The sequence below is a fragment of the Streptomyces sp. NPDC006516 genome, from assembly GCF_040611875.1.
Lineage (GTDB): Bacteria > Actinomycetota > Actinomycetes > Streptomycetales > Streptomycetaceae > Streptomyces.
Genome location: NZ_JBEXPD010000004.1, coordinates 226,170 through 283,840 on the forward strand (window position 1 = coordinate 226,170; position 57,671 = coordinate 283,840).

At 70.3% G+C, this 57,671-nt stretch carries 46 protein-coding genes and 1 pseudogene (2 of these 47 cut by a window edge); 16 read left to right on the top strand and 31 right to left on the bottom strand.

The features are described 5' to 3' along the window. The 3 genes from ABZY45_RS15390 to ABZY45_RS15400 all read right to left on the bottom strand — a co-directional run. A protein-coding gene (locus ABZY45_RS15390) for a polymorphic toxin-type HINT domain-containing protein (protein WP_356740441.1) crosses the window boundary here: on the bottom strand, positions 1 to 3,508 show its 5' portion. The gene continues 3,401 nt to the left of window position 1, outside the view; 3,508 of the gene's 6,909 nt are visible here — the first part of the coding sequence; the start codon lies at positions 3,506 to 3,508; the stop codon falls past the left edge of the window. Positions 3,509 to 3,727: 219 nt separating this feature from the next. Beyond that, a complete protein-coding gene (locus ABZY45_RS15395) occupies positions 3,728 to 7,984 on the bottom strand; it encodes a LamG domain-containing protein (RefSeq protein WP_356740058.1) in 4,257 nt (1,418 codons plus the stop codon). Positions 7,985 to 8,295: 311 nt separating this feature from the next. Next, complete coding sequence (locus ABZY45_RS15400; RefSeq protein WP_356740060.1) at positions 8,296 to 9,240, bottom strand: LysR family transcriptional regulator; 945 nt, start codon at positions 9,238 to 9,240, stop codon at positions 8,296 to 8,298. A 70-nt stretch (positions 9,241 to 9,310) separates the two neighbouring features. Between ABZY45_RS15400 and ABZY45_RS15405 the strand changes: the two genes are divergently transcribed. Continuing rightward, entirely contained in the window at positions 9,311 to 10,465 is a 1,155-nt protein-coding gene (locus ABZY45_RS15405) for a TDT family transporter (RefSeq protein WP_356740062.1), read from the top strand. On the opposite strand, the gene ABZY45_RS15410 is transcribed toward ABZY45_RS15405, so the two are convergent. From ABZY45_RS15410 to ABZY45_RS15425, 4 genes are all read right to left on the bottom strand, one after another. Further along, complete coding sequence (locus tag ABZY45_RS15410; RefSeq protein ID WP_356740064.1) at positions 10,404 to 11,108, bottom strand: helical backbone metal receptor; 705 nt, start codon at positions 11,106 to 11,108, stop codon at positions 10,404 to 10,406. The genes ABZY45_RS15405 and ABZY45_RS15410 overlap by 62 nt on opposite strands. Before the next feature lie 10 nt (positions 11,109 to 11,118). Next, complete coding sequence (locus ABZY45_RS15415) at positions 11,119 to 11,664, bottom strand: XRE family transcriptional regulator (protein WP_356740066.1); 546 nt, start codon at positions 11,662 to 11,664, stop codon at positions 11,119 to 11,121. A gap of 197 nt (positions 11,665 to 11,861) precedes the next feature. Next, complete coding sequence (locus ABZY45_RS15420) at positions 11,862 to 14,489, bottom strand: ABC transporter permease/substrate binding protein (RefSeq protein ID WP_356740068.1); 2,628 nt, start codon at positions 14,487 to 14,489, stop codon at positions 11,862 to 11,864. Then, the gene (locus ABZY45_RS15425; RefSeq protein WP_356740070.1) at positions 14,482 to 15,573 is read right to left on the bottom strand and encodes a glycine betaine/L-proline ABC transporter ATP-binding protein; all 1,092 of its coding nucleotides are present in this window, start codon (positions 15,571 to 15,573) and stop codon (positions 14,482 to 14,484) included. Before ABZY45_RS15425 ends, ABZY45_RS15420 begins: the two co-directional genes overlap by 8 nt. Positions 15,574 to 15,835: 262 nt before the next feature. Between ABZY45_RS15425 and ABZY45_RS15430 the strand changes: the two genes are divergently transcribed. Both ABZY45_RS15430 and ABZY45_RS15435 read left to right on the top strand, forming a co-directional pair. After that, positions 15,836 to 16,744, top strand: coding sequence for a 5'-3' exonuclease (locus tag ABZY45_RS15430; protein WP_356740443.1), 909 nt, complete (start codon positions 15,836 to 15,838; stop codon positions 16,742 to 16,744). A 64-nt stretch (positions 16,745 to 16,808) separates the two neighbouring features. Further along, the gene (locus ABZY45_RS15435; RefSeq protein ID WP_356740072.1) at positions 16,809 to 17,651 is read left to right on the top strand and encodes a siderophore-interacting protein; all 843 of its coding nucleotides are present in this window, start codon (positions 16,809 to 16,811) and stop codon (positions 17,649 to 17,651) included. 64 nt (positions 17,652 to 17,715) lie between these two features. Here the strand turns inward: ABZY45_RS15435 and ABZY45_RS15440 are convergent, their stop codons facing one another. After that, complete coding sequence (locus ABZY45_RS15440; protein WP_356740074.1) at positions 17,716 to 18,447, bottom strand: MerR family transcriptional regulator; 732 nt, start codon at positions 18,445 to 18,447, stop codon at positions 17,716 to 17,718. 143 nt (positions 18,448 to 18,590) lie between these two features. Between ABZY45_RS15440 and ABZY45_RS15445 the strand changes: the two are divergent. The 3 genes and pseudogenes from ABZY45_RS15445 to ABZY45_RS15455 all read left to right on the top strand — a co-directional run. Then, a pseudogene (locus ABZY45_RS15445) lies at positions 18,591 to 18,704 on the top strand (fasciclin domain-containing protein); the annotation flags it as partial. 28 nt (positions 18,705 to 18,732) lie between these two features. After that, on the top strand, positions 18,733 to 19,740 hold the full coding sequence (locus ABZY45_RS15450; protein WP_356740076.1) for an ADP-ribosylglycohydrolase family protein: 1,008 nt from the start codon (positions 18,733 to 18,735) through the stop codon (positions 19,738 to 19,740). Between the two features lie 88 nt (positions 19,741 to 19,828). Then, complete coding sequence (locus ABZY45_RS15455) at positions 19,829 to 20,272, top strand: SPW repeat protein (protein ID WP_356740078.1); 444 nt, start codon at positions 19,829 to 19,831, stop codon at positions 20,270 to 20,272. Positions 20,273 to 20,447: 175 nt separating this feature from the next. Here ABZY45_RS15455 and ABZY45_RS15460 read toward each other — a convergent pair whose 3' ends face one another. The 12 genes from ABZY45_RS15460 to ABZY45_RS15515 all read right to left on the bottom strand — a co-directional run bounded on the left by ABZY45_RS15460 (position 20,448) and on the right by ABZY45_RS15515 (position 32,462). Continuing rightward, positions 20,448 to 23,276 (bottom strand): DEAD/DEAH box helicase, encoded by a 2,829-nt coding sequence (locus tag ABZY45_RS15460; RefSeq protein ID WP_356740080.1) that lies wholly within the window; start codon positions 23,274 to 23,276, stop codon positions 20,448 to 20,450. A gap of 72 nt (positions 23,277 to 23,348) precedes the next feature. Next, the gene (locus ABZY45_RS15465; protein WP_356740082.1) at positions 23,349 to 24,239 is read right to left on the bottom strand and encodes a diacylglycerol kinase; all 891 of its coding nucleotides are present in this window, start codon (positions 24,237 to 24,239) and stop codon (positions 23,349 to 23,351) included. Positions 24,240 to 24,257: 18 nt separating this feature from the next. Beyond that, positions 24,258 to 25,220 (bottom strand): twin-arginine translocase subunit TatC, encoded by a 963-nt coding sequence (gene tatC / locus ABZY45_RS15470; protein ID WP_356740084.1) that lies wholly within the window; start codon positions 25,218 to 25,220, stop codon positions 24,258 to 24,260. Positions 25,221 to 25,269: 49 nt separating this feature from the next. Further along, positions 25,270 to 25,563, bottom strand: a complete 294-nt coding sequence (gene tatA, locus ABZY45_RS15475) for a Sec-independent protein translocase subunit TatA (RefSeq protein ID WP_356740086.1) — start codon at positions 25,561 to 25,563, stop codon at positions 25,270 to 25,272. Positions 25,564 to 25,776: 213 nt separating this feature from the next. Then, positions 25,777 to 25,974, bottom strand: a complete 198-nt coding sequence (locus tag ABZY45_RS15480; protein WP_145806520.1) for a hypothetical protein — start codon at positions 25,972 to 25,974, stop codon at positions 25,777 to 25,779. Positions 25,975 to 25,995: 21 nt separating this feature from the next. Next, positions 25,996 to 26,271 carry a hypothetical protein gene (locus ABZY45_RS15485; RefSeq protein ID WP_356740088.1) on the bottom strand — a complete coding sequence of 92 codons (276 nt, stop codon included), beginning with the start codon at positions 26,269 to 26,271 and terminating at the stop codon, positions 25,996 to 25,998. Between the two features lie 43 nt (positions 26,272 to 26,314). Then, complete coding sequence (locus ABZY45_RS15490) at positions 26,315 to 27,271, bottom strand: WYL domain-containing protein (protein WP_356740090.1); 957 nt, start codon at positions 27,269 to 27,271, stop codon at positions 26,315 to 26,317. A gap of 15 nt (positions 27,272 to 27,286) precedes the next feature. Beyond that, positions 27,287 to 28,240, bottom strand: coding sequence for a WYL domain-containing protein (locus ABZY45_RS15495; protein ID WP_356740092.1), 954 nt, complete (start codon positions 28,238 to 28,240; stop codon positions 27,287 to 27,289). A 115-nt stretch (positions 28,241 to 28,355) separates the two neighbouring features. Then, on the bottom strand, positions 28,356 to 28,730 hold the full coding sequence (locus ABZY45_RS15500; protein WP_356740094.1) for an FKBP-type peptidyl-prolyl cis-trans isomerase: 375 nt from the start codon (positions 28,728 to 28,730) through the stop codon (positions 28,356 to 28,358). 43 nt (positions 28,731 to 28,773) lie between these two features. After that, positions 28,774 to 29,709: an FKBP-type peptidyl-prolyl cis-trans isomerase gene (locus ABZY45_RS15505; protein WP_356740096.1), complete on the bottom strand. Its 936-nt coding sequence runs from the start codon at positions 29,707 to 29,709 to the stop codon at positions 28,774 to 28,776. A 122-nt stretch (positions 29,710 to 29,831) separates the two neighbouring features. Beyond that, positions 29,832 to 31,193 (bottom strand): Pup--protein ligase, encoded by a 1,362-nt coding sequence (gene pafA / locus ABZY45_RS15510; protein ID WP_099178033.1) that lies wholly within the window; start codon positions 31,191 to 31,193, stop codon positions 29,832 to 29,834. Positions 31,194 to 31,202: 9 nt separating this feature from the next. Beyond that, positions 31,203 to 32,462, bottom strand: a complete 1,260-nt coding sequence (locus tag ABZY45_RS15515) for an MFS transporter (RefSeq protein ID WP_356740098.1) — start codon at positions 32,460 to 32,462, stop codon at positions 31,203 to 31,205. A gap of 128 nt (positions 32,463 to 32,590) precedes the next feature. Between ABZY45_RS15515 and ABZY45_RS15520 the strand changes: the two genes are divergently transcribed. Next, a complete protein-coding gene (locus tag ABZY45_RS15520; protein WP_356740100.1) occupies positions 32,591 to 33,619 on the top strand; it encodes a LacI family DNA-binding transcriptional regulator in 1,029 nt (342 codons plus the stop codon). A 50-nt stretch (positions 33,620 to 33,669) separates the two neighbouring features. On the opposite strand, the gene prcA is transcribed toward ABZY45_RS15520, so the two are convergent. From prcA to arc, 5 genes are all read right to left on the bottom strand, one after another. Continuing rightward, complete coding sequence (gene prcA / locus ABZY45_RS15525) at positions 33,670 to 34,509, bottom strand: proteasome subunit alpha (protein WP_356740102.1); 840 nt, start codon at positions 34,507 to 34,509, stop codon at positions 33,670 to 33,672. Between the two features lie 55 nt (positions 34,510 to 34,564). Then, positions 34,565 to 35,410 (bottom strand): proteasome subunit beta, encoded by an 846-nt coding sequence (gene prcB, locus ABZY45_RS15530; protein ID WP_356740104.1) that lies wholly within the window; start codon positions 35,408 to 35,410, stop codon positions 34,565 to 34,567. 241 nt (positions 35,411 to 35,651) lie between these two features. Beyond that, on the bottom strand, positions 35,652 to 35,870 hold the full coding sequence (locus tag ABZY45_RS15535; protein ID WP_033304546.1) for a ubiquitin-like protein Pup: 219 nt from the start codon (positions 35,868 to 35,870) through the stop codon (positions 35,652 to 35,654). 120 nt (positions 35,871 to 35,990) lie between these two features. Then, positions 35,991 to 37,502 (bottom strand): depupylase/deamidase Dop, encoded by a 1,512-nt coding sequence (gene dop, locus ABZY45_RS15540; RefSeq protein ID WP_356740107.1) that lies wholly within the window; start codon positions 37,500 to 37,502, stop codon positions 35,991 to 35,993. Positions 37,503 to 37,736: 234 nt separating this feature from the next. Beyond that, a complete protein-coding gene (gene arc / locus ABZY45_RS15545; protein WP_356740109.1) occupies positions 37,737 to 39,503 on the bottom strand; it encodes a proteasome ATPase in 1,767 nt (588 codons plus the stop codon). A gap of 241 nt (positions 39,504 to 39,744) precedes the next feature. Here arc and ABZY45_RS15550 point away from each other — a divergent pair, with 241 nt between their 5' ends. Further along, a complete protein-coding gene (locus tag ABZY45_RS15550) occupies positions 39,745 to 40,056 on the top strand; it encodes a ferredoxin (RefSeq protein WP_356740111.1) in 312 nt (103 codons plus the stop codon). Between the two features lie 22 nt (positions 40,057 to 40,078). Here the strand turns inward: ABZY45_RS15550 and ABZY45_RS15555 are convergent, their stop codons facing one another. The 3 genes from ABZY45_RS15555 to ABZY45_RS15565 form a co-directional block, all read right to left on the bottom strand. Continuing rightward, on the bottom strand, positions 40,079 to 40,675 hold the full coding sequence (locus tag ABZY45_RS15555; protein ID WP_356740113.1) for a hypothetical protein: 597 nt from the start codon (positions 40,673 to 40,675) through the stop codon (positions 40,079 to 40,081). Between the two features lie 197 nt (positions 40,676 to 40,872). After that, complete coding sequence (locus ABZY45_RS15560) at positions 40,873 to 41,781, bottom strand: tRNA (adenine-N1)-methyltransferase (protein WP_145806550.1); 909 nt, start codon at positions 41,779 to 41,781, stop codon at positions 40,873 to 40,875. A 41-nt stretch (positions 41,782 to 41,822) separates the two neighbouring features. Next, positions 41,823 to 43,073 (bottom strand): site-2 protease family protein, encoded by a 1,251-nt coding sequence (locus ABZY45_RS15565; protein WP_356740445.1) that lies wholly within the window; start codon positions 43,071 to 43,073, stop codon positions 41,823 to 41,825. Between the two features lie 170 nt (positions 43,074 to 43,243). Here ABZY45_RS15565 and ABZY45_RS15570 point away from each other — a divergent pair, with 170 nt between their 5' ends. Both ABZY45_RS15570 and ABZY45_RS15575 read left to right on the top strand, forming a co-directional pair. Then, positions 43,244 to 44,089: a PD-(D/E)XK nuclease family protein gene (locus tag ABZY45_RS15570; RefSeq protein WP_356740447.1), complete on the top strand. Its 846-nt coding sequence runs from the start codon at positions 43,244 to 43,246 to the stop codon at positions 44,087 to 44,089. A 9-nt stretch (positions 44,090 to 44,098) separates the two neighbouring features. Continuing rightward, positions 44,099 to 44,770 carry a response regulator transcription factor gene (locus ABZY45_RS15575; RefSeq protein WP_145806554.1) on the top strand — a complete coding sequence of 224 codons (672 nt, stop codon included), beginning with the start codon at positions 44,099 to 44,101 and terminating at the stop codon, positions 44,768 to 44,770. A 79-nt stretch (positions 44,771 to 44,849) separates the two neighbouring features. On the opposite strand, the gene ABZY45_RS15580 is transcribed toward ABZY45_RS15575, so the two are convergent. The 3 genes from ABZY45_RS15580 to metH all read right to left on the bottom strand — a co-directional run bounded on the left by ABZY45_RS15580 (position 44,850) and on the right by metH (position 51,124). Further along, positions 44,850 to 46,442: an ABC transporter substrate-binding protein gene (locus ABZY45_RS15580; protein ID WP_356740449.1), complete on the bottom strand. Its 1,593-nt coding sequence runs from the start codon at positions 46,440 to 46,442 to the stop codon at positions 44,850 to 44,852. Between the two features lie 331 nt (positions 46,443 to 46,773). Further along, positions 46,774 to 47,472 (bottom strand): HAD family phosphatase, encoded by a 699-nt coding sequence (locus ABZY45_RS15585; protein ID WP_356740116.1) that lies wholly within the window; start codon positions 47,470 to 47,472, stop codon positions 46,774 to 46,776. Positions 47,473 to 47,611: 139 nt separating this feature from the next. Beyond that, positions 47,612 to 51,124, bottom strand: coding sequence for a methionine synthase (gene metH, locus ABZY45_RS15590; RefSeq protein ID WP_356740118.1), 3,513 nt, complete (start codon positions 51,122 to 51,124; stop codon positions 47,612 to 47,614). A 240-nt stretch (positions 51,125 to 51,364) separates the two neighbouring features. On the opposite strand from metH, the gene ABZY45_RS15595 reads away from it, so the two are divergent. The 6 genes from ABZY45_RS15595 to ABZY45_RS15620 form a co-directional block, all read left to right on the top strand. Continuing rightward, positions 51,365 to 52,129: an IclR family transcriptional regulator gene (locus tag ABZY45_RS15595; RefSeq protein ID WP_356740120.1), complete on the top strand. Its 765-nt coding sequence runs from the start codon at positions 51,365 to 51,367 to the stop codon at positions 52,127 to 52,129. Positions 52,130 to 52,562: 433 nt separating this feature from the next. Beyond that, the gene (locus tag ABZY45_RS15600; protein WP_356740122.1) at positions 52,563 to 53,354 is read left to right on the top strand and encodes an MIP/aquaporin family protein; all 792 of its coding nucleotides are present in this window, start codon (positions 52,563 to 52,565) and stop codon (positions 53,352 to 53,354) included. A gap of 40 nt (positions 53,355 to 53,394) precedes the next feature. After that, positions 53,395 to 54,924, top strand: coding sequence for a glycerol kinase GlpK (gene glpK, locus ABZY45_RS15605; protein ID WP_356740124.1), 1,530 nt, complete (start codon positions 53,395 to 53,397; stop codon positions 54,922 to 54,924). Positions 54,925 to 54,936: 12 nt separating this feature from the next. Then, complete coding sequence (locus ABZY45_RS15610) at positions 54,937 to 56,547, top strand: glycerol-3-phosphate dehydrogenase/oxidase (RefSeq protein WP_356740126.1); 1,611 nt, start codon at positions 54,937 to 54,939, stop codon at positions 56,545 to 56,547. Positions 56,548 to 56,664: 117 nt separating this feature from the next. Then, the gene (locus ABZY45_RS15615) at positions 56,665 to 57,630 is read left to right on the top strand and encodes an LLM class flavin-dependent oxidoreductase (protein ID WP_356740128.1); all 966 of its coding nucleotides are present in this window, start codon (positions 56,665 to 56,667) and stop codon (positions 57,628 to 57,630) included. Positions 57,631 to 57,669: 39 nt separating this feature from the next. Next, positions 57,670 to 57,671: a 2-nt sliver of an LLM class flavin-dependent oxidoreductase gene (locus ABZY45_RS15620; protein WP_356740130.1), read on the top strand. Its footprint extends 1,057 nt past the window's final position; only 2 of the gene's 1,059 nt are visible here; the start codon is cut by the window's right edge — 2 of its three bases fall inside, at positions 57,670 to 57,671; its stop codon lies off the right edge, out of view.

The following is a 57,671-nucleotide window of genomic DNA, read 5'->3' on the forward strand; positions in this document are numbered from 1 at the left end:
CGTAGAAGGCGTCCGACAGCAGCCGCCCGCCGTCCGGCCCGGGAGCCTGGACCTGGCGCTGCCGCAGGAAGCCGTCGTAAAGCGTGTAGGAGGCGATCTGTCCGCCGTTCGTGTTCAGCCCCTTCGTGACGACCGCCACCGGCTGTCCCTCGGTGATCAGGTAGCCGAACTCGTAGCTCGGCGACAGCGTGGTCTGCCGGTCGGCGAGCCAGACCTTGGAGGAGCGGCCCAGCGCGTCGTAGGTGAAGGTCGTGACCTTCCCGTTGGCGTCGGTCTGGGTAAGCGGCAGCCCGCGCAGTGGATCGTGGGTGGCCGAGCTGGTCAGGGCCGTCGTCGCGTCACCGGCCTTGGCCGGGGGCGTGGTCGTCGCCGTCTTCGTGACGAACCCCGCGGCGGGGGTGCGGACCGTGGTCGTGGTCCGCCCGTCGGTGCGCGCGGTGCGCACGGGAGCCGCCGTGCCCGTGACTGTGACGTTCGCGGTCAGGTCGGTGCTGGTCAGGACCCGGCCGTAGGAGTCGAAGGTCGCGCCGGACTCCAGGTAGGTGGCCGTGGTGCCGTCGTGCTTCTTCAGCAGGGCCGTGGCGGTGGCGTCCCCCTTGGTGGGAGCCGCGCCGTAGGCTCCGCCGTCGTATGCCGAGCGGACGTCGGCGATGACGTCCTTCGTCCGGTCGACGGTGTCGGCACACGCCTTCGACACGGTCTCGACCCGGGCGGGCAGCGTGAGGATGTTGGCGCTGTCGTTGGTGGCGTAGCTGGTGCGGGTGCAGCGGTTGTCCGTCGCGGTGGACTCGTCACCGCGGTCGTCGGTCTGGGTGACCCGCCCCGCCACGGTGTCGTAGGTGGAGGAGCTGGACGTGGTCCGCCAGGACGCTCCCGCTCCGTCGTCCAGGGACGTCCACGTAGTGGTGCGTCCGGTTCCCGTGAAGTTGGAGGTGATGGTGCCCCAGTCCCGGGTCCGCTTGCCCGTCTCGTGCCGCCAGGGGCGGTTGACGGTCTTGGTGAGGATCTTGCCGCCGCTGCCGGAGTAGGTGGCCGTCTTGTACGCGAAGCCGGCGAAGGCCTCGTGGTCGGTGATCGGGTCGCCTTCGTCGTCTCCGAGGGTCACCGCGACGTTCCTGGTGCCCCCGGACGGGGCCTCCCGGTCGCCGTCCATCCCGCGCAGGAAGAAGGAGTCGGTCTGCGACTTCATGGCGGCGTCGCCGCCCTGGCCGCCCGTCTTGACACGAACCTGCCCATAGCCCCGCCACTGGGACCACGTCTTGGACTTCTCCTTGGTCAGGCCGTCGTCGTCGTCGTAGTGCCAGGCGGCCGGACCCATGTACGTGTAGGCCGTTACCTGGTCGGGAGAGCCGCCGGTACGGTCGGTCGCCGTGACGGAGGTGACGACGTACTTGTTGAACCAGTGGATCTCGGGGTCGACGGTGGAGCTCCCGCCGATGTACTGCGGGAAGCAGCGCGTGGTGTTGCTCTGCGGGGTGGGCAGGGCGGACCAGTCGCACGCGGCGGCCGAGTAGTCGACATCGGTCTGGCCGCCGTACTCGTCCGCGATCGTGGAGAGCCGGTCCTTGATGAACGGCGCGTAGCCGTCACCGGTCCGGTCCAGCCGGTTCGCCAGCTGTGTGTAGGCGAACGTGGTCTTCGGGAGAGTGATCGCGGGGGTCGCGGTGTGGCCGGTGTGCTGGATCGAGTCGAGCAGCAACTGGTAGTCGATGTCCGCCGTCCCCCAGCGGTGGGCCAGCTTCCACGAGTCGGTCTTCTGGTAGGCGCCGGACGCGTCGCGGACCTGGGTGGTCACCTCCGCGAGGCGCTTGCGCGTCCAGAACGAGGGTGAGAGACGGCCCTGGTCGCAGTCCTTGCCCTGCTCGCAGTTGAGGTCGTAGGGCGTGTCGTACCAGTACGCGGAGTCGGTGCCGATGGACGAGCAGGTGGTGAGGGCGTCCGGCAGGCAGCGCTCGGCGTTGGCGAAGACCACCTTGGCGAGGGCGGGGGTGGTGTACATCGACGAGGACTTCAGGCCGTACTGGATCTCGTCGAGGTAGCCGCCGCGGGTGTAGCGCGTGTCGTCGGCGGCCTTGAGGTTGCGGCCGTAGGAGTTCTTCTCCTGGACGTAGGTGTAGGAGATGGCGTTGGCCCGGGGGTCGACCACGTAGTCGAGGTTCCAGCGCCACGCCTGCTGGCACCACGAGTCCGCGAACGCCGCCGCGTGGCAGGGCTCGCCCGAGTCGTCGCCGAAGACGGGGGCGGTCCACGTGGATTCCGTGGTCTTCTTCCCGTCGCTCCAGCCGGGCAGCCGGTTGTATCCGAAGTAGTACTGCACGCCTTCGGGGTCGGTCAGCCGCCAGTACTCGCCGTTGTCGTCACCGTTGCCCCGGTCCGTGGAGGTGAGCCGCGCGATCCGGGTTCCGTCGTCCTGGCGGAGCCTGAACTGGTCGGAGCCGAGGGGGACCAGCTCGCCGCCCTTGCCGTTGAAGCTGATGAACGCGTTGTCGTAGCCCCAGCAGAGGTCCCCGGGCTTCATGCCGTCGCTGTTCTCGACCCCGTCGTCCGCGCACGGCTTGTACCGGCGCTCGATATAGCCGGGCCACAGGTCGAAGCCGCTGCCGATCCAGGAGGACTGGTTGTTGGTCTCCCCGGTCCGGCCGTCGACGGACCCGGAGGAGTAGCCGAGACCGATGCTCGGCTTCAGCCCGCCCGGCACGTCGGGGACGGCCATCTCGTAGGACCAGGCGAAATCGCCCGTGTTGAGGTTGGTCTGCCAGGTGGCGGACGGGGAGAGCGGGGTGGCCTTGTAGTCGCCGGTGGCGGCCGTGTCGTCCGCAACCGCGGCCAGCACGGTGGTTCCCGAAGCGGCGACGCGGACGGCCGGGGCGGTGAGTGTGCCGCTCTCCGTGTCGTTCACCGTCTCGACCGGCGTACGGGTGCGGCACCGGGCCGCCTCGGGCGTGGTCAGTGCGCAGGCGGGGAGCTCGACCAGGGTCAGCCTCGAGCCGTAACCGCCGCCGTACGCCTGGGCGATCCGGCGGTAGTCGACCCGGACGAGCGCGGCCCCGTCGGTGAACTCCTCCCGGTCGGGGGTGAGCGCGAGGACCAGGCCGTCCACCTGGGCCCGCCGGGCCTGCTCGTGGCCGGCCATCCGGACCCGGACCCGGCCGGATGCGGACTCGGCGGCCACGGCTCTCCGGTCCGTCTTCGCCGCGTGCGCGGAGGATGCCTTGCTCCGGCCGACGTACACGGGCAGGCCACCGGCCTGTTCAGGTGCCGCCGCCTTCGCGCCCGCCGGGGCACGGCGTAGTGTCACGTCGGCGGAGCCCGCCGCCGGCCACGCGTCGCGGGGCGCGGTCCGAGGGGTGCGCGGCCCACGCTCCACGGTGCGCGCCTTGGCCTTCGGGGCGGCGGAACCGGCCACGGGCCGCTCCGTCTTCGGCAGCGCCGGCCGCCCGCGCCCGTCGTCGGCGACCGCTCCCGAGCCGTCGGGGGCGACGACGCCCTGGAGCAGCGTGGCGGTCATGACGACGGCGGAGGCCAGCGCGGCCCGGTGTCTCCACCGCACCGCCCATCCCTTTGATGACGAATGCCTCATTGATTCCCTCGGATCCGATCGCGCCCGGCCGCGCGGGACAAAACCCGGCGGCTCTGGGCGGTTGGCCTGGTGCATGGGTTCGGTGCGGCGGCAGCCGCGATGCGGTGCCGGACCGTGCCCGAGGCGACGGTCCGGCACCGTTTCCGGTCAGTCGGTGCCGGGCACCTCGGTGGCGACACCCGGCATGCCCAGCGACAGATGGGCGATCTGCGACTCGCTCAGGGCCCCTTGGAACGCCCACACGTCGTCGATCCCGCCCGCCCAGTGGTCGCCCACGGTGGAGCCGGCCTTGCTGCGGCCGAACTGCAGGGACTTGGTCGCGGTGAACGCGGGGGTGTTGGACGCCCAGGACACCTGCTCGCTGCACGCGGCGTCGTCCTGGCTGCCGTCGGCGTCGTCGTCGGCGCAGGCGACCTGTTCGAGCTGCCCGTTGACGTAGAGCAGTACCTGGTCGGCGAAACCGTCGTAGACCAGGGCCAGGTGGTTCCACTCGGTGGGGTCGTAGAACTGGCGGTTCTCCACGGTCACCGTGGTCGCCGTCGCGGAGTCGGCGCCCGGTAGCTGGATCTGCCAGCTTCCCGTGCCCGCCCCGGGGTCGGCCGCCGGCGCGTAGCGGACCGCGAACGCGCTCCTCGTGGCACCCTCGGCGCTGATCACGGTGGCCGGTCGGCCGGGTGCCGCCGCGGCCTGCGCCCAGGCGGTGACGGTGTAGCTGGCCCCGGTGTCCACCGGGACGCCCGTGGTGGACGCGTAGTCGTCGACGCCGTCGAGGAACAGTGCCGCGTCGTCGACCCAGCCCGGCCCGACGGCCGCCTGACCGCCCAGCGTCAGGGCAGGGGCCCCGCCGAGCGCGTTCGGCGAGACGGCGGGAGTGCCGGTGGCGGAGTCGAGGAGCCAGCGGGACTTGATCAGGGGGCGTTGCTTGAAGAGCTGACGTACCTCGTCGTCGGTGACGGTGCGGTCGTAGAGGCGGACATCGTCCAGGTTCCCCTGGAAGAAGTTGGCGACGCCGCTCGGGTATCCGGACGCGCCCAGGGTGAGCGAACCGGAGGCGAGCCAGGGGGTGGTGAAGGGCTGGGTGGCCTTCAGGCACCCGTTGACGTAGAGGCGGATCTGCTGGGCGTCGATGTCGTACACGCCGACCACGTGGGCCCACTCGCCCAGCGGGGCGATCGGGCACTTGGGGTCGCTGGTGGCGTTCTCCAGCGCGCGCACCAGGGTGGCGTCGCCGGTGTCGGCGGTGGCCCGCTGGAAGACCCAGCCGGTGCCGGTGTGGTAGAGCTCGAAGCCCCGGTTGGCGTCACCGCTCTGATGGGCGACCACCATGGCCCTGTTGGGTTTGTCCTTCGGCAGCCGGGCCCAGGCGGACACCGCGAAGCTCTGGTAGGTGTCCAGGAGGGGACGGCCGCTGGTGGCGTGGTCGTCGACTCCGTCGAGTTGCAGGCCCTTGCCGTCCACGCCCGTCGCGCCGCTCGTGGCTCCGCCCTTGAGCGTGGCGACCACCGGCTGGGCGCGGCCGGTCACCGCCGTGGCGGTGGCGTCCTCGTCCAGGGGCCAGGCCAGCTTGGCGGGACGGTTGGTGCTCACCGGCTGCTTGGAGTGCAGGCCGGCCACCTGGTCCGGTGAGAGCTGGTAGTCGAAGAGCTGTACCTCGTCCAGGTCGCCCTGGAAGAAGTTGCTCATCGTGCCGTAATGCCTGGCCGCCCCCAGGAGGGTGCTGCCGCGCGCGTCCCACGGGGACGTGAAGGGGGCCGTGCCGACCTGCTTTCCGTCGACGTACAGCCTCAGCTGCTGAGCGGGGTTGTCGAACACCCCGACCAGATGGGTCCAGACGCCGAGCCGCCCGCTCACGCACGCGGTGTCGCCGGCCGGGCAGGCGGGCTGGGCCGCGCGCACCGACGTGGCACCGGCGGAGTCGACGGAGTGGCGCAGGAAGACCCAGCCGCCCATCGCGCTGGAGTGGTAGATCTCGAACCCGCTCGTGTCGTGCCCCGCCTGGGACACGGCGACGGTCGCGGCGTCCGGCTTGTCCGTGGGCAGCTTGGCCCACAGCGACACGGAGAAGCTCTTGCCGGTGTTCAGCACGGGGGACACGGTCGCCCCGACGTCGTCCACCCCGTCGAGACGAAGCCCCTTGCCCGTGACGCCTTCGACGCCCGGCTGCGCGCCGCCCGTCAGGTCCGCCGGCCAGGCACCGCCCTCGCCCGCGACGCCGGTGGCTCCCGCGGGCTCGTCGAGGTCCCAGGTCAGCCGGTCCGGCTGGCCGGCCCGGACGCGGAACTGGTAGGTGCGGATCTCACTGCCGTTGCCCGCGGTGTCGAAGGCCTGCGCGGTGATGAAGTTGACACCGGGTCTGGTCGGCATGAATTTCAGGGACTTCGCACCCCCGCCGGACGTGGTCAGCGTGTGTGCGCTGCTCGGGTCGCCGTTGATGCCGAACCAGTACTTCGAGACGTCCGTGGAGGTGGAGTCGACAGTGAACGTGCCGTAGCGCCCCACTCCGTCCAGCCAGGGGTCCTGCGGGTCCTCCGGGTCGGAGGCGGGGTACTGCCCCGACGTGATGGACGGTCCGGCCGGTACGGAGGTGTCGTAGACGGTGTTGCACGCCGTCGCCGAGCCGACCCACGACCATGGCGACCACTGGGCGCTGTCGTTCGAACGGGCGGCCCAGCCGATGGTCTTGTTCTTCGGGAGCGTGCTGGGCAGCGACAGCGAGAAGTCGGAGCCCGATGCCTTGTAGGTGGAGGCGGCCGAGGTCCACCGGGTGGTGAAGCCCTTTCCGTCCCCGCTGTCCCAGGATGCCTGGAACTGCACCCGCACCCGGTCCTTGTCCGGGTCGGTAACGTCGTTCGCCCGCATCGTCGGCAGCGTCCGTACGCGCTTGGGCGCGCCGGGCTTGCCGCACGCGCCGCCCGGGTCCTGCGTCAGCTGCGAGGTCTTGATCTGCGCCGGAGGACGGTTGTAGTTGACCCGGAGAAAGGCGTCGTCGGAGAACCGCTTCCAGGTGTACATGTCGGACTCACTCGAGGCCCGCATCCCGAAGGTGAGGGTCGGCCACTTCCCGGCCGCGGCCTGTGCCACCACTGCCTTGACGTCGAACTCCGCGTCGGCGGCCGAGCAGCCGTCGTACCCGTAGGCGAAGCTTCGGGTCTCGATGTGATCCACCCAGAAGCCGGACGCGTTCTGCGAGTTCCAGGTGGTCGAGGAGTTGATCCCCTTGGTGCGCCACAGCTGGACCTCGCGCTTGTCGCAGGAGGCCGCGTGCGTCTCGCGCACCACGAACTCCGCCGACAGGATCGACTTGCCCGCGAACTGCGAGGTGGGGATCTGGTAGAAGAGCCGCTTGGTGTCGTACGGCTTGCAGTAGGCCCAGCCGCAGTACCCGAGGCCCGCGTCGGGGTCGCCGTTGAACTTCCACTGCGGTGAACTGGCCCAGTACTTGGAGGCCATCGTCCACGCCGTCGTCTTCGGCGAGTACCACTGCGGGTCGATGAACACCGGGTAGACCGTGTCCTCACCCGCCAGGACCTCCCGGTCCGGGGTGAGGATCAGTTCCTCTCCGCCGGCCGCCACCTCGACGCCCACGGCGGCCAGCTGCCCCGACTCCCCGGCGCCCGGCTCCTCCCCCGTCGCGGCGGCGGGCTCCTCGGCGGTGGACCGCGCGAGGCCGGCCGCCGGCGTGACGCCCGGGCTGGAGTCCCACATCATCGGCTCGGCGGCCTCGAAGACGGGTGTGCCCGCTCCGTCGTCGATGGCGGCCAGCCCGCCGTCCGCCGTCTCCCGCACGGTCATGCCGTCGGCGGCCAGGCCCATCCGCAGCTCGGCGAGCTCAGGGCTCTCGGCGGCCTCGGCGGATCTGACGACGAGCAGCTGCGTGAAGCCGTCCTCCTGGGCGCCGAGCCGCAGGTCCACATCCGGCAGGATGTCGGCGTACGTCGCGGTGTCGCCCTCCAGCGTCGGCTTCGGCACGTCCGCGGGCCAGGTGAACTCCAGCGTGCGGCCGGCGCGTTCCAGGCGCACCAGCGGTCCTTCTCCGCCCCCGGAGAAGGTGAGGCCCGCGGAGGCGGCCTTCGGTTCGACCGCCCCGTCGGCGGTCACGGCGAGGGTGGTGTCGATGGCCGCCCAGGCGCCGCCGACACGCGTACGGACCGGGCGCATGTACTCGCGCGCCTCGAAACGTCCCTCGGGCGTGGCGAACACGTCGCGGCTCTCGCCGCGCGCCGAGGTGACCTCCACCTTCTTGCCGGTGCGCAGGGCCTCGGCCAGCGCCTCGTCCTCGGACACCGGCGCCTCCCCGGCGGCCGCCACGGCGGAGCGCGGTGCCGCGAGCGGCGCCTCCGCCCTGGCCGGTGCGACGCCCGCCACAGCAGCCGTACCGGCCACCAGTGCGACGGCGAGCGCCAACGCCGCCGGTCCTCCCGCTCCCCCGCGTGCGCGGGCACGACGAAACATCCCCCAGCCCTCCCCAGAGCCCACAGAAAAAGGTCACAAGTTGTGACTGCCAAGTGACCGTAGGGACAGCGGCTGAACGCGTCCACCTGCGCAGATGGGTACATTCACCCGACACCTACACGCCGGACCCAAAAGTGAAAGTGACCTTCGTCTCATGGAAATCCGGCTGGGGACGACCGCCCGGACATGAGGTCAAGCAGAGGTGTCCGGCACATGAACCAGCTCGCGAGCGGCACATGAACGGGCCCGCGACCACCCACGTCTCAGCCGCGTGCCGGACCCGAGGGGTGTGCGGTCAGGGAGAGCAGATCGCGGGCCGGGCCGGACGGACGGTGCCCGGCGGGCCAGACGGCGCGCAGTTGCCGGCGGAGCCGGACGCCCGCGACGGGGATCTCGACGAGGCGCCTGGCCGACAGCTCCTCGGAGAGCGCCAGTTCGCTCAGCACGCAGGGGCCCGCGCCGCTCTCCGCCGCGCCCTTCACGGCAGTGGTGGAGGAGAGTTCGAGCAGCGGGCTCGCCAGCCCGCCGTGCACGGCGAGCGCCGCGTCCAGGACCTGGCGGGTGCCCGAACCGCGTTCGCGCAGGATCAGGGGGGACGCCGCGAGCTCGCCGGGGGTGAGTCGCGTACGCCGGCGGGCCCAGGGGTGGGACGGGGCGACCACGACGACGAGCCGGTCGTGCGCGATGACGGTGCCGTCGAGGCCTTCCGGCACGGAAAGCCCTTCGACGAAGCCGAGGTCGGCCTCGCCGGAGAGCAGCCGCTGGGCGACGACGGCCGAGTTCCCCGCGAGCAGGGAGACCGCCGTGTCCGGGCGGCCGGCGCGCAGGGCGATCAGCCAGCCCGGCAGCAGGTACTCCGCGATGGTCATGCTGGCCGCCACCCGCAGCCGGGAGTCCCGCCGGTCGCGGAGCGCCTGAGTGCCCGCGTCGAAGGCTTCGGCGGCCTCCACCACCCGGCGCGCCCAGTCGGTGACCAGGGCGCCCGCGTCGGTCAGCCGGGAGCCTCTCGGGGAACGGTCCAGCAGCGCGACCCCGAGCTGCCGCTCCATGGACCGGACACGGCTGGAGGCCGCCGGCTGGCTGATGCCGACCTCCCTCGCGGCCCGGCCCAGGCTCCCGTGCCGCGCGACGGCGAGCAGAAGCACCATGGCTCCCAGGTCGGGGACCCGGTGGGGCAGGGAGGAGGACGGAGGGACGGGGCTGGTCATAACCCCAGCTTATGGCCCCATAGCCGGGTGCTCACTGGTGTGCGGGGGGCCGGCCACCAAGAATCGTGGCATGGCCATCTTTCCGCGGACCACGACCGAGGCGCCCGCCGCCCCGCCCGCAGCCGTCCGTCTCCCCGCACTGCGGCATCTCGGCCCGAACTGGTACGCCACCGTGATGGGAACGGCCATCGTGGCCACCGCGGGCGCCGCTCTGCCCCTGGACGTGCCGGGCCTGCGTACGGCCTGCCTCGCGGTCTGGGCCCTCTCCGCCGTGCTGCTCGTCGTGGTGCTCGCGGCCCGGGCCGGCCACTGGCTCCTCCACCCGGAGCAGGCGCGCGCCCATCTGCTGGATCCCGCCGTGGCCCCGTTCCACGGCTGCCTGTCCATGGCGCTGCTCGCCGTCGGCGCGGGCACCCTGGTGGTCGGCCGGGACCTCATCGGGCACCCGGCGGCAGTCGCCGTGGACGTGGTGCTGTTCTCGGCGGGCACGCTGACCGGGCTCGCCACCGCCGTGGTGATCCCGTACCTCATGGTCGTACGCCACCGGCCGGCGCACGGCAGCGCTTCCCCGGTCTGGCTTCTGCCGCTGGTGGCCCCGATGGTCTCGGCCGCCGTCGGCCCGCTGCTGGTGCCCGAGCTGCCGCCCGGCCAGGGGCGCGAGGCGCTCCTGCTGGCCTGTTACGCGATGTTCGGGCTGTCGCTGCTGGCGACCTTGGTGGTCCTCCCGCTGGTCTTCGCGCGGCTGGTCCACGAGGGCCCGCTGCCCCTCGCGCTGACGCCGACGCTCTTCCTGGTGCTCGGCCCGCTGGGCCAGTCGACGACCGCCGTCAACCAGATGGCCGATGTCGCGCCCGGCGCGATCGCGGCGCCGTACGCCTCGGCCTTCGGCGCGTTCGCCGTGCTCTACGGCGTCCCGGTCATGGGGTTCGCCCTGCTGTGGCTCGCTCTGTCCGCCGCGATGGTGGTGCGCGCGGTGCGGCGCGGCATGCGGTTCACGATGACGTGGTGGGGGTTCACCTTCCCGGTCGGCACGTGCGTCACCGGAGCGGCGGGACTGGCCCGGCACACCGGCCTCCACGCGTTCACCTGGCTCGCCGCGGCGCTGTACGCACTGCTGGTGGCCGCCTGGGTGTTCGCCGGGCTGCGGACGCTGGGCGGGCTGGTCAGCGGAGCCCTGCTCGCAGCGCCGGGGCCGCTTCGGCGAGTGACGGTCCGTACCACGTGAGATGCCGCCCGTCGATGAGCGCGGCAGGCAGTCCGGGAAAGGCCTCGGGCCCGTCGGTGGCGGTGAAGCGGTACGGCTCGTCGGGCAGCACGACCAGCTCGGCGCCCGCGGCGTTCAGCTCGGCCAGGGGGACGCGGGGGTAGCGCTCGCGGTGGTCCGCGTACACGTTGCGTATCCCGAGGCGGGCCAGCAGGTCACCGGCGAAGGTGTCACGGCCCAGGACCATCCAGGGTCTGCGCCAGACCGGCACGATCGCGGGGCGCGTGACGCGCGGCGGCGGCAGCGCCGACCATGCGGCACGGGAGTCCTCCAGCCAGCGCGCGCGGGGCAGGCCGCACGCGGCGAGGACCCGTTCCAGTTCGGCGAAGGCCTGGTCGAGGGTGCGGATCTCGGTGACCAGGACGTCCAGGCCGGCCGCGCGCAGGGCGTCCAGGTCCGCTTCCCGGTTCTCCTCCTCGTTGGCGAGGACGAGGTCGGGGCGCAGGGCGGCCACAGCCGCGGTGTCGGGGTTCTTCGTGCCGCCGATCCGCGCCGCGGTCAGCCCCGCGGGGCGGGTGCACCAGTCGGTGACCCCGACGAGACGGCCGGGGGCCGTGACGGCGACCGCCTCGGTGAGCGAGGGCACGAGGGACACGACACGCACGGCAGCCCCGTCAGCGGCGCGAGTCGTACGTCGCGTCGATGTGTTCGGCGACGGAGACCACCAGCAGCCGGGTGCCGGGGACGGCCGCCCGCCAGCGGTGCCGGACCCCGCCGGACAGGAAGAGGGTGTCGCCCCGGCCGAGCCGATGGGCCTGCCCCTCGGCCTCGACCTCGACCGCGCCCTCCACGACGTACATCACCTCGTCGTTGCGGTGCTGGAACTCGCGCCCCAGGTCCGGTTCGCCGCTGAACTCCAGCGCACTGAGCTGGTGGCGGCCTCGCACCAGGCGGCGCACACCGTCCTCGCCGTCGGCCCGTACGACGTCCACGGCGCGCGCCGAGTCCGCCGCGGCCCGCAGCCGCTCGGTCGTCGTCTCCAGCGCCTGCGCCACCCGGTCCAGGGAGCGGGGGCTGGGTCTGGCCCGCTCGTTCTCGATCTGGCTCAGGAACGGTACGGACAGGCCACTGCGCCCGGCCACCGCGGCCAGGGTGAGTCCGAGGGTCCTGCGGCGTCGGCGGACCGCGGCACCCACTCGAAGGGCTTCCTTGTCGTCCATGTCCGGCTCCCTCCCCGGTTCGCCATCCTGCCGGTTGCCAGCACCCTACGCATGTCCTTCGCGTGATGGAGGGGAAGCGGGCGGACGAGGACGGACGGGAAACCTTCGGGGACTCCCTGAGACAAGCCTGAAGGGGACGGCTCCGGTTCGCTACCGGGGCCGTCCCCTTCGTCATGGCCGGTCCGTGGACCCGGGGGTCAGCTGACGGGCGTCAGCTCGGCCACCACGTCCGGGTTGGCGTCCATCCAGCGGCGGGCGGACTCCTTCTCCTTGCCGGCGCCGCCCTTCTGGAGCTCCACCTCCAGCGACGCCAGCTGCGCCTCACTGAGCTCGAAGTCCTTCAGCCAGCCGGTCAGCTCCGGGAAGTCCTTGGCGAAGTCCTTCTTGGCGACCGTGTGGATCTGCTCGCCCTCGCCCCAGGCACCCTTCGGGTCCTTCAGCTTCTTCAGGTCGTGCTTGCCGTAGGCCCAATGCGGCGACCACAGGGTCACCACGACCGGCTCCTTCTTCTTGATCGACCGGTTCAGCTCGGCGAGCATCGAGGAGGTGCTGGAGGAGACGACCTCGTACTCGCCCTCCAGGCCGTACTCCTTGAGCACCTTCTTGTTGAGGGTGCCCATCATCCCGGCGCTCGACTCGATGCCGATGATCTTGCCGTCGAACTTCTTGCCCTGGCCCTTGAGGTCCTCGAGCGAATCGATGCCCTTGACGTACGACGGGACCGTCAGCTCCAGCGAGGTCGGCCCGTACCAGGAACCGAGATCGGTGAGGTCGTCCTCGTACCGGTCCCAGTAGTCCTTGTGCGTCGTCGGCAGCCAGGAGTCGAACTGGACGTCGAGCTGACCCTGCGCGAGGCCCGTGTAGAGGGGTCCCGGGTCGAGCTGCTTGACCGTCGTCCTGTATCCCCGGTCCTCCAGCATGTTCTGCCAGAGGTAGGTGGAGGCGATGGCCTCGTCCCACGGGAAGTACCCCATGTTCACGGTCTTGCCCGCGTCCTTGCCCTGCTGGGAGCCGCCCGCACCACCCGGCACCGGGGCCAGCTTGTCGACGAGCCCGGGGTTCTTCTTCAGCCAGGCGCGGACGCCGTCCTGCTCCTTGCCCTGACCTGCGTTCTGGATCTCGTTCTCGAGGCCGGTGAGCTGGTCCTCGGTGAGCTCGAAGTCCTTGAGCCACTCGGCGACGGCGGGGGCCTTCTTCGCGAAGCCCTTGTGCGCGACGGTGTGGACCTCTTCGCCCTTGCCCCAGGCGCCCTTCGGGTCCTTCAGCTTCTTCAGGTCGTGCTTGCCGTAGGCCCAGTGCGGCGACCACAGGGTCACCACGACCGGCTCCTTCTTCTTGATGGAGGCGTTGAGCTCGGCGAGCATCGAGGAGGTGCTGGAGGAGACGACCTCGTACTCGCCCTCCAGGCCGTACTCCTTGAGCACCTTCTTGTTGAGGGTGCCCATCATCCCGGCGCTGGCCTCGATGCCGATGATCTTGCCGTCGAACTTCTTGCCCTGGCCCTTGAGGTCCTCGAGCGAGTCGATGCCCTTGACGTACGAAGGGACCGTCAGCTCCAGGGACGTGGGGCCGTACCAGGAACCGAGGTCGTCCAGCTGGTCGCTGTACTTGTCCCAGTAGTCCTTGTGCGTGGTCGGCAGCCAGGAGTCCGTCTGGAAGTCGATGTCGCCGCGGGCGACACCGGAGTAGAGCGGGCCGGCGTCGAGCTGGGTGATCCCGGTCTCGTAGCCGCGCTGCTCCAGGATCTCCTTCCACAGGAACGTGGAGGCGATGCCCTCGTCCCAGGGGATGTAGCCCATGTTGATCTTCTGGCCCTTGCCTACGTCCGAGGCGTCGGCCTGTGCCGCCTTCGAGTCGGAGGAGCCTGCGATGTTGAGGCCTCCCGCGACGAGCGCGAGGACGACGACACCGGTCATCGCGACGGCGGTGCCCGGCTTGTAGTGCGTGAACTTCAGCCGGCGCGCACCCGCTGCGACCTTGGCGGCGGCGCGGCGGCCGAGCGGGGAGACCCGCTCGTTGAGCGCGCCGGTCATCCGGTCCAGGTACATGGCGAGGATGACGACGGCGATTCCGCTCTCGGCGGCGAGGCCGACCTGGAGCTGGGTGATGGCGGCGTAGACCTTCTCACCGAGACCGCCGGCGCCCGCCATGCCACCGATGACGACCATCGACAGGGCCAGCATGATGACCTGGTTGATCCCGGCCATGATCGTCGGCAGCGCCAACGGCAGCTGCACCCGGGTGAGGGTGTGCTTGGGCGTGGTGCCGAAGGCCTCGGCGGCCTCGACCAGTTCGCTGTCGACCTGGCGGATGCCCAGCTCGGTCATACGGACGCCGGGCGGCATCGCGAAGACGATGGTGGCGATGACACCGGGGGTGACGCCGACGCCGAAGAACATGACGCCGGGGATCAGGTAGACGAAGGCGGGCATCGTCTGCATGACGTCGAGGACCGGCCGCAGCGCGGCGCCGACCCGGTTGTTGCGCGCCGCCCAGATGCCCGTGGGAACCGCGATCACGATGGTGATCACTGCCGCCACGACGACCAGGGAGAGCGTCGCCATCGCCTCGTCCCAGAGGGCGAGGGAGTCGATCAGCGCGAAGCCCACGAAGGTGAGGACGGCGGGGATCACGCCACGCAGCCAGAACGCGACGACGGCGAAGATCCCGGCCATCAGGAGCGCGTCACCGCCGCTGAGCACGGCGTTGACACCGTCGTACATGCCGCCGAGGACGGTCTTGATGAAGTCGAAGATCCAGGTGAGGTTCGACTGGAGCCAGTCGACCGCGTCCTCGACCCAGCTGCCGAAGGAGAGCCTAGGCACCGGCGATCACCTGCTTCGCCTCACGCTGGGCCGGCACAGGGGTCTCCACCTGCGGTTCCTCGCCGAGCGCGGCAAGAAGCCTGGAACGCGGGACGACGCCTACGACTCCGCCGTCCTCACCGGTGACCGCGACGGCCACCCCGCTCGTGGAGCAGGGGGTGAAGAGTTCGGCGATGGGGGTCTCGGACGTCACGGTCGCGGGGGCCTCGGCCAGCACGTCCTTGTCGGAACGGCCCGCCTCCGGCGCCTCCATGATCGAACCGGCTGTGAGGACCCGGGACCGGTCGACGTCCTGGATGAAGGAGGCGACGTAGTCGTTGGACGGCCGGACGAGGATGTCCTCGGCGGTGCCCTGCTGGACGATCTCGCCGTCCCGCATCACGGCGATGCGGTCGCCGAGGCGCATGGCCTCGTTGAGGTCGTGGGTGATGAAGACGATCGTCTTCTTCAGCCGCTTCTGCAGTTCCAGGAGCTGGTCCTGCATGTCGCGGCGGATCAGCGGGTCGAGCGCGCTGAAGGACTCGTCCATCAGGAGCAGGTCTGCATCGGTGGCGAGTGCGCGGGCCAGGCCCACGCGCTGCTGCATACCGCCGGACAGCTCGTCGGGCCAGGACTTCTCCCAGCCGGCGAGACCGGTCAGCTCCAGCGCCTGAGCGGCGCGCTCCTCACGCTCGGCGCGCGGGACGCCCTGGACCTCCAGGCCGTAGGCGGCGTTCTCCAGGACGCTCCTGTGGGGGAAGAGCGCGAAGTGCTGGAAGACCATGCTGATCTTGGTGGAGCGGACGCTGCGCAGCTCACGGGGGCTCAGGGCGGTCAGGTCCTGACCGTCGAACAGCACCCGTCCGGCAGTGGGCTCCAGCAGGCCGTTGAGCATCCGGAGCAGGGTGGACTTACCGGATCCGGAGAGCCCCATGACGACGAAGATCTGGCCCGGCTCCACGGTGAACGAGGCGTCGATCACCGCTGCGGTCGTTCCGTCGGCGCGCAGCTCTTCGCGGCGGGTCCCGCCTTCGAGCTTCCGCACGGCTTGATCGGGTCGTCTGCCGAACACCTTGTACAGGTGCTCCGCTTGCAGCCTTGACACATACACCTCACGCGTTGAACCGAAACGGTCTGCCACCCCCGGCGGCAGACCGTGGAGCGGTGCGGATTCGGCCCGCAGAGCACGCGCATCAGTCAAAAATGGACGTGGTCCGCTCCGGTGGCGCGCCTGCCCTCACTTACGCAGGGCAAACACTTGTGTGACCCAGTTCACTCATAAGCAACCGCTGTCGCGGGAACCGCGCGCTTCTCCCGCACGCGCTGTCGGAGGGTTACGGCATCATCAGGGTGTGACGCGACGCCTGATGCTCCTCGACACCGCCTCCCTCTACTTCCGCGCCTATTTCGGCGTCCCGGACTCGGTGCGCGCACCGGACGGCACGCCGGTCAACGCCGTGCGCGGGCTGCTCGACTTCATCGCCCGGCTCGTGCAGGACCACCGGCCCGACGACCTGGTGGCCTGCATGGACGCGGACTGGCGTCCGCAGTGGCGGGTCGAGCTGATCCCCACGTACAAGGCACACCGGGTGGCGGCGGAGACCCCCGACGGCGTGCCCGACGAGGAGGAGACCCCGGACACGCTCTCCCCCCAGGTCCCCGTCATCGAGGACGTGCTGGACGCCCTGGGCATCGCCCGGGTGGGCGTCTCTCCCTACGAGGCGGACGACGTGATCGGCACCCTGGCCCGGCGGGCCACCGGGCCGGTGGACATCGTGACCGGGGACCGCGACCTCTACCAGCTGGTGGACGACGCCCGGGGGGTCCGGGTGCTCTATCCCTTGAAGGGCGTGGGCACGCTCCAGATGACGGACGAGGCCTGGCTGCGCGAGAAGTACGGGGTCGACGGCGCCGGATACGTCGATCTGGCCCTGCTGCGCGGCGACCCGAGCGACGGGCTGCCGGGGGTCCCCGGGATCGGCGAGAAGACGGCGGCGAAGCTGCTGGACGCCTTCGGAGACCTCGCCGGGATCATGGCGGCGGTGGACGACCCCTCCGCCCGGCTGACACCCTCCCAGCGCAAGCGGCTCGACGAGGCCCGTGACTACGTGGCCGTCGCCCCCAAGGTGGTCCGCGTCGCCGACGACGTACCCGTGCCCGCGTTCGACGCGGCGCTCCCACGCGAACCGCGTGACCCCGCCGCGCTGGAGGCTCTCGCGACGCGGTGGGGGCTGGGCGGTGCACTGCAGCGCCTGCTCCTGACACTCCAGGCGTGAGGTGCTAGCTTAGGTAAGCCTAAGTATGTAGAGCTTCACACATGTCCAGAGCAGGGAGAACCTCGTGGCAGAGCGGCCGCAACGCCGGGCACCGAAGGCGCAGGGAGCGCAGGTCCTGCGCACCGAGCAGATCACCCCGCACATGGTGCGCGTGGTCCTCGGTGGCGACGGCCTGGCCGATTTCACCCTCGAGGGCTACACCGACCACTACGTCAAGCTGTGCTTCGCCCCCGAGGGGGCGGACTACTCCCACCCCTTCGACATGGCCCGGATCCGTGAGGAGTATCCGCGCGAGCTGTGGCCCACGACCCGCACGTACACCGTGCGCTCCTGGGACGCGGGCACCGGCGAGCTCGCGATCGACTTCGTGGTGCACGGGGACGAGGGCCTTGCGGGCCCCTGGGCGGCGCGGGCGCTCCCCGGTGACCAGGTGACCTTCCTGGGCCCCGGCGGCGGTTACGCCCCCGACGCCTCGGCGGACTGGCACCTGCTGGTGGGCGACGAGAGCGCACTGCCGGCGATCGCCGCGTCGCTGGAGCGGATGCCGCAGGGCGCCCTGGTGCACGCGTTCATCGAGGTGCCGGACGCATCCGAGGAGCAGAAGCTCGTGGCGCCCGACGGGGCATCGGTGACCTGGCTGCACCGTGGCGACCGGCCGGTCGGCGAGGCTCTCGTCGCGGCGGTGAGCGGGCTGGACTTCCCCGAGGGCGCGGTGCAGGCCTTCGTCCACGGGGAGGCGGGCTTCGTCAAGGAGATCCGGCGCCATCTGCGCCTGGAGCGCGGCATTCCGCTCCAGCGGCTGTCGATCTCGGGTTACTGGCGTCTCGGACAGAACGACGACGCCTGGCGCGCGGTCAAGCGCGAGTGGAACGAGCAGGTCGAGCGCGAGCAGGAGAGCGCCGCCTGACCCTCTCCGCCCTCCGGAAACCCGGCCGCCCTTCTTCGAGAGGTGGCCGGGTTTCGCGCGTTCCTCACTCCGCCGCCGCGGCGGGCCGCCCTTCGCCGGACGCGGCCACCCGCGGCCCCTCGACGGACGCGGGGGCCCGCGGCCCTTCCGCCGAGTCGTAGAGTCGGGCCGAGGCGTCGGCGTGGGCGAGCCTGCGCAGCGCCCCGAACATCGCCTCCCCGAGCACCGTGCCGACGACCACGCTCTCCACGAGGTCCTCGCGCGCCACGCGTTTCGCCACGTAGTCGAGGTCCGCACGGGCGACGGGCTCGGCGGCGTCGGCGTAGGCGTCCAGCAGTTCGACGAGACCGCCGTGCCCCGCCCGGCGCAGCGCGGTCAGCACGCCCGCCAGCGCCAGCCCGGCAGGGCTGTCCGCCTCCGCCCGCCAGCCGCGCCGTTCCAGCAGGGCGGCGACCTCCTCACGGGCCTCCGCCGTCTCCGGCGCCTCCGGCTCCCCCGCGTCGGCCCCCAGCTCCGCCTCAGCGGGTGACATGCGCGCGGTCACCACGCCGAGCACCTCGTGCACGGGCTGCCCCGGATCGTCGATCGCGCCCAGAACCTCCGCGATGGCGGAAATCGGGAGGCCACCCACGCCGAGGAGTGCCCGGATCAGCCGCAGCCTCCGCTCGTGCCCTTCGCCGTAGTGCGCCTGGTTCGGGCTGGTCAGCCGACCGGCGGGCAGCAGCCCCTCTCGTACGTAGTACTTGATCGTCGGCACCGGGACTCCGGACCTGCGACTCAATTCACCGATGCGCACCGCGCGTTCACCCTCCAGGAGCTTGCCGAGCAGACCCCCATCATAGATAGTTCCCCTATCGGATAGCGGACAGTACCACTATCGATACTCTCAGGGGCCCCCTCATGCGGTCATGGCGCACATGGCACCGGCCGTCAGTTCTCGGTTCGGGCGAGGAGTACACCTTGACCGACTCCTCCAAGGTCGTCTGCGGCAGCGTCCCGACCGCCAACGCCACGGTCTACATCGTGGACTCCGTCCTGATGCCGGCCGCCTGACCCGTCGTGCCGTCAGTACGCTGACGGGATGACGCCGACGAGCCCCGAGGACCGCGCTCTCCGACCCGACCGGAGCGGCCCGGACCGCAGGGCTCGTGTCGTGGGCGCGGTGATCGGCTCCGCCGTCGGCGACGCGCTCGGCGCTCCCTTCGAGTTCGGGGCGCCCGGTGCGTACAGCGCGAGGTTCCCCGACGGAGCGGGCACGATGTGCGGGGGCGGCGGCTGGGATCCTGGTGAGGCGACGGACGACACACAGATGGCCGTCCTGGTCGGGGAGTCGCTGCTGGAGCGGGGCGGCCTGGACCTCCCGGACATCTTCGGCCGGTTCAGGCGGTGGGCGGTCTCCGATCCGAAGGACATCGGTCTGCAGACCGAGGCCGTCCTCACCAGCGGCGACCCGTGGGACCTGGCCGCCGCGCTGCACTTCCAGGTCAACACGCGTGCCGCCGGCAACGGTTCGCTGATGCGCGCCACCACACCGGCGGTGTACTTCGCCCGGGCCGGACGGGCGGCGACGATGGACGCCGCACGCCGTATCGCCGCCCTGACGCACGGGGACGGGGCGGCCTGGGAGGGCACCGCCCTCTTTCACGAACTGGTACGCGTGGCGCTGGAGGGCGGCGATCCGCTCGCCGCCGTGGACGAGGCGCTGGCCGCCGTCCACGAGGCCCACCGGGCCCGCTGGACCTCCGTCCTCGGGCGGGACTGGCATCCCGACGATGCCACGGAGTTCAACGGGGCGGTCTGGCCCTGCCTGGCCACGGCGGTCTGGGCGCTGCGCACCACCAGCGGTTTCGGGTCCGCCCTGGCGGCCGCGGTCGACGTGGGCGGCGACACCGACACGGTGGCGGCGGTCACGGGCGGGCTGGCCGGAGCGGTGTACGGGATCGACGCGGTCCCGGACCACTGGACGCGCCCGCTCCACGTACCCCTGCCGGGATTCGGGGGCCGCGTCCTGCGGGCGGAGGACCTGGCGGCACTGGCCCTCCGCCTGGACGGATCCGCAGAATTTGACCACCCCGACAACTACACATAAGGGACATATAAGAGCACACTGGTCAGGAAAGCTGATGACCGTGCTCCTGACCGCGGTCGCTCCAGCAAGTGCGAAGGAGATCATCCTCATGAGTAACATCTCGCACACCGGAAGGGACCTTTCCGGCCACCCCGATGCCGAGGAAATGCGGGCGCGTCACGACCGCGTGATGAGCGGCCGCCGGACGACGGCCATGGCGGACGCACCGGTGTTCCTGCTCGGCCTGTACTGCGCCGTCTCGCCGTGGGTGCTGCACTTCACCGCGAACCAGCCCAACCTGGTGACGCACAACCTCGTCATCGGAATCGCGATAGCCGTGCTGGCACTCTGCTTCACCGCCATGCCGGAGCGGATGACCGGGATGAGCATGGCCATCGTGGCCCTGGGCGCGTGGCTCATCGTGTCGACGTGGGTCGTGGGTCAGAGCCCCGACACGGGCGTCATTCTCAACAACGTGATCGTCGGTGGTCTGGCGATCGTGCTGGGAGCGGCCTGCGCGGGACTTTCGATGAAGAACCGCAAGGCGACCTGACCGGAGGGCACGCGGAAGTGGCCACAGGCGTCCATGATCCGCCTGTGGCCACTCGTCAGCCCATGGAGTCCGCGCCCCCGGGGGCGATCGCCCCTCGACGCGGCTCTCGCCGACTGATCGCCCTCGGCTCAGTTCACGCCGACAACGCTCTCCCCACGGAGCTCACCCCGAAGAGCTACCCCACGGAGCTGTAAGCCACCACACCCCGCAGGACCGCGTCGACCGCCTTGTGGGCGTTCTTCGCGACCGAACTCCCCTCCCGGGGCGCGGCAGCGGCGATCTGGCCGAGCACGTCGATGACCTGCTTGCACCACCGGACGAAGTCACCGGCCGGCATCTCCGCCTCACGGAGCACCTCGTCCAGCGACCGGCCGGAGGCCCACATGTAGACCGCCCAGGCGAAGCCGAGATCGGGTTCCCGCTGGCCGACCCCTTCCGTCTGGCTGATCTTGAAGTCCTCCTCGACGGCGTCGAGCCGGCCCCAGATGCGGACCATCTCGCCGAGCGCCGCCTTCGCGGGCCCGGACGGCAACTTGGGCGCCACGGCGTCGTCCGCCTGGCGGGCCTCGTAGACCAGCGCCGAGACGCACGCCGCGAGCTCAGCGGGGTTGAGCCCCTCCCAGACACGCTCGCGCAGGCATTCGCTGGCCAGCAGGTCGAGCTCTCCGTAGAGGCGTGCCAGCCGCCGGCCGTTGTCGGTGACCTCGTTGCCCCGCAGGTAGTCCAGCTCGGTCAGGAGCGCGACGATGCGGTCGAAGGTCCGGGCGATGGTGTTCGTCCGGCCCTCGATGCGGTGCTCCAGCTGCCGGGTGTCACGCTGCAGCCGGTGGTAGCGCTCGGCCCAGCGCGCATGGTCCTCGCGCTCGTCGCAGCCGTGGCAGGGGTGGGCGCGCAGCTCCGTGCGCAGCCGGGCGATCTCCCGGTCGTCGGCCGCCGCGGCCCGCTGCTTGCGGTGGCGGCCCGGGTCGATGTGACCCGCCTTGCTGCGCAGCGCCGATGCCAGGTCACGGCGGGACTGCGGTGAGCGCGGGTTGAACGACTTGGGCACCCGCATCCGCTCCAGCGCCTCGACCGGCACCGGGAAGTCGATGTGGGCCAGCCGCTTGACCTGCCGCTCGGCAGTGAGCACCAGCGGACGCGGCCCGTCGTGGTACTCCAGGCCGCGGTGGCCGTTGGTCCGCCCCGCGGGCAGTCCCGGGTCGAGGACCAGCGCGAGCCCTGCGAACTTGCCGGTGGGGACGTGGATGACGTCACCGGGCTTCAGCTTCTCCAGGGAGGAGGCCGCAGCCGCCCTCCGCTGGGCCGCGCCCTGTTTCGCCAGCTCGGTCTCGCGGTCCTTGAGGTCGCGGCGCAGGCGCGCGTACTCCTCGAAGTCCCCGAGGTGGCAGGTCATGCCCTCCTTGTAGCCCGCGAGGCCCTCCTCGTTGCGCTGGACCTGCCGGGAGATCCCGACGACGGAACGGTCCGCCTGGAACTGCGCGAACGAGGTCTCGAGCAGCTCACGCGAACGGTGCCGCCCGAACTGCTGCACGAGGTTCACGGCCATGTTGTACGACGGCCGGAAGCTGGAACGCAGCGGATACGTACGGGTGCCCGCGAGTCCGGCGAGCGCACCCGGGTCCATGCCCCGCTGCCACAGGACGACCGCGTGACCCTCCACGTCGATGCCCCGGCGGCCGGCCCGGCCGGTCAGCTGCGTGTACTCGCCGGGGGTGATGTCGGCGTGCTGCTCACCGTTCCACTTGACGAGCTTCTCGAGCACCACGGAGCGTGCGGGCATGTTGATGCCGAGCGCCAAGGTCTCGGTGGCGAAGACCGCCTTGACCAGACCGCGGACGAAAAGCTCCTCCACGACCTCCTTGAAGGTCGGCAGCATCCCGGCGTGGTGCGCGGCGATGCCCCGCTCCAGACCTTCGAGCCACTCGTAGTAGCCGAGGACGTGGAGGTCCTCGGGCGGGATGGACGCGGTCCGCTCCTCGACGATCTCCCGCACCAGGTGGCGCTTGTCCTCGTCGTTCAGCCTGAGCCCTGCCTGAAGGCACTGCTGCACGGCCGCCTGACAGCCGGCCCGGCTGAAGATGAAGGTGATGGCGGGCAGCAGCCCTTCGGCGTCGAGGCGGTCGATGACCTCCGGCCGTGAGGGGGTCCAGATCCGGCTGCGCTGGCGGCGCTCCCGCTCACGGTCGGCCTCGCGGACCATCTTCCCGCGACGGCGGTCGCGTGGGTTGTACCCGCGCTGGTTCTCCATCCGGGCGAGGCGGACGAGGTCGGGGCTGACCTCTCGCCGGCCGGTGCCCCGGCCGCCGTGGTCGCTCTCCTCCTCGAAGAGGTCGTACATCCGCCGGCCGGCCATGACGTGCTGCCACAGCGGCACCGGCCGGTGCTCGGAGACGATCACCTGGGTGTCGCCGCGGACGGTGTCCAGCCAGTCGCCGAACTCCTCGGCGTTGGACACGGTCGCCGACAGGGAGACCAGGGTCACCGACTCCGGCAGGTGGATGATCACTTCCTCCCAGACCGCGCCCCGGAAGCGGTCGGAGAGGTAGTGCACCTCGTCCATGACCACGTAACCGAGGCCGGTGAGCGCCTGGGAGCCCGCGTACAGCATGTTGCGCAGGACCTCGGTGGTCATGACGACCACCGGCGCGTCCGCGTTGACGCTGTTGTCACCGGTCAGCAGACCGACCTTGTCGGCGCCGTAGCGCCGCACGAGATCGGTGAACTTCTGGTTGGAGAGGGCCTTGATCGGGGTGGTGTAGAAGCACTTGCGCCCCTGCAACAGGGCCAGGTGCACGGCGAACTCACCGACGATCGTCTTGCCCGAGCCGGTGGGAGCGGCGACCAGCACCCCCTTGCCCGCCTCCAGGGCCTGGCAGGCCTCGATCTGGAACGGGTCCAGCCCGAACTCGTACATCTCGCGGAAGGGCGCGAGGGCCGTGGCCTGCTCGGCCGCACGGACCCGGGACGCCTGGTATCGCTCAGCTGGTGAGAGGTCCTCTGTCATCTTGCTACGAGCCTACCCGCCTCGTACGACACTCAGCCCGATCTTTATTTCACGGTGCAAGGACCCGTCCCGTCAGGGCGCGAGGACCCTGACGGCACCGGGTACGCAGGTGACCGTGAGCGGCAGCGCGCCCAGCGGCTCGCCGTCCGCGTAGGCCGTGACCCCGGGGGCCGCCAGCTCGATCGAGGAGACCCGGTGCACGGTGACCGCCGGGTGGTCGAGGTGCGTGCCCCGGTAGACCTTCGGGAAGACCCTGACCAGAGTGGCCCGGCCGCAGTCGCCGACCACGGTCACGTCGAACAGTCCGTCGTCCATGACCGCCCCGGCACAGATCCGCATGCCGCCGCCGTACGTGGTGCCGTTGCCCACGGCTATCAGCGCCGCCTCGATCTCGCGCACCGGTCCGCCGTCCAGCCGTACGCGGTAGGGGATCGGCCGGAAGGCCGCCAGCTCGGCGAGGATCGCGAGGTCGTACTTGAAACGCCCGCCGATCCAGCGCATCCGGTTGCCGCGGTCGTTCACCCGCGAGTCGAATCCGGAGGCCAGCACGGAGCCGAACCAGCGCTCCCCGGCCCGGCCGAGGTCGATCGTGCGTACCGTCCCGGCCTTGAGCGCCTCGGCGGCCAGCCTCCCGGCGGCAGCCGGCTGCCGTATCGGCAGCCCCAGCGCCCGGGCGAAGTCGTTCCCGGTGCCCACGGCCACGGCACCGAGGGGCGTCGACGTGCCCGCCACGGCCTGCAGGGCGAGGGACATCATGCCGTCCCCGCCGACGGCTATGAGCGCTCCGGTCCCGCCGGCCACGGCTTCCCGCGCCCGCCTCAGGGCGTCGTCGGCGTCTTCCCCGAGGACCGTGCGTACGGAGAAGCCGGCGTCCCGCAACGCGGAAGCGGCCGGCTGCGCGGCACGCGCGCCCCGGCCGCTTCCCGCGGTGGGATTGACGAAGAGGGTGATCTCGCTGGTCACCCGCCGGACCCTACAAGGTCAGGTGATGTCGTCGTAACCGTTGAGCCGGTGGGACCTGCCTCCGTCGGCGTCACCGTCCGACTGCTCGGGCAGTGCGGGGCGGGAGGTCACCGGCTCGACCGCGCCGACAGCCTCGGGGGTGAGGTCCAGCCGGGAGGCCTCGTCGTCGTCGAGCTCGGCGTCGGGGTTCGCCCGCCGCCTGCGCTTGTCGTTGAGCAGGGAGATACCGACCGCGATGAAGTAGAGGACGGCCAGCGGGCCCGCCAGCAGCAGCATCGAGATGGGCTCGCCGCCGGGGGTCGCGATGGCCGCGAAAGCGGTGAGGCCCACGAGCATGCCGCGCCACCAGTGCAGCATGCGGGTGCCGGACAGGACGCCGGTCATGTTGAGCAGGATGAGCAGCAGCGGCAGTTCGAAGGCCAGACCGAAGACGATCACCATGCGGGTGATCAGGTCCAGGAAGTCGTCGAGCGGCAGCAGGTTCTTCACGTTGTCGGGCGTGAAGCCGAGCATGATCTCTGCGGTCTGCGGCAGGATCGCGTACGCGAGGTAGGCGCCGCCCACGAAGAGGGGGACCCCCGCCGCGACGAAGGCCATCGAGTAGCGCTTCTCCTGCTTGTGCAGGCCCGGGGCGACGAACGCCCACAGCTGGTAGAGCCACACCGGGGTGGCCACCAGCACGCCCGCCATCAGGGACACCTTCAGCGCGATGGTGAACGGCGACAGCAGGCCGTTGGTGGTCATCTCCGCGCAGGGCCGGCCGTTGACCATGGTCAAGGCGCCGTCCTTGCAGCCGACCGAGTCAAGGATCGGCTTCATCAGGAACTCGAAGATTTCCTTCTGGAAGAACGCTGCCACGATCACGGCGACGACGATCGCCAGGACCGACTTCAGCAGCCGGTTGCGCAGCTCACGCAGGTGATCGAGGAGGGGCATCCGCCCCTCGTCGTCCTTCTCCTGCTTGCGGGCAGACTTGAGCAACCCACTTCCCTCGTCTCGTGCGGCAGCTTCCCGTGGTACGGGTCGGCTGTCAGCTCTGGGTGGTGGGCTTGGCCTCGCTGACCGGGCGGGAGCTGGTGACGTCTCCCGGGGCGGCCTGGATCGTGCGAGCGGTGGCCGCGGGCGGGGTGGTGTCCGCGACGGTCTCCGTGGTGGGCGTCGCGGACTCCGCGTCGTCCTTCTTCATGGCCTTGGCCTCGCTCTTGAGGATGCGGGCCGACTTGCCGAGCGAACGCGCCATGTCGGGGAGCTTCTTGGCACCGAAGAGCAGCAGGATGACAGCGATGATCAGAACGATCTCGAGGGGCTTCAGATTGCCGATCATGTGCGACTTCCTTCTCACTGAGGCGTCTGGAGGGTGGGGCTCGCTACCCGTGTGTCCGGACATATGTCCGACCTTCGCTGGCAGCGATCGTAACCCGCAGGGGTGAACACGAGGCAATGGCCGTGCGTACTCCCGCTTGCGGCCCGCACCTCCCTGCCTGGGCCGCTCAAGCAGAGTACCCCCCGAACCAGTGAATCTGGAGGGTGCGCTCCGCTATCTCAGAGCCTCACCGGTGTCGGCGAGCGTGGTGGCCGCTCGTTCGAGATCCTCGGCAGCCCGGTTGATCCGCCGCGTGGTCTCGGCGACCTGACCGGCGAGCCGCTGTGCCTCGACGAAGACCTTGACGGCCAGTACCCCGAGCACGGCCAGGCCGGCGAAACCCAGGGCGATGGCGAGCATGGGCCAGAACATGGACGGTTCCTCGATGTCTCGTCACCCCAGGGCGGTGTGCAGGCGCAGGGTGCGCACGCCACCGCCGCTGAGGAGTTCGATGATGCGCTCCCCGGCCGGCTTGCGGACCGCGGACCCGCACTCGGGGCAGGTGAAGGAGTAGAAGGTCGTACGGTGGCTGGCGCCTATGGCGAGGCGCAGCGCGGCCGACGGGAGCTCGAACCGTTCGCGGCAGTCCGGGCACGCGGCCCGGAAGCGTACGGCGGCGGGCACCGGGGCCGTGACCGGACCGGTCCGTGGGCTCGATATCGCACTCATGTGACCTCTGTCTCCGTCTCCTCGGTGCACCGGCGGCCGCCGTTCAGAGGGCGCCGTCGTAGGCGGCCAGAGCCTCACGCGCAGCGAGCCGGGCGCTCTCGGCCAGCTCATCGGGGGCGGTGATACGTCCCTCGCCGCCCAGCCGCAGGGCGAGTCTGCGCAGGGAGGCCGGGTCGGGGGTGCGCAGGGTGATCCGCAAGCCGCCGTCGGGCAGCTCCTCCGCACTGTCGTGGGGGTAGTACTCGGCCACCCACCGGCCGCCGGGACCGACCTCGACCACGACCTCCGGGTCCTCGGCGGCGGGCTGCACCAGCCCTTCGGAGAGGTCGCGCAGTTCCAGCTCGGGCGGGGCCGAGGGGGCGTCGAGCAGCCTGATCTCGGCGACCCGGTCGAGCCGGAACGTACGCCGGGCCTCGGTCAGCCGGCACCAGCCCTCCATATAGGTGTGGCCGACGGCGAAGAGCCGGATCGGGTCCACCTCGCGCTCGGTCAGCTCGTCGCGGGCGGGCGAGTAGTAGCGCAGCCAGAGCCGGCGCCGCTCGGAGATCGCCCGGTCCACGTCGGCGAAGACGCCGCCCTCGGACTCGAAGGTGACCGAGAGCCGCGAACTGGCGGCCCCCACCTCCCCGGCAGCCGTCTCCAGCTTCGCGGTCGCGCGCACGAGCGCCTGCCGGTCGCTCTCGCGCAGGCCGGGGAGCGTGGCGACGGCCCGGGCGGCGACCAGCAGGGCGGTCGCCTCGTCGGCGGCGAGCCGTAGCGGCTCGGCGACGTCGTCCGGATTGTGCCACCAGATCCGGTCACCGTCGGTGTCGATGTCCAGCAGGTCCCCGCCGCGGAAGCTGGTGCCGCACATGGGCAGGACGTCGAGGTCGGAGATCAGCTCGTCCTCGGTGATCCCGAAGGCCCGGGCAACGTCCTGCACGTGTGCGCCGGGGCGCTCGCGCAGGTACGTCACCAGGGAGAGCATCCGCCGGGTCTGGTCGATCGCGTTCGTGGCCACGAGTACGTCTCCCCCTCAGTCCTTGGCCACGGCGCGCAGCCGGTCCATCACATCGGCCCGCAGATCCGCGGGCTCGCTCACGATCACGTCCGCCCCGAACTCCACGAGCCAGGCGTCCAGCCCGTGTCCGTACGGAATCTCCAGCTCGTCCCAGCCGTCACCGAGTTCCCGTACCGATATCGCGCGGGAACGCAGGGGGTAGCCGGCGCCGGCACGCAGCCTGATGCGGGCGGTCCTGGTGGCGGTCTCGCCGGCCCAGCTCTCGACGGTCTCCCGTACGGTCACCACATCGGGGACCCCGGCGGTGAACGCGCCCGCGCGGGAGCGGACCTTCCCCGAGATCCGGGAGAGTCTGAAGACCCGCTCGGCGCCCCGTTCCCGGTCCCAGCCGGCCAGATACCAGTGGCCGCGCCAGCACTCGAGCGTCCAGGGCTCGACCTGCCGCTGCTCGGGCCGGGCGGCGTTGCCCTTGCGGTAGTCGAAGGTGACCGGGCGGCGGTCCCGGCAGGCGAGCATCAGCGGTTCGAACGCGGCCTCGTGGACCGGAATGCGGGGTTCGAGGGCGCTGTGCACCTCGTAGGCGTCCTCGGCCTCGGGCATGCCCGCGGCGCGCAGCTTCTGCAGCGCGCCACTGGCGGCCCCGGCGAGCCGGGCCTGCTGCCAGACCTTGGCGGCCAGTCCGAGGGCCGCGGCCTCCTCGGCGTCCAGCGTGATGGGGGGCAGCCGGTTGCTGTCACGGCGCGCGAGATAGCCGGTGTCGCCGTCCAGGTTCTCCACGGTCTCGATGACCAGGCCGAGTTCGCGCAGATCGTCCTTGTCGCGCTCGAACATCCGGTTGAAGGATTCGTCCGAGCCCGCCTCCAGGTAGGCCTCGATCGACCCACGGAGTTCGCGCTTGCTGAGCGGGCGCCGGGTACCCAGCAGACACAGTGCCAGGTTCATCAGCCGTTCGGCCTTGGCAATCGCCATCGACGCCCTTTCTCGACGTGCTCCTTGACCGTCGACCGTACCGCCCCGGGGTGTCCGGACCAAAGCGAGGGCCCGCGCCTTGCGGCACGGGCCCTGGCTGCTGTAGACGGACGGATCAGACGCCGACGAGGTCGCAGACGAAGATCAGCGTCTCGCCCGGCGCGATGGCGCCGCCGCCCGCGCCGCGATCGCCGTAGGCGAGGTGGGCGGGGATCGTCAGCTGACGACGGCCGCCGACCTTCATGCCCTGGACACCCTTGTCCCAGCCCGCGATGACCTGACCGGCACCGAGCTGGAACTGCAGCGGGGTGCCGCGGTTCCACGAGGCGTCGAATTCCTCGCCGGTGGAGAACGCCACGCCCACGTAGTGGACGGAGACGGTCTGGCCCGCCTGGGCCACCGGGCCGTCGCCTTCCCAGATGTCCTTGATCTCCAGGTCGGCCGGCGGCTCGCCACCCGGGAAGTCGATCTCGGGCTTCTCGATGCTCACTGAACTGCTCCTCCTACCGATGAACTGTGCAACCGGGACAGTCTTACATCTTTGCCAGGAGGTCCACGGCGAACACGAGAGTGGAGTTGGCCGGCACGGTCTGCTGCGCCTCGGAGCCGAAGCCCTGGTCCGGCGGGATGACGAGCAGCACGCGGCTGCCGATCTTCTTGCCGACCAGGCCGTTCTTCAGGCCCTTGAGGGTGACCTGGGCCAGCGGGAAGGTCTGGGTCTTGCCCGCCTGGTAGGTGCTGTCGAAGGCCTTGCTGCCCTTCCAGAGCAGCCCCACGTAGTTCACGACGACGCTGTCGGTCTCCTTGATGACCTCACCCTTGGACTCGAGGATGTAGTTGGAGACCAGCTTCTTCGGCGGGTCGCTCTTGGGGATCGTGACCGTCGGCGCCTTGCCGTCCGTCTTGGTACCGACCTTCGGCAGGTCGATGTTGTCCTGGGCGACCGGGGTGCCCTCGGCGGAGGCCGGGATCTGCGTGGCCTTCACGATATCGACGACGAAGACCAGGGTGGCGTTGGGCTTGATGTCGCCCTGGCCCTGCTCGCCGTAACCGAGGTCCGGCGGGATGACCAGCTCGACGCGGCTGCCGACCTTCTGGCCCACGAGCCCCTTGTCCCAGCCCTGGATGACCATGCCCGCGCCCAGCGTCAGGTCGAAGGGCTGCTTGCGGTCGAAGCTGTTGTCGAACGGCTTGGTGGAGTCCCACGCCTGTCCGAGGTAGTTCACCTGGATCGCGTCGCCGTTCTTGAGCTTCGCGCCGTCACCCTCACTGATGACTTCGGTCTTCAGTTCCTTGGGGGGGTCACCTTCGCCCTTCGCCAGAGTGGGCTTCTCGCCGAACTCGGCTCCAGCGGTGATCGCGGGAGCGCCGTTCGTGGACGAGGCGGAGTCGGAGGCCTTGTCGTCGCCGCATGCCACTGCGGACAGCAGCAGAAGGGGGACAACGAGAAGGCCGGCAAGTCGGCGCACTGGTTCCTCAGATCTCAGACGACACGTGAGTTGGTCCCCGCCACTCTAGGCCGAGCGAAGGGCCCCGTACGAGGAACGTACGGGGCCCGGTCGCGCGAGGGGAGGGACGCGCACGTCCCGGATCACATGCCCGCGATCAGCTTCTCCACCCGGTCGTCGACGGAACGGAAGGGGTCCTTGCACAGCACGGTGCGCTGCGCCTGGTCGTTGAGCTTGAGGTGGACCCAGTCGACGGTGAAGTCCCGCCGCTGCTCCTGGGCCCGGCGGATGAAGTCGCCGCGCAGCCGCGCCCTGGTCGTCTGCGGGGGCACCGACTTGCCCTCGAAGATCTTCAGGTCGTTGCAGATGCGGGCGGCCTGGCCCTTGCGTTCCAGCAGGTAGTAGAGCCCGCGCCGCCGGTGGATGTCGTGGTAGGCGAGGTCTATCTGAGCGACCCTCGGGTTCGACATGGTCATGTTGTTCTTCGCCCGGTACCGCTCGATGAGCTTGTACTTCATGACCCAGTCGATCTCGGTGCCGATCCGGTCGAGGTCCTCGGCCTCGATGGCGTCCAGGGTGCGCCCCCACAGTTCGAGGACCTGGTCGACGGTGCCGGTGCGGATGCCACGGCGTTCGACGAAGTCGACGGCCTTCTCGTAGTACTCGCGCTGGACCTCGATGGCCGAGGCCTCCCGGCCGCTGGCGAGGCGCACCTTGCGCTGTCCTGTGATGTCGTGGCTGACCTCGCGGATGGCCCGGATCGGGTTCTCCAGGGTCAGATCGCGCATCACCGTGCCCGCTTCGATCATGCGCAGCACGAGGTCGGTGGCGCCGACCTTGAGGAGCATGGTCGTCTCGGACATGTTGGAGTCGCCGACGATGACGTGGAGGCGGCGGTACCGCTCCGCGTCGGCGTGCGGTTCGTCCCTGGTGTTGATGATCGGGCGGGAGCGCGTCGTCGCGGAACTGACGCCCTCCCAGATGTGCTCGGCCCGCTGGCTGACGCAGTAGACGGCGCCGCGCGGCGTCTGCAGCACCTTGCCGGCGCCGCAGATGAGCTGACGGGTGACGAGGAACGGAATGAGGATGTCCGCGAGCCGGGAGAATTCTCCGTGCCGGGCCACGAGGTAGTTCTCGTGACACCCGTAGGAGTTTCCTGCCGAGTCGGTGTTGTTCTTGAAGAGATAGACGTCGCCCGCGATTCCCTCCTCGTGCAGGCGGCGTTCGGCGTCGACGAGCAGGCCCTCGAGAATGCGTTCGCCTGCCTTGTCGTGCGTGACCAGTTCGGTCACGTTGTCGCATTCGGGGGTTGCGTATTCCGGATGCGATCCCACGTCGAGGTACAGGCGGGCGCCGTTCCGCAGGAAGACATTGCTGCTGCGGCCCCATGACACAACACGGCGGAAGAGGTAGCGCGCCACTTCGTCAGGTGACAGTCGGCGCTGTCCCCTGAACGTGCACGTGACGCCGTACTCGTTCTCCAGCCCGAAAATGCGGCGGTCCATGACTGAACATTACGCCTTATGGCCTGAGCTGAAACCGGGTTCGGCAGCACCGTTTCGATCATTTTCCGATCCGGCCACAACTGCGGGCGTACGCCCGGGAGCTGCGAGGACCCTTCCGGTGGCCAGCAGAACCAGCAGCGCCGCCACTCCACCGGCCCCCGCGACGGCGAAACTCCACGCCGTCCCGCCGAGCTCGACGGCCGGTCCCGCCACCGCCGTCCCGGCCGCCGCGCCGACGCCGAAGGTGGTCACGAGCCAGGAGAACGCCTCGGTCACGGTCCCGCGCGGCGCGTGCCGGTCCACGACGATGAACGAACAGGCGATCGCCGGCGCGAGGAACACGCCGGCCAGTGCCGCCAGGGCGGTCATGGCGGGCACCCCGGGCGTCAGCGCCAACGGCAGGTAGCCCAGGGCCAGCAGCGCGACGATGACCCGCAGCCTCCGCTCGGGTGCCCCGGCCCACTGCCGCGCCCCGTACACCACCCCGCCGATCAGCGCGCCGAGGCCCAGCGCGGCCATCAGCCAGCCGTAGACGGACTCCCGGCCGTGGTCGTCGGCGTACGCGACCCCCGCCACCGTGATCGAGCCGAGGGCGAGCCCCACGAAGAAGAAGGCCCCCAGGAGGGCGAGCAGTCCGGGCGAGCGCAGTGCGCCCAGCCAGTGCGCCTCGCGGGGCTCGGAGCGCCAGGCCCTGGAGGGCTCGCACAGGACGACGGACAGGGCGCCCAGGACCCCGATGGCGTTGATGACCAGGAGAGCGGCGGCAGGGGACCAGAGCGAGACCAGGACCGTGACGAGCAGCGGCCCGACGGTGAACATGATCTCCTGCGCCACCGCGTCCATGGCGTACGCGCGGTGTACCCGGTCCTCCCGGCCGAGCACCGTCGGCCACAGGGCGCGCAGGCCGCCCTCCAGCGGCGGCGTGAAGACACCGGCCACGACGACCGCCGCGTACGCCGCGGGGAGCGAACCGAGACCTGCCAGGGCGAGCGCGGCCATGCCGAGCGCGGACACCACCGCCGCCGGCAGCTGGACGCGCGGCTGGCCGTACAGGTCGACGGCCCGGCCCAGCAGGGGCTGGCCCACGGCCGTGGCGAGGCCGTACGCCGCGGCGAGCGCGCCGGCCAGGGTGTAGCTGCCGCCCTCGGCCCGGGTGAACAGGACGATCGCGATGTGGGCGGTGCCGTTGGGCAGCCGCCCCACCAGCGTTCCCGCGAGCAGCCGGGCGGCGTGCCGCGCCCGGAGGATGTCCAGATATCCCGCGGCCATGTCCGCCCCTCTCCCCCGCCGGCGTCACCGCCTCGGGGTTTTACGTATAACGTCAGCGTTCATACGTACCATGTGGGCAGTCCGCCAGTCCATCCCACCGCACCTGACCGGCCAGCACGGAGGCACGAGTGAGCAGCGCGCAGCAGCCCGCCCCACCCCGGCCCACCAGCCGTGACGTGGCGAAGGCCGCGGGCGTCTCGCAAGCCACGGTCTCGCTGGTGCTCGGCGAGAAGTGGCGGGGCCGCGTGTCGTCGTCGACGGCCGAGCGGGTCCGCGACAGCGCCAGGGAGCTCGGTTACCGGCCGAATCTCGCCGCCCGCAGCCTCCGGATGGGGCGCACCCGTACGGCCCTGCTCGTCGTCCCCGCGCTGACCAACGAGTTCTTCGCCCGCGTGTACACCGGTGCGGCCGCCGTGGCGGCCGAGCACGACTTCGGCGTGGTCCTCTACCCCTCCCCCGACGGCACCGGCCCCGCCCGGGACCCGTTCGCCTCCGCGCGCGCCGCGCTCGACGGTGTGATCGCGTCCTCGATGGCCACCGGGGCGCTCGGTGCGCTGCGGGGCGCCGGTCTGCCGCTGGTGATGCTGGACAGCGATCCCGAGGACGGGGAAGCCGCCGCACGGGTGAACCTCGACATCGCGCACGGCATGCACCAGGTGGCCGGCCACTTGCTGGGACTCGGCCACCGCCGGATCGTCCATCTCGCCTCGGCGGTGGAGACCTGGACCTTCGCCGTGCGTGCCCGGGCACTGCGGGAGGCCGTGCGGGAGGTGCCGGGGGCCGCCCTGCGCACGGTCACGGCTGCGCTGGACGTCGGGGCGGCGCGCGCGGCGGCGGAGGCGGTGCTGTCCGCCCCCGGCCCGCCGCCCACCGCGATCGTGTGCGACGACGACATCCTGGCCGCCGGCGCCTGCAAGGCAGCCCGCAGACGAGGCCTGCGGGTCCCCGGTGACATCTCCGTGACGGGCTTCGACGACCTGGCGCTCGCCACGGCGGTCGAGCCGGAACTCACCACCGTGCGCCTCCCGGCGGAGCAGGTCGGTCAGCGGGGCATGACGGCTCTGCTGGACGTCCTGGAGGGCCGTCCCGCGGCCCGTCATGACCTTCCCGTACGTCTGGTGGTACGCGGCTCCACCGCGCCCCCGCCCACCGCATGACGGTGCCCCCGGAGGCGCGCTGAGCGTCCGGGGGCACCGTCAGGGGTGACCTATTCCTCGGCGGACGCGCCCTTGTCCCCGGAGGGACTCTCGGGGTCCTTCGCCGGGGTGCCGGTCCCGGCCTCCGGCGTGGCGGTGCTTTCCGGCTCCTCCGTGTCGGACGGAGCGTCCGTCGGGGTGGCACCCGCGCCGTCCGCCTCCAGCAGGCGGGTCAGCTGCCGTCCGACGATCCGCTTGAACTTGCGCTGCTGCGGCCGCGTGCGGTCCAGGACCGCGACCTCGAGCCGCTCGGCGGGAATCTCCCGCTCGTTGCCGTTGGCCTCGCGGGACAGCGCCTGCACCGCCAGCTTCAGCGCCTCGGCGAGCGACATCCCGTCCCGGTGGCGCTGGTCCAGGAAGCTGCTGATCTGCTCCGCGTTGCCACCGACCGCGACCGAGCCGTGCTCGTCCACGATCGAGCCGTCGTGCGGCAGCCGGTAGATCTGGTCACCCTCGGGGCCGGCCCCGACCTCGGCGACCACCAGCTCCACCTCGTACGGCTTCTCGGCCGCGCTGGAGAAGATGGTGCCCAGAGTCTGCGCGTAGACGTTGGCCAGCCCACGCGCCGTCACGTCGTCGCGGTCGTAGGTGTAGCCGCGCAGATCGGCGTAGCGCACACCACCGATCCGCAGGTTCTCGTACTCGTTGTACTTGCCGGCGGCGGCGAAGCCGATCCGGTCGTAGATCTCGCTGAACTTGTGCAGCGCGCGGGACGGGTTCTCGCCGACGAACACAATGCCGTCGGCGTACTGCAGCACAACCAGGCTGCGACCACGGGCGATGCCCTTGCGGGCGTATTCCGCCCGGTCGGCCATCGCCTGCTGGGGTGAGACATAGAACGGCGTCGACACCGGCTATCCGTCCCTTTCTGTCAGTGACGAGTGCGTCGGAGAAGCTTGGGACCGGTCAGAGCAGCGCGGCGCGGGGGCCGTCGGGCTGCTCCAGCCGGCGCTCCAGGATCGCGCGCGCGATCTCCGAGGATTCCGTGTCGTTCAGCTTGCGGAAGCCCTCGTCGGTGATGACGGTGACGATCGGGTAGATCCTGCGGGCCACGTCCGGGCCACCGGTCGCCGAGTCGTCGTCCGCGGCGTCGTACAGCGCCTGCACGACCAGGGTGAGCGCCTGCTCCTCCGTCAGGTCGTCGCGGTACAGCTTCTTCATGGAGCCGCGGGCGAACACCGAGCCGGAACCGGTGGCCGCGTAGCCGTGCTCCTCGGAGCGCCCGCCCGTGACGTCGTACGAGAAGATCCGGCCCTTCTCGCGGTCGACGTCGTACCCCGCGAAGAGCGGGACGACCGCGAGGCCCTGCATGGCCATCGCCAGATTGCTGCGGATCATCGTGGAGAGCCGGTTGGCCTTGCCCTCCAGGGAGAGCGTGGCGCCCTCGACCTTCTCGAAGTGTTCCAGCTCCAGCTGGAACAGCTTGACCATCTCCACGGCCAGTCCCGCCGTGCCGGCGATGCCCACTGCCGAGTACTCGTCGGCCGGGAAGACCTTCTCGATGTCACGCTGCGCGATCATGTTGCCCATGGTGGCCCGCCGGTCACCGGCCAGCACCACTCCGCCGGGGAACGAGGCGGCCACGATGGTGGTGCCGTGCGGCGCCTCGATCGCGCCCTGCAGGGGCGGCAGGCTGCGGTTGCCGGGAAGGATCTCGGGTGAGTGGTCGGACAGGAAGTCCATGAACGAGGACGATCCCGGCGTCAGGAAGGCAGCTGGTAGACGCCCGGTGCTACGAGTGTTGGCTTCCACGCGTTTCCCTCCAGGTATGCGATGGCCCTGCGCAAGGAGTCAGGATCATCCCCAACTTGCCGATGGCCGAATTGCAGTTGAAGCACTACGCCACGGACCCTACCCGCACTGTGACGGTGATCAACATGTTCCGGGGTGTGGAAGCGCGCTCCGCTGGATGCGCGGGCACGGACGAGGGCGTCCCCCGGCGGGCGCCGGCCGACGGCGGCAGGCCGTCGGCCGGCGATCCGGTCGCCGACTGCTACTCGCCACCCTTTTGAACGAACGAGCGAACGAAATCCTCGGCATTGGACTCGAGTACGTCGTCGATCTCGTCCAGGACGTCGTCCACGTCCTCGCTGAGCTTCTCCTGCCGCTCCGCGAGGTCCTCGGACGCCTGCGCTTCCTGCGCCTGCTCCTCGGTCTCCTCGGTGGAACGTGTGGCCTTCTGCTGTCCGCCGCCGGTGTCCTTGGTCGCCATGTAGCTCACCCCGCTCGGTTCGAAGCACTTGATCAGACCCTACCTACGGGGTCCGACATTGGCCCGGTACTTTCCTCAACGTCCGGAGGTCATCTCATTGATTCCCAGCCGGAGCGCCTTTCAGCCCCCTGTGAGCGTGCGGACCAGCTCTTCCGCGGTGCGGCACCGGTCCAGGAGGTCCTTGACGTGACTACGTGTACCCCGCAGCGGTTCCATGGTGGGCACCCTCTGGAGCGAGTCACGGTCGGGCAGATCGAAGATCACGGAGTCCCAGGAGGCCGCGGCGACGTCGTCGGCGTACTGCTCGAGGCAGCGGCCCCGGAAATAGGCCCTGGTGTCCTCGGGCGGCTTCGTACGGGCCCGCTCGACGTCGGCCTCGTCCAGCAGGCGCTTGATCTTCCCGCGGGCCGCCAGACGGTTGTACAGGCCCTTCTCGGCCCGCACATCGGCGTACTGGAGGTCCACCAGGTGCAGCCGGGGTGCGTCCCAGTCCAGGCCGTCACGGCGCCGGTAGCCCTCCATGAGCTCCCGCTTGGCGATCCAGTCCAGCTCGCCCGACAGGCTCATCGGGTCGTTCTCCAGACGGTTCAGGGTGTCCTCCCAGCGGGCCAGGACGTCCTTGGTCTGTTCGTCGGCGTCGGCCCCGTACCGCTCCTCGACGTACTTGCGGCCGAGCTCGAAGTACTCCATCTGGAGCTGCACGGCGGTGAGTGTCCTGCCGCTGCGCAGCGTGATCAGCTGTTTCAGCGTCGGGTCGTGCGAGACCTGGTGCAGGGTGCGCACCGGCTGGTCGACGGCCAGGTCGACGTTGATGAAGCCGTCCTCGATCATGGCCAGGACCAGCGAGGTGGTGCCGAGCTTCAGATAGGTCGAGATCTCGGAGAGGTTCGCGTCGCCGATGATGACGTGCAGCCTGCGGTACTTCTCCGCGTCGGAGTGGGGTTCGTCGCGGGTGTTGATGATGGGGCGCTTGAGGGTCGTCTCGAGGCCGACCTCGACCTCGAAGTAGTCGGCCCGCTGGCTGATCTGGAAGCCGTGCTCATGGCCGTCCTGGCCGATGCCGACCCGGCCCGCGCCGGTGACGACCTGGCGGGAGACGAAGAACGGGGTCAGGTGGCGCACGATGTCCGAGAACGGGGTCTCCCGCTTCATCAGGTAGTTCTCGTGCGTGCCGTAGGACGCGCCCTTGTTGTCGGTGTTGTTCTTGTACAGATGGATCGGCTGCGCCCCGGGGATGGCTGCCGCCCGCTCGGCGGCCTCGGCCATCACCCGCTCGCCGGCCTTGTCCCAGAGGACCGCGTCGAGAGGGTTGGTGATCTCGGGTGAGCTGTATTCGGGGTGCGCGTGGTCGACGTACAGCCGCGCACCGTTGGTGAGGATGACATTGGCCAGGCCGATGTCCTCGTCGGTGAGCTGGCTGGAGTCCGCGGTCTCACGGGCGAGGTCGAAGCCTCGCGCATCACGCAGCGGATTCTCCTCCTCGAAGTCCCAGCGGGCGCGGCGCGCCCGGTGCATCGCCGCCGCGTAGGCGTTGACGATCTGGGACGAGGTGAGCATGGCATTGGCGTTGGGTTGACCGGGGACGGAGATCCCGTACTCCGTCTCGATGCCCATTACTCGCCGTACGGTCATGCGGCCCTCCTTGCCCGGCGTCGCTCCCGTCCGGGAGCGGCGCTCACGTACCGCTGCTGGCCGGTACGCGTGCGGTGTCCGTACCCGCGCTGCGCGACTCGGCGGTACCGCAGAGCCTAGAGCGCCTCTGCGCCGGTGGGGAGATCAATTACGTCATTGTTCGGGTGTGGCCGGACTTCGGGGAAAACGGCCGGCTGCGGATGCCCTTCCGGGAATCCGCAGCCGGTCTGCGTTTTACAGGTACTGTCCGGTGTTTGCCACCGTGTCGATGGAGCGACCGGTGTCCGCGCCCTGCTTTCCGGTGACGAGTGTGCGGATGAACACGATCCGCTCGCCCTTCTTTCCGGAAATCCTGGCCCAGTCGTCCGGGTTCGTGGTGTTGGGAAGGTCCTCGTTCTCCTTGAACTCGTCCACGCACGCCTGGAGGAGGTGGGAGACGCGCAGGCCCTTCTGGCCCTGCTCGAGGAATGCCTTGATGGCCATTTTCTTCGCCCGGTCGACGATGTTCTGAATCATCGCTCCGGAGTTGAAGTCCTTGAAGTACAGGACTTCCTTGTCGCCGTTCGCGTAGGTGACCTCGAGGAAGCGGTTCTCCTCGGATTCCGTGTACATCCGCTCCACGACGGACTGGATCATCGCGTGCGCGGCCGCCTCCTTCGAGCCGGTGTGCTCGGCCAGGTCGTCCGAGTGCAGCGGCAGCGAGGGGGTGAGGTACTTCGCGAAGATGTCCTTCGCCGCCTCCGCGTCCGGACGCTCGATCTTGATCTTCACATCGAGACGGCCGGGCCGCAGGATCGCGGGGTCGATCATGTCCTCACGGTTGGAGGCACCGATGACGATGACGTTCTCCAGGCCCTCCACGCCGTCGATCTCGGCGAGCAGCTGGGGGACGATGGTGTTCTCCACGTCCGAGCTGACCCCGGAACCACGGGTGCGGAAGAGGGATTCCATCTCGTCGAAGAAGACGATGACGGGGGTGCCCTCGCTCGCCTTCTCCCGGGCACGCTGGAAGACGAGGCGGATGTGCCGCTCGGTCTCTCCGACGTACTTGTTGAGGAGCTCGGGCCCCTTGATGTTGAGGAAGTAGCTCTTCCCCGCGGGCTGTCCGGTGACTTCGGCGACCTTCTTGGCCAGCGAGTTGGCGACCGCCTTGGCGATGAGCGTCTTGCCGCAGCCCGGAGGGCCGTAGAGCAGGATGCCCTTCGGCGGGCGCAGTTCGTGCTCCTTGAAGAGGTCCGGGTGGAGGTACGGCAGCTCGACCGCGTCGCGGATCAGTTCGATCTGGTCACCCAGACCGCCGATCTTGTCGTAGTCGATGTCCGGGACCTCTTCGAGAACGAGCTCCTCGACCTCGCTCTTGGGGACCACTTCGTAGACGTAGCCGGACCTGGGTTCGAGCAGGAGGGCGTCGCCGGGACGGATGGTGATGTCCAGCAGGGGCTCGGCGAGCCGCACCACCCGTTCCTCGTCGGTGTGCCCGACGACCAGGGCGCGCTCGCCGTCCTCGAGGATCTCCTTGAGGGTGACGATGTCCCCGGCCCGCTCGAATTCCATGGCCTCGACCACGTTGAGCGCTTCGTTGAGCATGACTTCCTGGCCTCGCCGGAGGCCTTCCAGCTCGACGCTGGGGCTGACGTTCACCCGGAGCTTGCGGCCCCCGGTGAAGATGTCGCAGGTGTCGTCCTCGTTGGCCTGCAGGAAGACACCGAAGCCGGCCGGCGGCTGTGCGAGCCGGTCGACTTCCTCCTTGAGGGCCACGATCTGGTCGCGGGCCTCCCGGAGTGTGCCGGCGAGCCGCTCGTTCTGCGCGGACACGCCTGCCAGGTTGGTCTGCAACTCGACGATCCGCTCTTCGAGAATCCTCGTATGACGCGGAGAGTCGGCGAGCTTACGTCGCAGGACGGCGATTTCCTGCTCGAGATAGGCAACCTGGCCGGCTGGGTCTTCTGACCCCCGCCCGGGCCGGATGCCGCGGTTGATGTCGTCGTCGTGGGCTGCCACGGTCCTCACCTCCTCCAAGGGGAGCTGGACGCTTCCTGACCCTACCTGGGTGGGTGATGATTGAAACCCCTAGATCACAAAGACCCGGGAGTCTGTCCGATCTTCACCCTTGCGCTCTCCCTCACGCCAAGGGAATACCCACCCTTCGGCACCGGAAAGCAGCCGGTTGTATCGTCGAAGCGTTCAACACCCGTCAGGGCTGGCTTCAATTGGTGCAGACACGCAGGGAACGGCAGGACACATGACCGTGCAGCAGGACGCTCCGGGCGACAGCGACACCCAGGATCTCGAGGTCTGGATCGACCAGGATCTGTGTACGGGCGACGGCATCTGCGTGCAGTACGCGCCCGAGGTGTTCGAGCTGGACATCGATGGTCTGGCGTACGTGAAGAGCGCGGAGGACGAGCTGCTCCAGGACAAGGGCGCCACCACCCCGGTGCCGCTGCCGCTGCTCCAGGACGTGGTGGATTCGGCCAAGGAGTGCCCGGGCGACTGCATCCACGTGCGCCGCGTCGCGGACAGCGTGGAGGTCTTCGGGCCGGACGCGGAGTGAGGGCCGGACGCGGAGTGACCGCTCAGGCGGCCCGCGCGGCGCTCCCGCCGGAACCGGTGGACCTGACGAAGGCGTTGCCCTTCCACTCCCAGGTCGCGCTCTCCCGCTCGTCGGGGCAGCAGCGCGGTACGTCGGTCGAGGAGTAGCCGAGCAGGGTCGCCGAGACCAGACCGTCGCGGACGGTGAAATCGGTCACCGTCAGCTTCTGGGCGGGGTCCACCAGGGTCGCCACGACCCGGGGTGCGGCCCCGCTCCGCTGTGTCAGGACATAGATGCCCTGGGGTGGGGTGCCGGACCCCGCGGCGCAGTGGACCACCGCGACGGTCTCGGGCTCTCCGTCCCCGTCCAGGTCTCCGGGAGCGCTGTCGGCCACGGTCCGCCCCGAGGCGCCGCAGTCGAGCGGGAAGGCCGCGCCGGCCGGGTCGGGCGCCTTCGCGGGCGGGGCCGCGCCCTGCTGCGTGGTGACGCGGTGCTCGGACGCCGAGGCCGTCGCGGTGGCCGCGTCCGGCTGGAGCATTCCCGCGAGGGCGACGACGGCTGCCATCGCCGTGGCCGTCGCGAGCCAGTGCACCGGCTTGGCGTCGGTGTGCGCGAGGTCCGGGAGCGCGGAGGTCTGCACGCGGTATGTCTCCTGTGGTTCCTGGAGGGCCTGGACAGGCGATGCCGAACGGGGCCGGCGGGCGGGGGGTGGCCAGCATCGTGCCACACCTCACACCCGAGGGGAACGGCGGGGCCGTCCCGGGCCACGGAAAGGCGCCGCCGTCGGGCTCCCGGGTCGGTCCGGGGAACTCGGCGGCGGCGCCTGCGCGTTGCGCGTCAGTCGCGGGCGGCTGATCCGCTGCGGCTGCCGGGACCGTCGTAGTCCTCGCCGTAGGCACCCTTGGAGGGGCGGCGGCGGCGCAGCGGCGGTTCGACGCCGTCCGCGAGACGGCGGGCGGTGACGAGGAAGCCGGTGTGGCCGATCATCCGGTGGTCGGGCCGCACGGCCAGTCCCTCGACGTGCCAGTTGCGGATCATCGACTCCCAGGGCTGCGGTTCCGCGAAGCAGCCGATCTCGCGGATGGACTCGACGGTCCGCGAGAGCTGGGTCGTGGTCGCGACGTAGGCGCAGAGGATGCCGCCGGGTACCAGGGCCTTGGAGACGGCCTCCAGGCACTCCCAGGGGGCGAGCATGTCCAGGACGACGCGGTCGACGTCGGTGTCCGAGAGGTTGTCCTGGAGGTCGCCGACGGTGAGTTCCCACGCGGGGTGCGGCGAGCCGAAGTAGCGCTCGACGTTCTGCTGGGCGATCTCGGCGAAGTCCTCGCGGCGCTCGTAGGAGTGCAGCATGCCCTGCTCACCGATGGCGCGCAGCAGGAAGGTGCTGAGCGCTCCGGAGCCGACTCCCGCTTCCACGACGCGTGCGCCGGGGAAGATGTCGGCGAAGGCCAGGATCTGCCCCGCGTCCTTGGGGTAGACCACGGCGGCACCGCGGGGCATGGACAGGACGTAGTCGGGGAGCAGGGGGCGCAGCGCGAGGTAGGCGACGTTTCCCGTGGTACGGACAACACTGCCCTCGGGAGCACCGATCAGCTCGTCGTGGGGGAAAGAACCCTTGTGGGTGTGGAAGTTCTTTCCGGCCTCGAGCGTGAAGGTGTAGTGGCGTCCCTTGGGGTCGGTGAGCTGGACCTGGTCCCCGACTTTGAATGGGCCGCGACGGCGGGCGGCACCGGTCGGTTCGGACATGTGACCAGCCTACCGGTAATTCGAGAGCCGCTTTCCGGGTGTCAGGCCGAAGGACGGGCCATGGCCTTGACGAACGCGTGCTCGACGTCGGCCGTGGACAGGACGCCGTAGATCTCACCGGTCTCCTCGACGACCAGGTACTCGGTGGCCGGGGTGGCCTTCAGCCGGTCGAGGAGGGCTTCGCCCGCGAGTTCGGCGGGGACCTTCATGCCGTCGGTGAGGTCCTGGGCGAGGCTGCTGACGGCCACCCAGGGCCTGCGGTGTTCGGGGACGCCGGCGATGGCCGCCTCCCGGACGACGCCCTTGGGGCTGCCCTGTCCGTCGACCACGACCAGGGCGCGGGCGCCCGCCTCGTTGGCCCGGCGCAGGGCCTCGGAGAGCGGGGTGGCGGACTCGACGGGCACGGCGCGCCGGGTGAGGGTGCGGGCCCGCAGGTCGGGGAGGTGCTCGCGCAGCCGTGCCATGCGCAGGCTGTTGCCGGCGCCGGTCCAGATGATTCCGGCGAGGATCGCGGCGAGCAGGGCGTCGGTGACGGTCTCCACGCCGCTGATCTCGCTGGTGGCGTTGCCGAGGGCGCCGGTATGGGTGAGGAGGGGCAGACCGATGAGCACCGTGACGGCCAGGCCCCTGCCGACCCAGGCGGCGGCGACGGTGCCGCTCATGGGCTTGCCTGTGATCTTCCATACGACCGCGCGGAGCATCCGGCCGCCGTCCAGGGGCAGGCCGGGCAGCAGGTTGAACGCGGCGACGATGAGGTTGGAGATCATCAGGCCGGCGAGGAGCACACCGGGTACGGTCCCCGCCTCGACGAACTGAAGCGGGATGTAGAAGAGGCCACCGAGTACCAGGGAGAGCAGGGGCCCGACGAAGGCGAGGACGAACTCCCGGCCCGGGGTCTCCGACTCCTTCTCGATCTCGGAGACACCGCCGAAGAACTGGAGCTGGATGCGGCGCACGGGCAGCTTGTATCGCAGCGCGGCGACGGTGTGAGCGAGCTCGTGGACGAGGACGGACGCGTAGAAGGCGATGGCGAAGAAGAGTGCCACCAGGTAACGGGCCCCGCCGAGCTCGGGCAGGACCCGGTCGAGCTGGCCGCCGAAGACCCAGGTGATGAGGGCCGCGACGACGAACCAGCTGGGTGCCACGTAGACGGGCACGCCGAAGGGACGGCCCATGAGGAGGCCGCCGCCGGGGTCTTCCGGGCGTCGCGGCCCGCCCTTGTCCGGTCCGGTGCCGGGGTCCGTTCCCCCTGCGCCGGGCTGCGGGCGCCCGCTGTCGCCGCTCTCGTCCACGGGGTCCCTTCGGTCGGTGGCCTGTGCCACGGTCATGCTGTGCGCGAGCTCTGTGGTCGATGGTATGCCGCTGGATGTCGGTGGCGGGCCGTAGGGTCTGCGACATGACGTCCGTACCGCGCCCGCCTCAGCCACCCTCGTCCCTGTCGCCGTCGCGCGCGAGCGATTTCATGCAGTGCCCTCTGCTGTACCGCTTCCGGGTCATCGACAAACTGCCCGAGAAGCCCAGTGAGGCTGCTACCCGTGGCACGCTCGTGCATGCGGTGCTCGAGCGGCTCTTCGACGCGCCGGCGGTGGACCGTACGGCGCCGAGGGCCAAGGCGCTGATCCCCGGGCAGTGGGACCGGCTGCTGGAGTCGAAGCCCGAGCTGACGGAGCTCTTCGCGGGGGATCCGGAGGGCGAGCGGCTCGCGGGGTGGCTGGGTGAGGCGGAGCGGCTCGTGGAGCGGTGGTTCTCGCTGGAGGACCCGACCCGTCTGGAGCCGGCCGAGCGGGAGCTGTTCGTCGAGACGGAACTGGACTCGGGGCTGCGGCTGCGTGGGGTGATCGACCGGATCGACGTGGCTCCCACGGGCGAGGTCCGCATCGTGGACTACAAGACGGGCAAGGCACCGCGGCCGGAGTACGCCGAGGGCGCGCTGTTCCAGATGAAGTTCTACGCCCTGGTGATCTGGCGCCTGAAGAACGTGGTGCCGCGCCGGCTCCAGCTGGTCTATCTCGGCAGTGGCGACGTCCTGACGTACGACCCGGTCCCCGCCGACCTCGAACGGGTCGAGCGCAAGCTGCTGGCGCTGTGGGACGCGATCCGGCTGGCGACGGAGACGGGTGAGTGGCGGCCGAGACCGACGAAGCTGTGCGGCTGGTGCGATCACCGGGCGGTCTGCCCCGAGTTCGGCGGGACTCCCCCGGTCTATCCGCTGTCGGTCCGCCCTGCCGAACCCGTGGAGGGTGTGCAGGGCAGAATGGAGCCGGTGCCGTCCGAGGCCGGCCAACCGGTGGCCCTCGAAGGTCCTTAAGGAGATTACGTGGCTATCCGCGTCCTGCTGGTCGATGACCAACCACTGCTGCGCACGGGCTTCCGGATGATCCTGGAGGCGGAGGGCGACCTCGCGGTGGTCGGTGAGGCCGGTGACGGCCTGCAGGCCATCGACCAGGTACGGGCCCTGCAGCCCGATGTCGTGCTCATGGACATCCGGATGCCGCGGATGGACGGGGTGGAGGCGACCCGCCAGATCACCGGCCCCGGCCGGGACGGTCCGGCGAAGGTGCTGGTCCTGACGACGTTCGACCTCGACGAGTACGTGGTCGAGGCGCTGCGCGCCGGAGCCAGCGGCTTCCTGCTGAAGGACGCGCCCGCCAACGAGCTGGTGCAGGCGATCCGGGTGGTGGCCGCCGGAGAGGCGATGCTGGCACCGAGCATCACGCGCCGGCTGCTCGACAAGTACGCCGATCATCTGCCGTCGGGCGAGGAGCCCGTCCCCGACGCCCTGCACACCCTCACCGAGCGCGAGGTCGAGGTGCTGAAGCTCGTGGCGCGCGGCCTGTCCAACGCGGAGATCGCGGCCGACCTGTTCGTGAGCGAGACGACGGTCAAGACGCACGTGGGACACGTGCTGACGAAGCTGAGCCTGCGCGACCGCGTGCAGGCCGCCGTCTACGCCTACGAGAGCGGCCTGGTGCGCCCCGGGGCCCAGTGAGGCGGGTGCCCCAGAACGAGACCGGCGCGGGCCGGGGCCGGTCGGCCCCGGCCCGCGCCGGTCTCGTGGGACGTCCGCGTCAGGAGTTGCCGCGGCCCAGCTCCCAGAGCTGAAGATCGGCCGATGAGTTGACGGACCATTCGACACCGGTCACCCCGTCGAGCGAGGCGACGTACTGCTTGCCCTGCCAGATGGGGAGCACGGGGACGTCGGTGGCAACGATGTCCTGGAGCTTCTCGAAGGCCGGCGACGCGGCGCTGCGGTCCGCCTCGCGACGGGACTGCGGGATGAGCGTCTTCTGCGCCTCGGTCGACTTGTACGGCGAGTTGAGGAAGTTGTCCTCGTCGAGGAACGGCGCGATGTAGGTGTCCGGGTCCGGGAAGTCGGGGAACCAGCCCATGCCGTAGACCGCGTAGTCACCCTTCTTCTGGGCCGGGCGGTACTTGTCCCACGGGGTGCCCTGGACGTCGACATCGAAGAGCTTCGTGTCGTTGAGCTGCTCGGCAATCGCCTCGAACTCGGTCTTGGTGGCGGGACCGTAGTGGTCCGTCGTGTAGTGCAGGGTGAACTTGACCGGCGTGCTGATGCCCGCCTTGTCCAGCATCCCGGCGGCCGCCTCCACGCTGGGCTCGCCGTACTGGTTGTAGAACGAGTTGGTGTGGCTGGTGATGCCGGACGGAATCAGCGAGTACAGCGGCTCGGCGGTGCTGCCGTAGACCTTGCTCGCGATGGAACCGCGGTCGATGACCTGGGCCATGGCCTGGCGGACGGCCTTGTTCTTCACCACCGGGTCCTCGGTGTTGAACGCCAGGTAGCTGATGGCGAGGCCGGGCATCTCGGTGAGCTTCACACCCTCCTTGGGCTTCGCCAGCATCTGCTGGGCCTGCTCGGGCGACATGGTGCGCGTCATCATGTCGATCTTCTTCTCGTCGAGCGCCTTGCCCATCGCCGTGGCGTCGGGGAAGAGGTCCAGCTCGACCTTTTCGTTGTTGACCTTCAGATCACCCTTGTACTTCGGGTTCTTGGTGAAGACCACCTTGACGACCTGGTCGCCTTCGACCTCCGGCTTCATCGTGTACGGGCCGGAGCCGTCGACCTGGAAGCCCTCGCGCGCCGACTTCGCCGGGTACTTGTCCTTCTGGACGATGCCGGCGGGCGGGGTGGCGAGCTTGTAGGGGAAGGTCGCGTCCGAGGTGCGCAGGTGGAAGACGACCTGGTTCTCGCCCTTGGTCTCGATCGTGTCGATGTTGGCCAGCAGACCGACCGGGCCGCTCTCGTCCTTGATGTCGATGACGCGCTGGATGGAGTACTTCACGTCCTCCGGAGTGACGGGGGTGCCGTCGGCGAACGTGAGGCCGTCGCGCAGCGTGCAGCGGTAGCTCTCGTTCTCCGTGTCCGTGAAGGCGCAGCTCTCGGCCGCCTCGGGGACCGGCTCCCCACCGCCCCGCGGTATGTGGGTCAGGGTCTGCACGGTCTGGCGCAGCACGTTCCAGACCCCCGCCTCGTAGCCGATCGCCGGGTCGAGCGGGGCGGGGTTGTCCGCCGAGGCGATGAACTGGTCCGTCGTCCCGACCACGATGGCATCGCCCCCGTCGTCCGACCCACCACAGGCGGCGAGCACAGGCGCGAGCAGGCCTACTACGGCCGGCAACACCAGCGTCTTGCGGTTCATCTGGACGTTCTCCCTCATTCCGGCATGTGAGAAAAACGAGATTAGTAGGCGCCGCAGCGGGACTTGACCGGTGCCGATCACGGGCGTATCCACTCGGTGATCACCGATCACGGGTTGTCCATGTCGCGTCCGGGAATGTTTCGTGCACGGACCCACCAACCCGGACTTATGGGCGCCCAAAACGGACAGCCGGGTCGATCTTGAGGGACGTCCGACGTCACGTGGAGTGACGAACATCACGCCTGCACCTAGATGCACTTATTGACATGGACCTGATTTGCACGCGGGGGGCGTCGCCGGAAAGACACACCCCCGCCGAGAAACCGCTCTCTCAGGCAGGGGTGATCAGGCCGCGCAGGAAGGCGAGATCCACCTGCTCCAAGGAGGGCACGACCGCTCTCCCCGGCGCCGGGGCGATGGGCGCCACGGAGGGTACGGCGACGACGCGGCAGCCCGCCGCCTCCGCCGCGGCGACGCCCGTCGCCGTGTCCTCGACGACCGCGCAGCGCCAGGGGTCCGCCCCGAAGCCCGCCGCCGCCGCGAGATAGGGATCGGGGTGCGGCTTGGTGCGGGTGACCTCGTCGCCCGCGATCGTGAGGGCGAAGTGGTGACGGCCGACCGAGTCCAGGACCCGGTCGATGATGCGCCTGTGGGAGGCGGAGACCAGAGCGGTGGGGACCTCGTTCGCCGCGAGCTCGGCGAGCAACCGGGCCGCGCCGGGCATCAGCGGCACCCCGTGCCCGATGCGCTCCTCGAAGCGGTCGTTGAGCAGCACCGTGAGCTTCTCGAGCGTGACGGCGGCGCCGGTGACCTCGATGAGGTATCCGGCACTGCGGGTCATCGGCCCGCCGACGACCACGTCCCGCCACGCCTCGTCCAGCCGGTGCCCGAGGTCGGCGAAGACCTCGACCTCCACGTCCCACCAGAATCCTTCGGTGTCGACCAGGGTGCCGTCCATGTCGAGCAGGACAGCTTGCAGCGCCGAACCTTCGGTGGTACGGGTCAGGGACGCGGGGACCGTACTGGTCATCCGGCACACCTCCATGAGGGACGAGAAGGCCGGCCGTCTCCCCGGTGGGAACGACGACCGGCCTGCGCTGGACCGACCATTCTACGACTCGTCCGCGTACGGCGCGCGGAGCGCCGCTCACCGCGCGCTGAACAAAGGCTTACCGTGCGTTGAAGTACTTCGCCTCGGGGTGGTGGATGACGATGGCGTCCGTGGACTGCTCCGGGTGCAGCTGGAACTCCTCGGACAGGTGCACGCCGATCCGCTCGGGCTCCAGGAGCGTGGCGATCTTCGCCCGGTCCTCCAGGTCGGGGCAGGCCCCGTAACCCAAGGAGAAGCGCGCCCCGCGGTACTTCAGCGCGAACATGTCCTCGACGTCGGAGGGGTCCTCCCCTGCGAAGCCGAGCTCGCTGCGGACGCGAGCGTGCCAGTACTCGGCGAGCGCCTCCGCCAGCTGCACGGACAGCCCGTGCAGCTCCAGGTAGTCGCGGTAGGAGTTCGACTCGAAGAGCTCCGCGGTGGCGCCGCCGATCCTGGATCCGACCGTGACGACCTGGAGCCCGATCACGTCCGTCTCCCCCGACTCCTCGGGGCGGAAGAAGTCCGCGAGGCAGAGGCGGCGGCCCCGGCGCTGGCGGGGGAAGGTGAAGCGGGTCCGCTCCGAGCCGTCCTCGTGCAGCAGGATCAGGTCGTCGCCCTTGGAGACGCAGGGGAAGTAGCCGTAGACGACGGCGGCTTCCAGCAGGTTCTCGGTGTGGAGCTTGTCGAGCCAGCCGCGCAGGTGCGGGCGGCCCTCCCGCTCCACGAGCTCCTCGTACGTGGGGCCGTCGCCTGCGCGGGCCTGCTTGAGTCCCCACTGGCCCTTGAACAGGGCGCCTTCGTCCAGCCAGGACGCGTACTCCTTGAGCTGGATGCCCTTAACGACCCGGGTGCCCCAGAACGGCGGCTCGGGGACGGGATTGGTGACGGAGACGTCGGACCGCACGCCGTCCTCCGGCTCCACGACCTCGATCCGCGCGGTGTCCCGCTTGGGGACCCGGCGCTGCTTCAGCTCGGGGAGGACGGCGCCAGGGACACCGCGCTTGACCGCGACGAGGGCGTCCATCAGGCGCAGGCCCTCGAACGCGTCGCGGGCGTAGCGGACCTCGCCCTCGTAGATCTCGTGCAGGTCCTGCTCCACGTAGGCCCGGGTGAGGGCGGCGCCTCCGAGGATCACCGGGTAGTCGGCCGCCAGCTTGCGCTGGTTCAGCTCCTCCAGGTTCTCCTTCATGATCACGGTGGACTTCACCAGCAGGCCCGACATCCCGATCACGTCGGCGCGGTGCTCCTCGGCGGCTTCCAGGATCGCGGAGACGGGCTGCTTGATGCCCAGGTTGACGACGTTGAAGCCGTTGTTGGACAGGATGATGTCGACGAGGTTCTTGCCGATGTCGTGGACGTCGCCCCGGACGGTGGCCAGCACGATGGTGCCCTTGCCCTCGGCGTCGGTCTTCTCCATGTGCGGTTCGAGGTAGGCCACCGCGGTCTTCATGACCTCGGCCGACTGGAGCACGAAGGGCAGCTGCATCTGGCCGGAGCCGAAGAGCTCACCGACGACCTTCATGCCCTCGAGGAGGGTGTTGTTGACGATGTCGAGGGCGGGCGTGGTTCCCAGCGCCTCGTCGAGGTCGGCCTCCAGCCCGTTCTTCTCGCCGTCGATGATGCGGCGCTGGAGCCTCTCGTCGAGCGGCAGGGCCAGGAGTTCCTCGGCCTTGCCCGCCTTCATCGACTTCATGTTGACGCCCTCGAAGAGCTCCATGAGCCGCTGGAGGGGGTCGTAGCCCTCTTCGCGCCGGTCGTGGATCAGGTCGAGTGCGACCTTGACCTGCTCCTCCTCCAGCCGGGCGATCGGAAGGATCTTGGAGGCGTGCACGATCGCGGAGTCCAGACCCGCCTTCACGCACTCGTCCAGGAAGACGGAGTTCAGGACGACGCGGGCGGCCGGGTTCAGGCCGAAGGAGATGTTGGACAGGCCGAGGGTGGTCTGCACGTCGGGGTGGCGGCGCTTCAGCTCGCGGATGGCGCCGATCGTGGCGATCCCGTCCTTGCGGGATTCCTCCTGACCCGTACAGATCGTGAAGGTCAGGCAGTCGATGAGGATGTCCGCCTCGTGGATGCCCCAGTTGGTGGTGAGGTCCTCGATGAGCCGTTCGGCGATGGCGACCTTGTGCTCGACGGTGCGGGCCTGGCCCTCCTCGTCGATGGTCAGCGCGATCAGGGCGGCGCCGTGCTCGGCGGCCAGCCCGGCGACCTTCGCGAAGCGGGACTCGGGGCCGTCGCCGTCCTCGTAGTTGACGGAGTTCAGTACGGCCCGGCCGCCGAGCTTCTCCAGACCGGCGCGCAGGACGGGCACCTCGGTGGAGTCCAGCACGATCGGCAGCGTGGAGGCGGTGGCGAAGCGGCCGGCCAGTTCCTCCATGTCGGCGACGCCGTCGCGGCCCACGTAGTCGACGCAGAGGTCGAGCATGTGCGCGCCCTCGCGGATCTGGTCGCGGGCCATCTCCACGCAGTCGTCCCAGCGGGCCTCGAGCATGGCCTCGCGGAACTTCTTGGACCCGTTGGCGTTCGTACGCTCGCCGATCGCGAGGTACGAGGTGTCCTGGCGGAACGGCACGGACTGGTAGAGCGAGGCGGCACCCGGCTCGGGGCGGGGGTCCCGGGGGGTGAGCTCGGAGCCGCGGACCCGCTCGACGAGCTGCCTCAGGTGCTCAGGCGTGGTGCCGCAGCAGCCGCCGACGAGGGAGAGGCCGTACTCCTGGACGAAGGTCTCCTGGGCGTCGGCCAGGCCTTCCGCGTCGAGCGGGAAGTGCGCGCCGTCCTTGGTGAGCACCGGCAGCCCGGCGTTCGGCATGCAGAGCAGCGGGATGCGGGAGTGGCGCGTGAGGTAGCGGAGGTGCTCGCTCATCTCGGCGGGGCCGGTCGAGCAGTTCAGGCCGATCATGTCGACACCGAGCGGTTCGAGCGCGGTCAGCGCGGCGCCGATCTCGGAGCCGAGCAGCATGGTGCCGGTCGTCTCGAAGGCGAGGGAGCACAGCACCAGGAGGTCGCTGCCCATGGCCTCCAGCGCGCGCCGCGCACCCAGCACGGCGGCCTTGGTCTGCAGGAGGTCCTGGGTGGTCTCGATGATGAGGGCGTCGGCGCCGCCCGCGATCAGGCCCTCGGCGTTCTGCTGGAAGCCGTCGCGCAGGACCGTGTAGGGGGCGTGTCCGAGCGTCGGCAGCTTGGTGCCGGGTCCGATGGAGCCGAGCACCCAGCGCTGCTGCCCCGTCTCCTCGGTGAACCGGTCGGCGACCTCGCGGGCGATGCGCGCGCCGGCCTCGGAGAGTTCGTGGATCCGGCCGGGGATGTCGTACTCACCCAGGGCGGAGGCATTGGCCCCGAAGGTGTTGGTCTCGACGCAGTCCACGCCGACCGCGAAGTACTCCTCGTGCACCGAGCGGACGATGTCGGGCCGGGTGACGTTCAGGACCTCGTTGCACCCTTCGAGGTTCTGGAAGTCCTCGAGGGTGGGGTCCTGCGCCTGGAGCATGGTGCCCATGGCGCCGTCGGCCACCACCACCCGGGTGGCGAGCGCCTCACGGAGCGCTGCGGCTCGGTTCCGGCTGTCGGCTGTGGGGGTCGGCGACGAGGCCATGGATGTTCTCCCTGGGATGCGACGGCTGTCGGCTTTGCGCCCTTCTGCAGAGGGGGCACGCGGCCAGCGTAGCCGGGAGGCGACCGGGGCGGTCGCCTTGTCCCACGGGGCGGACTGCATGCTGTGCGGGGAACGGGCCCACTCAGGGGTGTGACGCATAATCTTCGCGCCACCGGACAGAGGTCGGCATCGACCGATAGTGTTCAGCATTGTCGAACCGAGGTGGAGGAGTACGGCGCGATGGCGAAGAACATCCAGTCGCTCGAGCGGGCAGCGGCCATGCTGCGTCTGCTGGCAGGCGGCGAGCGTCGGCTCGGCCTGTCCGACATCGCGTCCTCGCTCGGCCTGGCCAAGGGCACGGCGCACGGCATCCTGCGCACGCTCCAGCACGAGGGCTTCGTGGAGCAGGACACGGCGTCCGGCCGCTACCAGCTGGGCGCCGAACTGCTGCGGCTGGGGAACAGCTACCTGGACGTGCACGAGCTCCGGGCACGGGCGCTGGTGTGGACCGACGACCTGGCCCGGTCCAGCGGCGAGAGCGTGCACCTGGGCGTTCTGCACCAGCACGGCGTCCTGATCGTCCACCACGTCTTCCGGCCGGACGACAGCCGCCAGGTTCTCGAGGTCGGAGCCATGCAGCCGTTGCACTCCACCGCCCTGGGCAAGGTCCTCTCCGCCTACGACCCGGTCGCCCACAGCGAGGTCACCGAGGTGGAACGGCGGTCCTTCACGCCGCGCACCGTCACGGACGAGACGGAGTTCGAGTCACTGCTCGACCTGATCAGGGCGCAAGGCTGGGCCTCCGACGTCGAGGAGACCTGGGAGGGCGTGGCGGCGGTGGCCGCCCCCGTCCACGACCGGCGCAGGATGCCCGTCGGCGCCGTGGCGGTGACGGGTGCGGTGGAGCGTGTCTGCGCGGGGGGCGAGCTGCGCCCCGAACTGGTCGCGGCCGTCCGGGACTGCGCGCGCGCCGTCTCCCGCGACCTGGGGGCCGGACGCTTCTGAGCGCCTCCCCCCGTACGGACACCACGCGCTCCGGACTCCCCCGCGAAGCCTCCGCACGACGCCCACGGGAAGCACCCGGCACCGCCCGCCGTGAGGTACGCCCAGCCCCGCCCGCACGGCCACACACGTGCCACTGAGGTGCTCCGCGGCGCACCGGCGGAACGCGCTCGCGGGCACCCCCGGGTCCCGTAACGATCGAGTCGCACGTCACACACCTCTTGACGCACCCCTCATCGGGGAGAAACATTGCCGCTCACCGGTCGGCATTGCCGAACACCTAACGGCAATACGCGTTAGGGTGTGACAGTGCCGAGGGCCGGTCAAGCCCTCAAGGCGGTGTCTCCCTCTTCCGAGGGGTACCCACCTCGGGCGCGATCCACCGGAGGGACCCGGTGTTTCGCCTTCCCCTGGACGAAGGACAAAGGAGTCGCGGGTGTCCAGCTCCGACATCTTCATCGGCGAGACCATCGGTACCGCCATACTCATCCTGCTCGGCGGCGGTGTCTGTGCCGCCGTCACGCTCAAGCGCTCCAAGGCGCAGAACGCCGGCTGGCTGGCCATCACCTTCGGGTGGGGTTTCGCCGTGCTGACCGGCGCCTACATCGCGTCCGGAGTGTCCGGCGCACACCTCAACCCGGCGGTCACGCTCGGCCTGGCGATCCAGGGCGGCACCCCGTGGAGCGACGTACCCCTGTACATCGCCTCCCAGCTGCTCGGCGCGATGATCGGTGCGGTGCTGGTCTGGGCCGTGTACTACGGCCAGTTCCACGCGCACCTCACGGATCCGGAGATCATGCGGAACCAGCCGGGCGAGGAGGGACTGGTCGACCAGGCGGCAGCGCCGAAGGCCGGGCCCGTGCTCGGTGTCTTCAGCACGGGCCCGGAGATCCGCAATGCCGTGCAGAACATGGTCACGGAGATCATCGCCACCGCCGTGCTGATCCTGGCGATCCTCACGCAGGGCCTCAACAACGAGGGCAACGGCCTCGGCACGCTCGGCGCCCTGATCACCTCGCTGGTGGTCGTCGGCATCGGCCTGTCGCTCGGCGGCCCGACCGGTTACGCCATCAACCCGGTGCGCGACCTGGGCCCGCGGATCGTGCACGCGTTGCTGCCGCTTCCGAACAAGGGCGGTTCGGACTGGGGCTACGCCTGGGTACCGGTGGTAGGACCGCTCATCGGGGCCGCGCTCGCGGGCGGTCTCTACAACCTCGCCTTCGCCTGAGCCACAGCCCGCACCTCACACAGACTTCCGGGAGCACACCGTGACCGACGCACACACCACCGGCCCGTTCATCGCGGCCATCGACCAGGGCACCACGTCCAGCCGTTGCATCGTCTTCGACAAGGACGGCCGGATCGTCTCCGTCGACCAGAAGGAGCACGAGCAGATCTTCCCGAAGCCGGGCTGGGTCGAACACGACGCCAAGGAGATCTGGGAGAACGTCCAGGAGGTCGTCGCCGGAGCGATCGTCAAGGCGGGCATCACCGCCGCCGACGTCAAGGCGATCGGCATCACCAACCAGCGCGAGACCACCCTGCTCTGGGACAAGAACACCGGCGAGCCGGTCCACAACGCGCTGGTCTGGCAGGACACCCGCACCGACGCGCTCTGCAAGGAGCTCGGCCGCAACGTCGGCCAGGACCGCTTCCGCCGCGAGACCGGGCTGCCGCTCGCCTCGTACTTCGCGGGCCCCAAGGTCCGCTGGCTGCTCGACAACGTCGAGGGGCTGCGGGAGCGCGCCGAGCGCGGCGAGATCCTCTTCGGCACCATGGACTCCTGGGTCATCTGGAACCTGACCGGCGGGACCGACGGCGGGGTCCACGTCACCGATGTCACCAACGCCTCGCGCACCCTGCTGATGAACCTGCACACGATGCAGTGGGACGAGAAGATCCTCAGCTCCATCGGCATCCCGTCCGCCGTGCTGCCGGAGATCCGGTCCTCCGCCGAGGTCTACGGGAACGCCAAGGGCGGGGTGCTGGACGGTGTCCCGGTCGCCTCGGCGCTCGGTGACCAGCAGGCCGCGCTCTTCGGCCAGACGTGTTTCGCCCAGGGCGAGGCCAAGTCCACGTACGGCACCGGCACCTTCATGCTGATCAACACCGGCCACACCCCCGTGAACTCGTACAACGGGCTGCTGACGACCGTCGGGTACCGGATCGGAGACCAGAAGGCGGTGTACGCCCTGGAGGGGTCCATCGCGGTCACCGGATCGCTGGTCCAGTGGATGCGCGACCAGATGGGCCTGATCAAGTCGGCGGCCGAGATCGAGACGCTCGCGTCCTCCGTCGAGGACAACGGCGGCGCGTACTTCGTGCCCGCGTTCTCCGGCCTGTTCGCCCCGTACTGGCGTCCGGACGCCCGCGGTGTCATCGCCGGCCTCACCCGGTACGTCACCAAGGCGCACATCGCCCGTGCCGTGCTCGAGGCCACCGCCTGGCAGACGCGCGAGATCAGCGACGCCATGACCAAGGACTCCGGCGTCGAGGTGACCGCGCTGAAGGTCGACGGCGGCATGACCTCCAACAACCTGCTGATGCAGACCCTCTCCGACTTCCTGGACGCACCGGTGGTACGCCCGATGGTCGCCGAGACCACCTGCCTCGGCGCCGCCTACGCCGCCGGTCTCGCCGTCGGCTTCTGGCCGGACACCGACGCGCTGCGCGCCAACTGGCGCCGGGCCGCCGAGTGGACCCCCCGTATGGACGCGGCCACCCGTGACCGCGAGTACAAGAGCTGGCTCAAGGCCGTCGAACGGACCATGGGCTGGATCGAGGACGAAGAGAGCTGAGGAGCAATCGACATGACCACCCTGCAGAGCGTCCCCGCCCTCGGGACGCATCCGGCCTCCGGCTCCCTTCCGAGCCGCGCCGAGACCCGGGAGCGGCTTTCCGAGGCGACGTACGACCTCCTGGTGATCGGCGGCGGCATCCTGGGCATCTCCACCGCCTGGCATGCGGCGCAGTCCGGGCTGCGGGTGGCCCTGGTGGACGCCGGCGACTTCGCCGGCGCCACCTCCTCCGCCTCCTCCAAGCTGCTCCACGGCGGTCTGCGCTACCTCCAGACCGGCGCGGTGAAGCTGGTCGCGGAGAACCACTTCGAGCGGCGCGCGGTCTCCCGCCAGGTCGCCCCGCACCTGGCCAACCCGCTCACCTTCTACCTGCCCGTCTACAAGGGCGGGCCGCACGGCGCGGCCAAGCTCGGTGCGGGCGTCTTCGCCTACTCCGCGCTGTCCGCGTTCGGTGACGGCGTCGGCCATGTGATCAGCCCGGCCCGGGCCCGGCGCGACGTGCCGGAGCTGCGCACGGACAACCTGAAGGCCGTCGCGGTCTACGGCGACGACCAGATGAACGACGCCCGGATGGCGCTGATGACGGTCCGCGCGGCCGTGGACGCGGGCGCCGTCGTCCTCAACCACGCCGCGGTCACCGGACTGCGGTTCACCAGGGGCCGGGTCACGGGGGCCGAGCTGGAGGACCGTCAGGACGGCACGGAGTTCGGCGTCGACGCCAGGCTCGTGCTGAACGCCACCGGCCCGTGGGTCGACCACCTGCGCAAGCTGGAGGACCCGAACGCGGCGCCCTCCATACGCCTGTCCAAGGGGGCACACCTCGTCCTCAAGCGCACCCGCCCGTGGAAGGCCGCGCTGGCGACGCCGATCGACAAGTACCGCATCACGTTCGCCCTGCCGTGGGAGGACATGCTGCTGCTCGGTACGACCGACGAGGAGTACGAGGGTGATCCGGCCGATGTCGCGGTCACCGAGAAGGACACGGCGCAGATCCTGGACGAGGCGGCGTTCTCCGTACGGGACCAGCAGTTGTCCCGTGACCTGATCACGTACTCCTTCGCCGGACTGCGTGTGCTGCCGGGCGGCCCGGGTGACACGTCCAAGGCCAAGCGGGAGACGGTCGTGACCGAGGGCCGGGGCGGGATGCTGTCGGTCGCGGGCGGTAAGTGGACGACGTTCCGGCACATCGGGCGCACGGTGATGAACAAGCTGGCCGAGCTGCCCGGGCACCCTCTCGCCGAGGACATGGAGCCCATGGCCCGGCTGCCGAGGAAGATGCCGCTGCCCGGCATCGCCAGCCCGAACGCGGTCGCGCACCGGCTGCTGGCCGGCGGCGGGGCACCGGGGCCGCGGATGGCCGCGGACACGGCCCGGCACCTCGCGACGCACTACGGTTCGCTCTCCTTCGACATCGCGCGGATGGCGGAGGAGAACCCGGCGCTGGCCGAGCGCGTCCACCCGGACGCCCCCGAGATCTGGGCCCAGGTGGCGTACGCGCGCGACCGTGAGTGGGCCGAGACGGCCGACGACGTGCTGCGCCGGCGCACGACCCTGACGATCCGCGGCCTGGCGACGGACGAGATCCGGGCCGGCGTCGAGGAGATGCTCGCCGACGGGCGCTGACGGCCCGCAGCGGGAAGAGGGGCGGCTCCACGGAGGGGAGCCGCCCCTCGGCCGTGCTCCGGGGCCGTGCCACACCGCCGCCACACGGGCGCAATACGACGCGGGGACAGTGGAAGGATGACCGCACACGAGAACATTCATCTGTCGGTGGCGCTCGACGGTGCCGGGTCCCATCCCGCCGCTCCCGCGCGGCCGTTCACGCCCGGGGAGTACGCGTCCCTGGTGCGCGGGGCCGAGGCCGGGCTGCTGGACTTCATCACGGTGGAGGACGGCCCCGGGAGGCTCGACTCCGGGCTGCTGCTCGCCCTGGCGGCGCAGGTCACCGACCGAATCGGACTCGTCCCGCTGGGGCCGACGACGGGGGATCCGGTGGCCTTGGCGACGCGGGTCGCGACACTCGACCAGCTGAGCGAGGGGCGGGCGGGGGTGCGGCCGAGGGCGACGACGAGCGGCCCGGACCACGCGCGGCTGCTGGCGCTGCTCGGGACCCCCGAGGGGGACGCCCGGGTGGCCGAACTCTTCGCACGGGCAGCCGAGTTCCTCACGGAGGCGACGGCCGCCTGGGAGAAGGACGTGCCGACCCCGCAGGGCAGACCGCCGGTGACGCTGCTCGCGCACGCCACCGTCCCGTACCGTCTGGCGGCCTCGCACGGCGACGTCGTCCTGGTGACCCCCGCGGACACCGCCCATCTGGTCGCCATACGTGCGGAGGTGGAGGCGCTGCGCGAGGAGGAGGGGCGCCCCGCCGGAGCGCTCCGTGTCTTCGCCGACGTGAACGTCGTACTGGGTGAGAGCCCGAAGGCGGCCGAGGGGCGCCTGGCCGAACTGGACGAGGCCGCGGGGACTCCTTTCACCTCGGACGCGGCCGTGTTCACCGGCACCCCCGAGGACCTGGCGGACCTCCTGGAGGAGTGGTTCCGCGACGGTGACGCCGACGGCTTCCGGCTGCGGCCCGCGGTGCTCCCCGACGACCTGGACGCGATCGTCGCCGGGCTGGTGCCCGCGCTGCAACGCCGCGGGCTCTTCCGTACCGGGTACACCGCCCGGACCCTGCGCGGCCATCTCGGCCTCGCCGCTGTCTGATACACCTCCGCCGGCCCCGCGACTACGGAAGGAACCCCTGT

Excerpts from the sequence above, each read along its gene's own strand:
- ABZY45_RS15400 (WP_356740060.1), bottom strand. The coding sequence starts at position 9,240 with ATGACCAGCCCCGTCCCTCCGTCCTCCTCCCTGCCCCACCGGGTCCCC.
- ABZY45_RS15405 (WP_356740062.1), top strand. The coding sequence starts at position 9,311 with ATGGCCATCTTTCCGCGGACCACGACCGAGGCGCCCGCCGCCCCGCCC.
- ABZY45_RS15415 (WP_356740066.1), bottom strand. The coding sequence starts at position 11,664 with ATGGACGACAAGGAAGCCCTTCGAGTGGGTGCCGCGGTCCGCCGACGC.
- ABZY45_RS15430 (WP_356740443.1), top strand. The coding sequence starts at position 15,836 with ATGCTCCTCGACACCGCCTCCCTCTACTTCCGCGCCTATTTCGGCGTC.
- ABZY45_RS15450 (WP_356740076.1), top strand. The coding sequence starts at position 18,733 with ATGACGCCGACGAGCCCCGAGGACCGCGCTCTCCGACCCGACCGGAGC.
- ABZY45_RS15455 (WP_356740078.1), top strand. The coding sequence starts at position 19,829 with ATGAGTAACATCTCGCACACCGGAAGGGACCTTTCCGGCCACCCCGAT.
- ABZY45_RS15460 (WP_356740080.1), bottom strand. The coding sequence starts at position 23,276 with ATGACAGAGGACCTCTCACCAGCTGAGCGATACCAGGCGTCCCGGGTC.
- tatA (WP_356740086.1), bottom strand. The coding sequence starts at position 25,563 with ATGATCGGCAATCTGAAGCCCCTCGAGATCGTTCTGATCATCGCTGTC.
- ABZY45_RS15480 (WP_145806520.1), bottom strand. The coding sequence starts at position 25,974 with ATGTTCTGGCCCATGCTCGCCATCGCCCTGGGTTTCGCCGGCCTGGCC.
- ABZY45_RS15485 (WP_356740088.1), bottom strand. The coding sequence starts at position 26,271 with ATGAGTGCGATATCGAGCCCACGGACCGGTCCGGTCACGGCCCCGGTG.
- ABZY45_RS15495 (WP_356740092.1), bottom strand. The coding sequence starts at position 28,240 with ATGGCGATTGCCAAGGCCGAACGGCTGATGAACCTGGCACTGTGTCTG.
- pafA (WP_099178033.1), bottom strand. The coding sequence starts at position 31,193 with ATGGACCGCCGCATTTTCGGGCTGGAGAACGAGTACGGCGTCACGTGC.
- ABZY45_RS15515 (WP_356740098.1), bottom strand. The coding sequence starts at position 32,462 with ATGGCCGCGGGATATCTGGACATCCTCCGGGCGCGGCACGCCGCCCGG.
- ABZY45_RS15535 (WP_033304546.1), bottom strand. The coding sequence starts at position 35,870 with ATGGCGACCAAGGACACCGGCGGCGGACAGCAGAAGGCCACACGTTCC.
- dop (WP_356740107.1), bottom strand. The coding sequence starts at position 37,502 with ATGACCGTACGGCGAGTAATGGGCATCGAGACGGAGTACGGGATCTCC.
- ABZY45_RS15550 (WP_356740111.1), top strand. The coding sequence starts at position 39,745 with ATGACCGTGCAGCAGGACGCTCCGGGCGACAGCGACACCCAGGATCTC.
- ABZY45_RS15560 (WP_145806550.1), bottom strand. The coding sequence starts at position 41,781 with ATGTCCGAACCGACCGGTGCCGCCCGCCGTCGCGGCCCATTCAAAGTC.
- ABZY45_RS15570 (WP_356740447.1), top strand. The coding sequence starts at position 43,244 with ATGCAGTGCCCTCTGCTGTACCGCTTCCGGGTCATCGACAAACTGCCC.
- ABZY45_RS15580 (WP_356740449.1), bottom strand. The coding sequence starts at position 46,442 with ATGAACCGCAAGACGCTGGTGTTGCCGGCCGTAGTAGGCCTGCTCGCG.
- ABZY45_RS15585 (WP_356740116.1), bottom strand. The coding sequence starts at position 47,472 with ATGACCAGTACGGTCCCCGCGTCCCTGACCCGTACCACCGAAGGTTCG.
- metH (WP_356740118.1), bottom strand. The coding sequence starts at position 51,124 with ATGGCCTCGTCGCCGACCCCCACAGCCGACAGCCGGAACCGAGCCGCA.
- ABZY45_RS15595 (WP_356740120.1), top strand. The coding sequence starts at position 51,365 with ATGGCGAAGAACATCCAGTCGCTCGAGCGGGCAGCGGCCATGCTGCGT.
- ABZY45_RS15610 (WP_356740126.1), top strand. The coding sequence starts at position 54,937 with ATGACCACCCTGCAGAGCGTCCCCGCCCTCGGGACGCATCCGGCCTCC.
- ABZY45_RS15615 (WP_356740128.1), top strand. The coding sequence starts at position 56,665 with ATGACCGCACACGAGAACATTCATCTGTCGGTGGCGCTCGACGGTGCC.